Source organism: Methylomonas sp. 2F7, from assembly GCF_057126975.1.
Genome location: NZ_CP195203.1, coordinates 2,939,070 through 2,996,740, shown reverse-complemented (window position 1 = coordinate 2,996,740; position 57,671 = coordinate 2,939,070). Strand labels below are relative to the sequence as shown.

The window sequence follows — 57,671 nt, the reverse complement described above, 5'->3', positions numbered from 1 at the left end:
AGACGCCGCCGTGATCGAGGGGGGGCGAGCGCTCAAGCAGCAGTTATTCGCAAAACGCTGGGTTTGGATTGTTGCCAGCACTCATCAGGGCGAAGAAGAGACATTTCTAGCGCTTTACCCGGTTCTTAAAGTAACGATACCCGAGTTGCTGTTATTGATTGTGCCGCGTCATCCGGAGCGCTTTCAAACGGTTAAAAAGCTCTGCGAGCAGCAGGGTTTGGCGGTGGTGATGCGTAGCGAGCAAAGGCAGTGTCACGAGCAAACCGATGTTTATATCGCCGACAGCATGGGCGAGTTAAAAATGTTGTATGCCGCTGCCGATCTGGCTTTTGTCGGCGGTAGTCTGGTGCCGGTAGGCGGTCACAACGTACTGGAACCGGCGGCCATTGGCGTACCGGTGTTATTTGGCCCGGAGATGTTTAATTTTCAGGAAATTGCCGAGCGGATTTTAGCCTTGGAAGGGGCGATACAGTGCCGAGATCGCCAAGCCATAATCGATGCCGTGTTAGGCGTCTATCGGGACATAGTGTTTAGAAACAGGTTGATCGATAACGGCAGATTGTTTGTAGAAAATAACCAGGGCGCTACAAAACGGGTGGCAGGATTGTTGGCGGACTACCTGTAAGTTTTACGCTTGGGCTAGGGTGGATAGCGGGCAATTCATTGAGGTTTTCCGTTATAATTCGCCAGTTTTTTAATTTGTAAAAGGTGTGAAGCGCATTATGTCGGATATTAAAAAAGTGGTGTTGGCCTATTCCGGTGGTTTGGATACCTCGGTTATTTTGAAGTGGCTACAAGATGTGTACGACTGTGAAGTGGTGACATTTACCGCCGACATCGGTCAGGGCGAAGAGTTGGATCCGGCTCGCGCCAAAGCCACAGCGGCCGGCATCAAGGAAATTTATATCGACGATTTGCGCGAAGAATTTGCTCGCGATTTCGTATTTCCGATGTTTCGTGCCAATACGATTTACGAAGGCGAGTATCTGCTCGGTACCTCGATTGCCAGGCCTTTGATCGCTAAGCGCCTGATCGAAATTGCCAACGAAACCGGCGCCGATGCGATTTCCCATGGTGCGACCGGCAAAGGCAACGACCAGGTGCGTTTCGAACTGGGTGCCTACGCTTTGCGTCCGGACATCAAAGTGATCGCGCCGTGGCGCGAATGGGATTTGAATTCACGGCAAAAACTGCTGGACTACGCCGAGCAACACGGCATTTCAGTGGAAATGAAAAAAGGCAAAACCTCGCCGTATTCCATGGATGCCAACTCGCTGCACATTTCTTACGAAGGCCGTATCTTGGAAAATCCGTGGACGGAGCCGGAAGAAGATATGTGGCGCTGGACTGTGTCACCGGAAAATGCCCCGGATCAAGCCACCTACGTCGAGCTTACCTATCAGAATGGTGATATCGTCGCCATCGACGATGTGCCGCACACACCGCATCAAGTGATGGAAAAATTGAACAAAATCGCCGGCGCTAACGGTGTCGGTCGTCTGGACATCGTCGAAAATCGCTATGTCGGTATGAAGTCCAGAGGCTGCTACGAAACACCAGCCGGTACCGTGATGTTGAAAGCGCATCGGGCCATCGAATCGCTGACCCTGGACCGCGAAGTAGCGCATTTAAAAGACGAATTGATGCCGCGTTATGCGTCCTTGATTTACAACGGTTACTGGTGGAGTCCGGAGCGGGCGCTGTTGCAAACCATGATCGATGCTTCGCAGGTCAATGTTAACGGCAAGGTGCGGGTGAAATTGTATAAAGGCAATGTGGTCGTGGTCGGTCGGGCCTCGGAAACCAATAGCCTGTTCGATGAAAATATTGCTACTTTTGAAGAAGATGGCGGCGCTTATAACCAAAAAGATGCCGAAGGCTTTATCAAACTGAATGCCTTGAGAATGCGGATTGCCGCTAAGAAAGGCCGTTGATTGCGGTTTGTATAAAACAGGACATTTTTGATTTAGCTTGTATAATGCGCCGATGTATTTCCGTTGGGCATGGGGTGCCGTTTAGGCGCCGCGTGCTCTAGGTGATATATATAGAGCTTCCCGATTAGCAACACTAAAAGAATAATGAGCGATATGCCTGAGATTAATCTGGATGATGTCAATACCGATAAGCATGAGATAGTCTATCTGCGCGCCCATCAGCATCAGGCGCTGATGAAGGCTAATCGCTTTTTGTTAATGCTGGTTCTGGCGTTGATGGCGGCGGTTTTTTTGTTGGGTTTTGTATTACTACCTAAACAAAATCTGTTGACCGAGATCCAAAAGCACCAGGCTATCTCGACAGCCTACGCTACCCAAAATCCGGTGCTATCCGCCGAGATTAGCGCCTTGAAAGGCCAGTTGTTCGGCTTGTTAAGCGGTTCCATCGACAGCAAATTAAGAGCCCTGGAAGAGAATATCAAAAAGGGTAGCGTCGCCGATTCCCTGGAGACCATTCAGGATTTGAAAGGCGATGTGAAGATACTGACGACTTATTCTGTTGATTCGCCGGCCAAGGTCGAAGGCGCGGCTGTCAATCAAGTTCTGATCAAAGAACTGAATGACATTAAGGATTTGGTCTATCTGACCTTTGTGTCTTGTGGATTGATGATTGCGGCGATTGCCGGAGTTTGGCTGCGCAACCGTTACCGGTTGACCCATCAACGTAGTCAACAGGCGTATCTCAGTAAACAAGATTAATTGGCATATTCTTTATGACATAAAAAAGCCGCTATCCGAAAGGGTAGCGGCTTTTTCTTTGCCCCGAAAGGCTACGATTATTTTTTCAGATATTCGTAAACTGCATCGATAGCTTGGTCTTCGGTGTAACCTGCTTTTTTCACAGGACCGACTTCCATGATAGCTGCAACAGCTTTAGGCATGCCGTTTTTGCCTTCTTTCAGAACTTTAGCGAACTGGTCTTTAGGCAGTTTGCCGGCGCTGATCAAGGCCGATAATTGTGGGTTGGAAGCGATGTCATGGCAAGCGCCGCAGCCACGACCGAAAGCACGCTCATAAATTTTTGCGCCGATTTCTTCCGCTTCGTTAGCTGCAACTTGTCCGCTGATAGCGATCAAAGCTGCGCCTACTAATAAACCGAATGATTTTTTCATATGATTCTCTCGTTGTGTTTAAAAAAAGAACTGCATATTGTTATTTGCATAGGCAGTTCATTGGGAAATTAAGCGGGTAAAGGATAGGGAACTTTAGCGAAAAATTCAATCGATTTTCTCTGTCGTTCGCGCCTTTACCGGGTTTGCGGGCTGATTTTTCCAAGTAAAACTTAACATCGTCTGAAATAGGGAAAAATTCACGCGCGCTTAGTTTTGGCTTGGTTGAAACCATTCCAACTGTTTGCGCAGGCGCACGACGGTGCCGACTATGATCAAGGTCGGCGGTTTGATGTCTGCGTTTTCGACGCGTTTAGGCATGTCGCCCAAGGTGCCGGTAATGACCCGCTGATGGCGGGTAGTGCCTTGCTGGATCAGCGCAATCGGTTGATCGGCGGGGCAGCCGTGTTCGATCAACGATTGACAGATAGTCTCCAGACCGACCAAGCCCATGTAAATCACGATGGTCTGATTGGGCGAGGCTAGCTGGCTCCAGTTCAGGTTGATATTGCCGTCTTTTAAATGCCCGGTCACGAAGGTGCAGGACTGCGCATGGTCTCGATGCGTCAGCGGTATGCCTGCATAGCTGGCGCAACCGGCTGCGGCGGTAATGCCGGGTACGACTTGAAATTGAATGCCTTGTTGCATCAGGGTCTCGATTTCCTCGCCACCCCGGCCGAAAATAAACGGATCTCCGCCTTTCAAGCGGGCGACGCGTTTGCCTGAAAGAGCCAGATTGGCCAGCAGCTCGTTGATCGATTCTTGCGGCAGGCTGTGATTGCTGCGTTGTTTGCCCACGTAGATTTTTTCCGCGTCGCGTCGCACCATCTCCAATATTTCCGCGGATACAAGCCTGTCATAGACAATCACATCCGCTTGCTGCATTAAACGCAGGGCTCGGAAAGTCAGTAAATCCGGATCGCCGGGGCCGGCGCCGATCAAATACACCTCGCCGCGATTTTGCGTCTGCTCCGCTGCATCGAGTTTGGCTTGCAATTCTGTGGCAGCTTGCTCGCGGCGGCCGGAAAACACCAATTCGGCGATATGGCCCTGCAATGCGTCTTCCCAGAATACTCGGCGGCGGTTAGGTTCTTTTAGTCGTTCCTTAACCAATGCCCGAAAATCCTCGGCAAACTGCGCCAGCAGCCCGAACGCGCCGGGAATGGTGCTTTCCACCTTGGAGCGTAGCAAACGTGCCAGCACCGGGGAGACGCCGCCAGAAGACACGGCTACGATTAATGGCGAGCGATCAACAATCGCCGGAAAGATGAAACTGCACAAATCAGGATTATCGACCACGTTCACTGGAATATTCTGCGCTGTAGCCGCTTGAGCGACCGCTTCGTTGATCGTGCGCTGGTTGGTGGCGGATATAACCACGCGCATGCCTTTCACATCATCCGCTGCAAAGGCTTTTTCTTGGATAAGTACGCGATTATCTTGGCCCATCTCTGCGACGCTGGCGCCAATTTCCAGAGCTACCACGGTAATTCGCGCCCCGGTTTTTGCCAATAGCTCGATTTTACGCGAGGCGATTTCGCCGGCGCCTACAACCAGGCATGGCTGGTCTTTTAGTTTTAAGAAAAGCGGGAAGTAATCCATGGTGCTTGATTTTCGTGGTCTGGGGTTGGTGTTATTATAAGCGTTGTCTAAAGAACAGTTGAGTGAACACCACTATGATCGAATTTGATTTGGAAGTCGATGCCAGCGGGTTGCAATGTCCGTTACCGTTGCTGCGTTTGAAAAAGGCGATTATGGAAGTGGAAAGCGGCAGGGTAGTCAAAGTGATTGCTACCGATCCGGCGGCCCATTTGGACTTTGGTGTCTATATCGATCAGGCCGGACATATCCCGCTGAAGATATTCAAGGAAGCCGACAAACAAGTGTTCTTTATACAGAAAAAATAGAAGCGATTCAATATTATAAAGGTTCAAAATGGCGCTTCTTTTGAACCTTGTCCGCAGCTTCTATTTCCTCAAGCTAATAATCGGCCAGTTTGCTTGCCGAGCAACTTTCCGTAGTTTTTCGTCGGGATCGACGGCAACCGGTTGATCGACCAAGTTCAATAGCGGCAAATCGTTATGCGAATCGCTGTAGAACCAACTGCCTGCCAGCGTTTCCGTGGAATTGGCCAACCAGTCGTTTAGCTGCACGACTTTTCCTTGCTGAAAGCAAGGCGTACCGTTGAATTTCCCGGTGTAGCGACCATCGACAAATTCCGGTGTGGTAGCCAGTAGGTTGTCGATACCGTAAAGTTTCACAATAGGTTCGGTGACGAAGCGATTGGTGGCGGTGATCACCAGTAAGGTATCGCCGGCCGCGCGATGCTTTTCTACCAAAGTCCGTGCGGCGTCGAGTGTGATCGGCTCGATCAGCGTTTCGACGAATTCCGCGCGCCAGCGGTACAGTTGCTCGGCGTCGTGCTGCGCCAGCGGCGCTAGTGAGAAATGCAAAAACTCGACAATATCCAACGTGCCCTGTTTGTAATCCTCGTAGAATTTTTTATTGGCCTGTTCATACTGCTCTTTGTCGACAATGCCGCGGTCGACCAAGAATTGGCCCCATAAAAAATCGCTGTCATCGGCGATCAGCGTGTTATCCAGATCAAAAATCGCTAAGCTCACGGCAAATCCGTCGTCATAAAGAAAAAAGTAGCGGCCTGTGGCGTCCGCCGGTTATTTGTGGAACAATTGCGCCATTCATTTTAATGGCCGTGCCGTTGTTAATTTTAACATCCAGGCATTAGCAACAGGGCGGCAAATAATACAGGTTTTTACATGATAGACTCGAAAGGATACCGGCCTAATGTCGGCATTATCCTTTGCAATGACGAGGGTCGTGTGTTTTGGGCAAAGCGCAAAGGCGCTAACTCGTGGCAGTTTCCGCAAGGCGGAATTGATGGCGACGAGGATCCGGAAACCGCGATGTATCGGGAGTTGTGGGAGGAAACCGGCTTGTGTGCAGAGCATGTGCAGTTGCTGGGGCGCACCCGTTATTGGTTGCGCTATAAATTGCCGGATCGGTATATCCGCAAAAATTCTACGCCCTTGTGCATCGGTCAGAAGCAGATTTGGTTTATTTTGCGCTTGATGACAGATGAATCGAATGTCAGGTTCGATTGCGGGCACAAGCAGGAGTTCGATAACTGGAAGTGGGTGGAGTACTGGTATCCGCTGAAAGACGTGGTTTACTTCAAACGCCGGGTGTACCGCAAAGCGATGGACGAATTAGGGGCTTTGCTGATTGCCAACGATGTTGGCGTCAACGCCGAGAGTTATTTGTCCGGAAGATTGGCGTTTGGTTAGTAACTGTGCAAGTTGGTTTGTAAGTCGTTCATGCTGATGGGCAGGCGATAGCACCTGGATCGCAAGTCGCCGTCATCGCCCAATTCAAAGACCCTGTAGCCAGGTGCTAGCGAGTCCAGTTCAAACTCGGTGGCAAAAGGTTTGAACTGAAAACAGCTGGCCGGTGTGGCGAATATTGCTATTTGTTCATGATTAGTTTGCATTTCCTGATGTAAATGACCGCAGGTGATGGCTTTAACCTGCACAAAGCGTTCCGCTATTGCCAGCAATGCCTCACCGTTCTCAATTTGCATCGTATCCATCCAACTGCTCCCACTGGCAACGCAATGATGGTGTACCGCCAGCAGGGCAGGCATGTCATTTGTGCTTAGCGTTTGCTGTAAAAATACCAGTTCTTCCTGAGATACAAACCCAGCGGGACTGCCGGGTTTTTGGCTGTTTAAAGCAATAATCTGCCAATTTTTTAGCAGCAGGTGTTTGCGGCAACTGACGAAGCCTACGTTCAGCTCGGTTTCCATCAGTTCCCAGTCGTCATGATTGCCCGGCAAACACAGGCAAGGTGTTTGATAAGTTTGCAGATGCTTGCAAATTCGCCGGTAGCTATCAGCGCTAGGGTCTTGGCCCAAATCACCGGTTAATAAAATCAGATCGAATGGGCCGTGAGTGGCATGCGCGTGGGCTAGGGCCTCTTGGAAATACTGTTCGGTGTCTATGCCGAGCATTTTATCGCCGGCATGCGGCAATATATGCAGGTCTGTCAGCTGCAAGACTTTTAAGATTGGCATTGTTCAGCGCAGATAGGGGTAGTAGGCTTGGCTGTTAGGATGAACTTCCCTCAAGTCTTCATGTTTGCCAAACCAGCGGTAGTTAGCGTGTTGTTGTGCCGGTAACTGATTAATATCGATATCCAGTCGCAATTGATAGCCTAAAACCACGTAATGGGTACTAATGCCCGGTTGTTTGGCAAAATTCGTTTCGTAGAGATGAGTAAAAGCACCCAGTAACTCGGCGCTTTCGATGCCGTAGGCAGTGCCTAATTCGGTTTCGGTGATTCTTTGAAACGCATTTTCCAGGGTTTCGGATTTATAAATTCTGCCGCCGGGTACGAACCAATAGCCTGCCGCCGGTTCATTCACGCGCATGCCCATCAATATTGCGTCCTTGCTGGAACGTACAATTAAATCGATAGCAACTAAGGGCGTGTTTTTTACGACTGTCAGAAAATCCTGTTTATGGAGCATCCTAGATTCCGCGAGTTGAGAGTGGGTGGAGGGTGATGTTAAACGTCTTTATACAATACCTTGGAATTGCGCTGATAGCTGTAAGCGCTTTTCATAGGCTCGGGCAAATCGTCGATGTCGCAGGGTTTAAAACCGCGTTCGACAAACCAATGCACGGTTTGTGTGGAACGCACGAACAAGCGGTGGATATGCTCGGTTTTGGCTTTATTGCCGAGATACTCCAATAAGCTGTTACCGCGCGCGCCTTTTTGATAGTCGGTATGCACCGCCAGGCAGGCAATTTCCGCACTGTTGCCGTCGTTCATTACGTGAAACGCCGTGCAGCCGATGATCAAGCCGTCGCGCTCGATGACGATGTAGTCGCCGATTTCCATTTCCAGTTTTTCGCGAGAGCGCTTGACCAAGATGCCTTGTGCTTCAAGCGGCTTGATCAATTCCATGATGCCGCCGATGTCGTCCAATGTTGCCGGCCGTATGGTTTCGAATGCGGTGGAGCTAATCAGCGTGCCGATACCGTCGCGGGTAAACAGTTCCAGGAGTAGGGCGCCATCCACATGCCGATTGATCAGGTGCGCGCGCTGTACGCCTTTTTCGCAGCTTTGCATCGCAGCCCGCAGCGAGCGGGCGACTTCGTCCGGCAGCGTCGGTGTATCTTGCAAGAGTGTTGATACCTGAGCCGTTGTGAGCTGTTGGATCGGCTGGTTATCGGCAGGCGATAAGCAGTTTTGTTCGGTCAACAAAATCAACTTTTCGGCTTGCAAGGCGATGGCTACTTCGGTTGCCACTTCCTCGGCCGACAGGTTGAATACCTCGCCGCTGGGCGAATAGCCGACGGGCGAAATCAACACCACATTCTGCTGATCAAGTTGCTGATGGATGGCTTGGGCGTCGATGCGCCGCACCTTGCCGGTATGACAATAGTCGATGCCGTCCAATATCCCCAAAGGTTTGGCGGTAACAAAATTGCCGGATGCCACGCGTATCTTCGCACCAGCCATCGGCGATCCGGAAACACCCATCGATAACAGCGCTTCAATTTCCACCCGCACCAGTCCGGCTGCTTGCTTCACATATTGCAGTGTGGTCGCGTCGGTGATGCGTAAATGGTGGTGAAACTGCGGCGTGTTGCCATGTCCGGTGACTTGTTCGTCGATCTGTGGGCGAATGCCGTGCACCAGCACCAACCTGACACCCAGGCTTCTCAGCAACGCGAAGTCGTGAATCAGATTGTCGAAATCCGGCTCCGTCACCGCGTTGCCGCCGAAAAAAATCACAAAGGTGCGGTTGCGGTGCGCGTGGATGTAGGGCGATGAATTTCTGAACCAATTAACGAAAGTTGATTGATGTTCCATGGAATGTTTACAAATCGTTTGCTATGTTGCCGGTTGCTTAGTTTAACTTTGCTGGCGTTAAAACCCAATCAGGGCAGATTATTTGGTTTTTTTCCAACGACTGGTCACATAATCCAGCGCTTCTTGAATGTTGAGATCCCGAGTGCCGCCGCCGGTTCGCACGAAGAATTTGGGGGTGTTGCTCTGCGTCAGAAACACGGGCCGGTGCGAGGGGGAAACAATAACCCTGCACACATCACGGTCGGCCAATTTATGAAAAAGCACGTGGATCAGCGGGCACAAATCGGCCCCCAGATTGGCCGAGACCGCAGTCATCAGAGTTTGCTCGAAGCCGTCATGATCGGGTTTTTTCAGAGTTTGGAAGTCGGATTCCAGACCGAGGATTTCGCCGTTGTCGGCCACGCCGATTAGCAAGGTGCCGCCAACCGGACTGTTAAAGAAACCGGCCAGGGTTTTCATAACCACGCCTTCCAGGGTCTTATTGACGCGTTGCTCCTGAATATCCCAGCGCAGCGAGGATTTAAACTCCAGCAACGGTCCTTCACCTTGACGGATGATGGTCGGCAAATCCTTTTCCAGCTCGGTCTTCAGTGCGTCCAGGTCCACCAGTCGCTTGTGTAAAATCTGATAAAAACCCAGCGACAGCAAGCCCAGTATCGCGCCAATTTCGGCATAAAACAGGATCAAATTATTTTGATTAATTTGGCCGGTCATTACTTCGGTGAATTGGCCAAACACGAATTCGATCGATGACAGCGGGTCGGCGTTGCGCTCGCGCGAGCTAATGTAATCGTAACTGGGGGCTAACAAAAATATCCCCATCCCCGCACCTACCCAGCCGGCTATGAAGTAGATTTTTAGCTTTTGTTTCCAGATGTAGAACAGTTGGAGGAGGAAGCGTTTCACGATAATTTTATGTGTAGGGCGGTTCCGAGAAAGCAAAACGCCGAAAAATTCTCAAGGTTTGGTGGATTACTTGGCGACGAATCTAAATTACACGGATTAACCTAATGGCCGCGAAACTTGCGTGTGGGAACAATCAATTATTTTCTCAATAGCTCTACGAATTCCAGGCCATCGAAGTGTTCGGCCAGCGATGATTTTAGCGAGGTTCGTAAAGCCGCGGCTTTCTCGTAGCTGCTCTCTCTAAACAATGTTGGCAACGGCCCGCCTGGAGAATACTCAATTACGAACAAGACAGCATTTTCAGGCGTGAGGGTATAAGTCATAGAAAGTGACTCCCCGAAATATCTTGCGGAATCTGCCCTTGGCGTACCCTTACATATGTAGCAAGTAAGCTCGTGTTTTGCGGCAACCTCTGCTATTACGCTGACCAATTGCTAGCGCGAAATATTCGTAGAACTGGATACAGGCCGTACAGTGTACTCTTCGCGTATCGGAAGAGCTGATGTCCCCATAACGCCAAATAGCGTAACCACCGCGACAGGAACTGTCAGCATCTTTCTAAAATATTTCGACGCAATACGAAACCTGGACTGTTTTTCGGAAACGTGCAGGCAAACAGGCACGACCAACAGAGCCCACAGATCACTGTAGTCAACCACTCGTCCAATTCGCAAAATACTCAGACTATTCGCCAAGTGAATCATTGAATCCGACAGCGGACTTTTCCACCACAGAAAAGTAACCGAAATCAACAAACACAAGAGCCATTTTCGATGCGGCAATGCACTGAATGTCATTAAAGACACAACGGCTACTCCGGCGAAATCAGAAAGTTTTCCGGTAAATACTCCTGGATAAGTAGCCTTAAGCCACCAATCATTGGCAATCAGGGATACAAGGCAAATGAGGAACGGCCAAGTGGTCAGCATTCTAATAGCGTTATTACCCACTTCTGATTACCTCAAGTTCGGTAGGATGAGGTAACAGCCGAAGTTAATTCTCAAACTTTGATAAATCCCGCACCGCGCCCTTGTCGGCGGATGTAGCAAACATGGCATAGGCTTTCAGCGCGACTGACACCTTGCGAGGACGTGGCTTGGCCGGTTTCCAGCCGAGTTTTTCCTGTTCGGTCCGGCGCTGGGCCAGTTCCTCGTCGCTGACCAGTACATTGATGGTACGGTTGGGAATATCGATGCGGATACGGTCGCCGTTGCGCACTAGGCCAATAGCTCCACCTGCCGCCGCCTCCGGCGAGCAGTGGCCGATGGATAAACCGGATGTGCCGCCGGAAAAACGACCGTCGGTCAGCAGTGCGCAGGCTTTCCCCAAGCCCTTGGACTTGATGTAGCTGGTCGGATACAACATTTCCTGCATGCCCGGACCGCCTTTGGGGCCTTCGTAACGCACCACCACCACATCGCCGGATTTGACTTTGTTATTGAGGATATTTTCCACGGCTTCGTCTTGCGATTCGACCACATGGGCGTTGCCTTCAAATACCAGCAGGCTGTCATCGACACCGGCTGTTTTGATCACGCAGCCGTCCAGAGCGATATTGCCATGTAATACCGCTAATCCGCCTTCCTGGCTGAAGGCATGGTCGATGGAGCGAATACAGCCTTCGGCACGATCAGTGTCCAGGCTTGGCCAACGGGTATTCTGACTAAACGCCACCTGAGTCGGAATACCGGCGGGGCCGGCCATATAAAAAGTTTTTACCGCATCGCTGGGGTTGGCGGTAATGTCCCATTGCGCCAAGGCTTCGCCCAAAGTTTTGGTGTGTACGGTCGGTACATCGGTGTGCAAGCGGCCCGCCCGGTTAAGTTCGGCCAGAATCGCCATGATGCCGCCGGCGCGATGCACGTCTTCGATATGGTATTTATTGGTGTTGGGTGCCACTTTGCACAATTGCGGTACCACTTTGGACATGCGATCAATATCTGCCAGCGTGAAATCGATACCGGCTTCTTGGGCGATAGCCAGCAAATGCAAAATGGTATTGGTCGAGCCGCCCATGGCAATATCCAGCGCGATAGCATTTTCAAACGCTTTAAAGCCGACCGAACGCGGCAGTACCGATTCGTCGTTTTGTTCGTAGTATTGTTTGGCCAGTTCAACAATTCGCCGTCCGGCTTGTTTGAATAACTGTTCGCGGTCGGCGTGGGTGGCGAGCACCGTGCCGTTACCGGGCAAGGATAAGCCCAAAGCTTCTGTCAGGCAGTTCATGGAATTGGCGGTGAACATGCCCGAGCAGGAACCGCAGGTGGGGCAGGCGGAGCGCTCCACAGCTGCTAAATCGACATCGGAAACTTTGCTGTCGGCCGCCATTACCATCGCATCGACCAAATCAAGTTTTTTGATGTCGGGACTTTCAGCCAAACGTACTTTACCGGCTTCCATCGGGCCGCCGGAGACAAAGATCACCGGAATATTGATGCGCATCGCCGCCATCAACATGCCCGGGGTGATTTTGTCACAATTGGAAATACAGACAATGGCATCAGCGCAATGCGCATTGACCATGTACTCGACGCTGTCGGCAATCAAATCACGGCTGGGCAGGCTATACAACATGCCGTCGTGACCCATGGCAATCCCGTCGTCAACGGCGATGGTGTTGAATTCTTTGGCGACGCCGCCGGCCAATTCAATCTCACGCGCCACCAATTGGCCCAGGTCTTTTAAATGCACATGGCCCGGCACGAACTGGGTGAAGGAGTTGGCGATGGCGATAATCGGTTTATCGAAGTCGCCGTCTTTCATGCCGGTGGCGCGCCACAACGCGCGCGCGCCCGCCATGTTGCGGCCTTGAGTGGTGGTATGAGAACGATATACAGGCATGGTGATTCCGGATGAAAGCAAAAGCGGCGCTTAAACTGCCGCGGGAACGGGCGTCATTTGAAGCAGGGCAGCCCTGCGGCTGATTCGTTTAAAACTAAAAACTATCCCAGCCGCTGGAACGGCGGCGCCAGCTGAGTTTTGGCAGAATAAAGCCCAGCAATACGCCGAATAAAGCCAAGCCGCCGCCGTATAAAAACCAGTCCTGGTTGCTGCTGTCGGTTAACGCCTGATTTTCGCGTTTCAGTTGCTGTAGTTCGCGATTCACGGCGACAACCTGTTCCTGTAATTGGTCGCGTTGTTGCTTGAGCTGGATGGCGTTCGCGGCGGTTTGTTGTAGTTCGCTGAGTTCGGCGCTAAGACGGTCACGCTCTTTTCCGGCTTCTTGCCCGGTGGTTTGAGCGGTCTTCAACAGTTTGTTTTCTTCTTGCAGCGCTTCCAATTTTTTGGTGGCTGCTTCCAGTTGGGTGCGGGCGCTGGGTTCGCCGGTCAGGTAGCGGCTGAGAATGAAGCCCTCCGCGCCGTTTCCGGTTTGAATATAGGTGTAACCGTTTTCGGTACTTTCTTGCAACACGCTGACAGGGATACCGTTTTCCAACATTTTCACGATCTTGGTGCGCTCACTTTCGCCGCTGCGTAATGGCACCTCGACTTTGTCGGTGACGTAGGCGGTTCTTGCCATGGCAAGCGGGCTAATCAGCAGACAGGCAAAAATGTAGGCAAAAGATTTTTTCACAGTATCACTCTTCGTTCGGCGTAAAGAAAGCGGCGATTCTAGCGAAATTATCGGCAGATGAGAAATTCCAGTAACGCTTTCTGAGCGTGCAGGCGATTCTCTGCTTCCGGAAATATCACGCTTTGCGGGCCGTCGATCACCTCGGCGGTCACTTCTTCGCCGCGATGTGCAGGTAAACAATGCATGAATAGCGCATCTGCTTTGGCGGCAGCCATGGTTTTGCTGTTGACCTGAAAATCCTTAAATACGAATTCGCGTTTTTTCTGTTCCTCTTCCTGGCCCATGCTGGCCCAGACATCTGTCACCACCAAATCGGCTTGCTGTGCGGCTTGCTCCGGCGTGTTGAAAAACGCCACTCTATGTCCGGCGGCATCGACGATGCTTTGCTGTGGCCGGTAATCGACCGGGCAGGCTATGTTCAATTTAAAATCGAATTGGCGAGCCGCATTGATATAGGAATGACACATATTATTACCGTCGCCTATCCAGGTCACGGTTTTGCCGGCGATGTCGCCGCGCAACTCGAAATAGGTTTGCATATCGGCCAACAGTTGGCACGGGTGCAGCAGATCGGTCAGGCCATTGATAACCGGTACCCGCGAGTATTTGGCAAACGTGGTCACCGTGTCGTGGTTGTTGGTGCGCAGCATAATGCAGTCCACCATACTGGAGATAACCTTGGCGCTGTCTTCCAACGGTTCGCCGCGGCCGAGTTGCGTGTCGCGCGGCGACAGAAACAGTGCGGTGCCGCCGAACTGGGCCATGCCGGCTTCGAAGGAGATCCGGGTGCGGGTCGAGGATTTTTCGAAAATCATCGCCAGTACTTTGCCTTTGAAAGGCTGATAGTTCGGGTCGCGATGCGTTTTGAGTTGAATCGCCCGTTGAATCAGGTTGTGTAATTCGGCGCTGGACAAATCCAGCAGACTGATGAAGTGTCTGGGTTGCATGGTTATTGTCTGCTAAATTCCTGAATGAGCGCCGCCAAGGTTTCGGTCAGCGTTATTATTTGCGCGTCGTCGATAATCAGTGGCGGCAATAAGCGGATGGTGCTGTCCGCGGTAACGTTTATCAACAAGCCCTGTGCCAAGGCTTTACCGACCAATTCGCCGCAAGGCCGGTCTAATTCGATGCCTATCATCAAGCCTTTATAGCGAATATCGACGATATGCGGGTTGTCTGCCAGCGCGTCTTTGAAAAGTTGGCAAATTTGCGCGCCCTTGGTTTGCGCATCGGCGATCAGTGTGCCGGTCGTCAATGTTTCCAGCACCGCCAACGCCGCGCTACAGGCTAGCGGGTTGCCGCCAAAGGTCGAGCCGTGATTGCCGGCTTGTAACACGTCCGCCGCTTTGCCCCGCGCCAAGCAAGCGCCTATCGGCACGCCGTTACCCAAGGCTTTGGCCATGGTACATACATCCGGCAGGATGCCGTTATGTTGGTAAGCCAGAAAGCGCCCGGTACGGCCGGCACCGGTTTGGATTTCATCCAGGATCATCAGCAAATTGTGCCGGTCGCACAGCGCGCGAATTTGATTCAAATAATCCGCAGCCGGAATATTCACGCCACCTTCGCCTTGCACCGGTTCCACCAGAATCGCGACAATGTTTTTATCGGTGCCGATGGCGGCTTCGATAGCTGCAATGTCGTTGTACGGCACATGAGTAAATCCAGCCAGCAACGGCGTAAAGCCTTGCTTGATCTTGGTGTTGCCGGTAGCGCTAAGGGTGCCCATGGTGCGGCCGTGGAAGCTCTTTTCCATGGTCAACACCACGGGATTGTCGATGCCTTGTTGGTGACCGTATTTACGGGCGATTTTTATCGCCGCTTCGTTGGCTTCCGCACCTGAGTTGCTGAAAAACACATTATCCATGCCGCTCAGCTCGATCAATTTATCCGCGAGTTGCGCCTGAAGTGCCACGCCGTACAGATTGGAGGTATGCAGCAAGGTTTTGCTTTGCCGGCAGAGCGCTTCATGCACGGCCGGATGCGCGTGGCCGAGGTTGCACACGGCAATGCCGGCGACCGAGTCGAGATAGCGACGCCCATCGGTATCCCACAACCACGCGCCTTCGCCGCGTGCAAAAGTGACCGACTGGCGGGCATAAGTAGGCATGATGTGACTGGTCATTGTGCTAAGACTCTGAAAGTGTTTTGAAAAACGCTATTCGCTCGAAAAAAGCGCGCGATTATATTTTTTTCATCTCGTATAAGCAATAAATAGTTTTTCCTGAAAATCCGCTGATTTGCTCGACTAGTAAACCCTATCCGAGCGGCTTACAGGAAATTTTCGCGTGTCGGGGTGTTTGTTATAAATCTGTAACATTGATGCTTTAAATTCTCGCAAATTAAGCTGTTTCGACCGGTGTGAGTTTGCCGGCGATTACTCACAAAGGACTTGCGTTGAACGACAACGAACATCTTTTAGACGATAAAAAGCACATTGTTTCCATTCGGTTGAACAATTCCGACCGAATTGCCGTGCGTGCCATGGCGGCTCGGCTGTTTGTGCGCGAGTCCGAATTGTACCGGTTTGCGGTCTACCATTTGCTAAATCGTTTACACAAACTGCATGAAGACACGTGCGTCGGCAGCGATTTGTTACCGTTGTTTATAGAGTTTAAAGATGAGCTCAACACGCATTTGGGCTTAAAAAAACATCAGCTATTCAAGATTTTTAACGGCAAGAACCCTGATCCGGAAAAATTCGTGTCGATGGCCGATATTGAGTTGTTGTTACTGCCGCAACACGCGGTGCGTCAGCGCTTACAACAAATGAACGAGGCTGCCGGGCAGCGCAGAGCCGACACCAACGCCTGGCTTTTGGAATACTTGAAGGAGAAATACCGCTTCAGCGTGTATGACCCGGATGCAGAGTTGCCATTGCTGGATTCCCTGGTTCTGGAAAATAGTTAAATCGTAATTCATTTCAATTATGCCCAGCCGGTATTGGGCTAACGAATTCTGGCGTATTGCCATTTTTTTTAGTCCCGTATGCAGCGACAAATGCTGACAGCTGGACAGTAGTAGTGCGTTTTAGCTATGCTCCTCTGTCAAATTGTTTTGTTGTGCGGAGGCTGCATGTCATTGACCCCATCATTGTTTCCGGAATTGATTCAAGCACTGATTGATACTATCGATGCGCATGCCCAGGAAGTAACCGAACTGGATCAAGCGATAGGCGACGGCGACCATGTGTTTAATTTACAGCGTGGTTTGCAGGCCTTACGCGAGCATGCCGGTGAGATAGCGACACTCGACTGGGTTGCTGCGTGGCAGAAAATTGGTATGACGGTGATGGCTGCTGTCGGTGGCGCGTCCGGATCTTTGTACGCGACTTTATTCATCGCGTTGGCAAAGAATGCTAAGGACAAGCTTATCGATCTGGCTGGGTTTTCTGATGCATTTTTGCAGGCAGTCGAGGCTGTGAAGCAACGCGGCAAGTCTGATGTTGGTGAGAAGACCATGCTGGATGTGCTAGTGCCGGTCGCCAAGAAGTTGCGGGAGCAGGCGGCTGCGGGTAAGCCGCTGGCCGAGATTCTGGATAGCCTAAGCCTGGTGGCGGCAGATGGCGTGGAAGCGACTCGGGACATGCTGGCTACCAAGGGCCGCTCGTCCTTTCTGGGCGAGCGCAGCAAAGGCCATATCGACGCCGGTGCCAAGACTGCGCAGCTGATGATCGAGGCGATAGCCGAGGTGTTGAAAAACGCCCAGGCGCAAGCCGCTTAGGTCGTTACCCGTTTCAACAACCCCAGCGCAACGCAGCGGTATTCACCGGAGCATCCCACAAACCCAGCATTTCTTCGTCCAGCATCGTCAGCGTTAGCGAACAGCCGGCCATATCCAGCGAGGTGGTGAAGTTACCGACTAAAGAGCGCTGGATGATTAATCCGCGTTTGCTGAAATATTGCCAGGCCAATTCGTAAATCAAATGTAGTTCGATCAGCGGTGTGGCGCCGAAGCCGTTCACATGCAGCAACACGGCTTGGCCTGAAGCTGGTTTCAATTCGTCGAAAATATGTCCGGCTAATTGTTCGACAATTTCGCTGGCGCTCGCCAGTTTCACCGTTTCGCGACCGCGTTCGCCGTGGATGCCGACACCCATTTCGATTTCGTCGTCCGCAATAGCAAAAGTTGGGTGGCCTAAGGCCGGCACCGTACAGCTGGTTAAGGCGATACCCATGGAGGCGGTTGCTTGATTGACGCGTTCGCCCAGTGCCTTGCAGGCGGCTAAGTCAGCGCCGGATTCGGCGGCGGCGCCGACGATTTTCTCGACGATGGCGGTGCCGGCCACGCCTCTACGGCCAATGCTGTGGGTTTTTGGTAGGGAAATGTCGTCGTCAATCAGGACGCTGGCGTTGGGTAAATCAAGCATCTCGGCGGCCATTTCAAAATTCATTACATCGCCGGCGTAATTTTTAACGATAAACAGCACGCCCGCGCCACCGTCCACGGCTTGTGCCGCAGCCAGCATTTGGTCCGGCGTTGGTGAAGTAAATACCTGTCCGGGACAGGCGGCATCCAGCATGCCGACGCCTACGAAGCCGCTGTGCAGCGGTTCATGGCCTGAACCGCCGCCGGAAATCAGCGCGACCTTGCCGGTTTTACGCACGTTGCGATATACAAATCGCGGCTCAGGATTGAATTGCACGATGTCGGCATGGGCTTTGGCAAAGCCCTGTAGGCTGGTTTGCAATAAGGTGTCCGGGCTGTCGATAAATTTTTTCATGATTCGTCTCTGCTGTATTGGTCTGAGAAGAGCTTAAAGTTTGCTGTTACCCAACAGCTCGGTGATGTCGCGGATGTCCGGCACAATCCAGGTTGGACCGAAATCGGCTGCAGCGATGTCTTGTTCGCTGGATACGCCACTTAGGACCATCAGGCTGCGGATACCGGTGCGCACTGCGCCGAGAATGTCGGTGTCCAGCCGGTCGCCTATAGCGACAGTATAGGCCGGGTCGACATTCAACAGGCTCAATGCCTGTCGATAAATAATAGGCTCCGGTTTACCGATAATCATCGGCTTAATGCCGGTGGAAGCGGTCAAGCCTGCCAGAATGGCACCGTTGCCATGTGTTTCGCCGCGTTCGGTAGGTAGCGATAGGTCACCGTTGGTGCCGATGAAGTGCGCGCCGGCTCGCAGATTCAGGGTGGCGGTGGCCAGTTTGTCCCAGCTCAGTTCTCGGTCCATGCCGCAAACAACCAGGTGCGCGCGCTGATCCGGCTCCGTCTCGTAAAGTCCGGTAAGTTTAAAGCCCAAATCCTGCAGCGGTTGCCGGGCACCGATGCCGCCAATCACAAATACGCGAGTCGTTTGTGGGTCATAGCGTTCGGATAAATACAGCGCGGTGGCCATGCCCGAGGTCAGGATTTCCTTCAACGCTACCGTTACGCCCATTTTCGCCAGTTTGTCGACGTATTGTTCAGCTGTCAGGCTGGCGTTATTGGTGGCCAGGATAAATGGCAGCTTTAAATCGCGTAGTATCTGAAAAAACTCAACGAGTCCTGCTTGAGCTCGGTCGCCGTGCCAAAGGACGCCATCCATGTCTATTATCAGGGCGCGGATGTCGGTGAAAGCTTGCATAAGCGGTCTCGTGTGCTTGGGTTGTTTCAATGGGTGTTGTGTCTTCAAAGCCCGATATTTCATGATAAAAATACCAGGAATTTGCGGTGCGCAAGAATTGCATAAATCGCCGCCTGCTGTCCAGCTAGCCGGCAATAACGGTATTTTCCTTGACTAATTGTTTATAACCTAGTTTAATGCGCGGCTCTTGACGCCCAGGTAGCTCAGTCGGTAGAGCAGAGGACTGAAAATCCTCGTGTCGACAGTTCGATTCTGTCCCTGGGCACCATTCTGGTTTTAGGTTAAGTCGCTGCCCAGGTAGCTCAGTCGGTAGAGCAGAGGACTGAAAATCCTCGTGTCGACAGTTCGATTCTGTCCCTGGGCACCACCACCTGAAAACAAGCATTCTCCTCGTAATACCGGCCGACCGGCTAAAGTCACCTAACATACTGATTCTCCTTGTTGTCGTTAAGAAGTAACTGACGGATTGCCCCCATCAACTCAATGTCATTGTCGTTTGAGGTTTGGCTGGCGAGCGAGGTTGACGATAATTTGAAGCCTTTGTCTCCAATGTCATTTTTCTAAGTGCGGCGCTACGAGATTTTGTCGAGAGCACGGCTTCCAGGGAAACGGGCATGTTTAGCCAATCTTGTCCGGTGGAGTGTAATGCCGATTTACTTCCTTGAAAGATATGGTTATAATTCGGTTTTTAATTTTTCGCCGCAGTTTTTGAGGTGGGAAATTGTTTCCTGATAAGCGTAGTTTTTTGAGATAAGTGTCTCGATAAACGAGGGTGTTCTCCTCAATGCTGTTTCAGGCGTGGTTTTGCTAAGAAAGCCCCTTCAAGGGGTTTTTTCTTTTGTGGGCTTTCGAAAAACGCGAAGCCCATGGGTTTTGGTTGTTTATGGAAGAGCCTGAGGCTCTTTTTTTTTGGGTTTGAAAAGGTGAGGCGTTAATGAAACAGGCTCCTGAACATTTGGTGGATTTGATCGAGCCAATTGTGGAAGGTCTTGGCTATGAGTGTGTGGGAATAGAGTACAACCCGCATCCTACACACGGCATGTTGCGCATTTATATCGACAGCGAAAACGGTATTTTGCTGGAAGATTGCACCAAGGTCAGTCATCAGCTCAGCGGAGCGCTGGATGTCGAAGATCCGATTCCAGGCGAATATCAATTGGAAGTTTCTTCGCCTGGTGCGGATCGGCCATTTTTCAAGCTCAGCCAATTTCAACGCTTTTTGGGGAGCACTGTACTGGTGAGTTTATTTAAACCCATCGATAAACGCCGCAAAATTACCGGGCAGATTAAGGCCGTCGAAGGCGAGACTGTTCTGTTGCAGGATGGCGAACAATTATTAAGCATCCCGTTTCAGGCAATGAGCAAGGCACGCTTGGTGCCGGATTACTTACTCACTAAAGGAGGTCGCAGTGGCAAATAAAGAGATTTTATTAGTAGCAGACGTTTTTGCTAACGAAAAGGAAATAGACAAGGAAATTATCTTTCAGGCCATTGAGTCCGCGTTGGAAGCGGCGACTGTCAAGCGTTATGAAAACCCGATTAAAGCCCGAGTAGCCATTGATCGTCATACCGGCGATTATTCGACCTATCGTCGTTGGCTGGTGGTCGATGCCAACCCGGAAATCAACGGCGACGTCGAGCATCCAGGGTGGCAGGTGCTGCTGGAAGTGGCGCAATTCGATAATCCTAATATCCAAGTCGGCGACTATGTGGAAGAAGAGATCGAATCGGTCGATTTTTGCCGGATTGCTGCGCAAACCGCCAAACAAGTCATCATTCAGAAAGTTCGCGAAGCCGAGCGCAAGAAAATTGTCGAAGCCTATCAAGATCGGGTTGGCGAGCTGGTCACCGGCGTCGTGAAGCGCTTGGAAAAAGGCAGTGTTTACTTGGATTTGGGTGGCCATGTCGAAGCCTATATTGCCCGGGAAGATATGATCCCGAAAGAGCCAGTGAGAATGGGTGACAGGGTGCGTGGTTATTTGAAAGCTGTGCGCTCAGAGCCGCGCGGTCCACAGCTGTTTGTCAGCCGCACCGCGCCTGAATTATTGATCGCGCTGTTTCGTTTGGAAGTGCCGGAAGTCGGCGAAGGCTTGATCGAGATTTTGGCGGCGGCTCGCGATCCCGGTTCCCGCGCGAAAATCGCCGTCAGAGCCAACGACCCGCGTCTGGATCCCATCGGTGCTTGTGTCGGTATGCGCGGCTCCAGAGTGCAAGCTATCTCCAATGAGTTGGCTGGCGAACGGGTTGATATTATTTTATGGAACAGCAACGACGCGCAATTCGTGATTAATGCCATGTCGCCGGCTGAAATTCAATCGATTGTGGTTGATGAAGATAAGCACAGCATGGATGTGGCGGTCGCTACCGACAGTTTGTCGCAAGCTATCGGACGTGGCGGTCAAAACGTGCGTCTGGCTACCGAGCTGACCGGTTGGGAGTTGAATATTCAAGATGCCGCGCAAGTAGATAAAAACCACGACGAAGCAGCTGCCAAGTCCAAGCAGCAATTCATGGAGTTGCTGGATGTGGACGAGGAAATCGCCGGTATTCTGGTTGACGTGGGTCTGAATAATATCGAGGAAATTGCGTATATCCCCGTCGACGAAATGCTGGAGATCGAAGGCTTCGACGAAGAGTTGGTGGAAGCTTTACGCACTCGCGCCAAGGACGCTTTGTTGATCAGTGCTATCGCATCCGAAGAAAAAATTGAAACCGCCGTGCCTAGCGAGGAATTGTTGAGCATGGATGGGATGGACGAAGAGTTGGCGCACCAAATGGCTGCCAAGGGCATTGTTACCTTGGATGACTTGGCGGAGCAGGCGATAGACGACATTATCGAATTTACCGGCATGACCGAGGAGCGTGCTGGTAAACTAATCATGAAAGCCCGCGAATCTTGGTTCGCAGAGGATAAGGGCTGAGGCAGGAGGATACTATGAGCGATAAAACAGTACAGGAATTGGCAGAGGTTGTTGGCATCCCTTTGGAACGTTTTTTAGAACAATTGAAGGAAGCCGGCTTGACAGCCAGCGCGCCCGACGATGTGATAAACGATGAAGAGAAAGTCAAATTACTCGCGCACTTGCGCAAGCGCCACGGCAAGTCGGACGCCGATCAAGAAGCCGCCGCCCCCAAACGCATTACCTTGAAACGCAGCACCAAAACCGAATTAAGACAATCCTCACCGCCGGGTACAGCTGTGAAAACCGTCAGTGTCGAGGTGCGCAAGCAAAAGACTTATATCAAGCGCAGCGATGCGTCCTCTGTTAACGACGAGCTAAGACAGGCCGAATTAGCCAAACAAGCTTTGGACGAACAGAGACGGCAACAAGCTATCGAAGAAGAAAAGCGTAAGCACTTGCATGAGCAGAAGGCTGCTCAATCTGTACAGGAAGAGCAAGTAGTCAGTGCGGAAATTGCTCAGCCGGTTGAGGTGTCCGTGCCGGTTGTGACGGCAACCGCAGAACCGATTGCGGCAGAGCAGCAGGTGACTGAGGAGTTGCCGGTTGTTGCTGAAGCTCAGCCTGAAGTGCTTGCTAAGGTCGAAGCGCCCGCCCCGAGTGCCGCGCCGGAGATGACTGAAGAGCAGCGTCTGGAAAAAGAAAAGAAAGAAAGGTTGGAAGCTGCGGTGCAAAGAACCGCGGAAAAAGTCAAACAAAAAGCCGAAGCCAAGCAGCAACAAACCACGCTGCATAAGAAAAAAGCCGAATTCAAGCCCACTCGCGGCCCGGCTACCGATGGGGATATCGGTGGCGGCGATGCCGCGCGTCGCGGTGGCAAAGGCAAAAAAGGCAAGGCGCCTTCGCGTCGGGAAAAGCCAGAATTCGAGATCGATGTCAATCAGGCCCGACACAAGTTCGAAAAGCCGGTTGCGCCGACTGTCTATGACGTAACCATTCCGGAAACCATCGTGGTTTCGGATTTGGCTGCAAAAATGAACATCAAGGCTGCCGAAGTCATCAAGCATTTGATGAAGCTAGGCATCATGTCCACTATCAATCAAACCATCGATCAAGAAACGGCGGTGATTTTGGTTGAGGAAATGGGCCACAAAGCCATCATGCAGAGCGAAGATGACTTTGAGCAGGAAATGCTGGCCGAGGTGCAAGGTGACAGCGACGAACGTAAAGTTCAACTGCGCGCGCCCATCGTCACCATCATGGGTCACGTTGACCACGGTAAAACTTCTTTGCTGGATTACATCCGCAAAACCCGGGTCGCTGCCGGCGAAGCGGGCGGGATTACCCAGCACATCGGTGCTTATCAGGTAAAAACCGACCACGGCGCGGTAACTTTCTTAGATACTCCGGGCCATGCCGCGTTCACCGCGATGCGGGCGCGGGGTGCGGAAGTGACCGACATCGTGATCGTGGTGGTTGCCGCCGACGATGGCGTGATGCCGCAAACCAAGGAAGCCATCGACCACGCGCGCGCCGCGAATGTACCGATCATCGTGGCCTTGAACAAAATCGACAAACCGGAAGCCAATCCGGATCGGGTGATGCAAGAGCTGGCTACCTTGAATGTGGTGCCGGAAGAGTGGGGCGGTGACGTGCAATTCCTGAAGGTATCGGCCAAAGTCGGTACCGGTATCGACGAATTGATCGAAGCGCTAATTGTCCAGGCTGAAGTGCTTGAACTAAAAGCACCCGTCGACGGCATTGCCTCCGGCATCTGTATTGAATCGCGTTTGGATAGAGGCCGTGGAGCGGTTGCGACCATACTGATTCAGAAAGGTACTCTGAGCAAAGGCGAATTCGTTCTTTGCGGTCATGAATACGGTCGGATACGGGCAATGTTTGACGAAAATGCCCACGCTATTAAGTCCGCCGGACCTAGTATGCCGGTAGAAATTCTTGGCTTGTCCGGTACTCCGGACGCCGGCGACGAATTTCTGGTGGTGCAAAACGAACGTGTCGCTCGCGAACTGGCTGCTCATCGGGAAGATCGTAAACGCTCCAACCGTCACGCCGCTCAGCATGCGTCGAAATTGGACGATGTGTTCTCCAGGATGTCCGCCGGTGAAACCTCCACGCTTAACGTCGTTATCAAAACCGATGTTCAAGGCAGCTTGGAAGCCTTACGAGAATCTTTGGTTGGTTTGTCCACCGAAGAAGTGCAAGTTAAATGCATTTTCGGCGGTGTCGGCGGTATCAACGAGGGTGACGCCAACTTAGCTCTAGCGTCCAGTGCGATTCTGATCGGCTTCAACGTACGTGCCGATGCGGTAGCCCGGAAATTGATCGAAGAAAAAGACATTGATCTGCATTATTACAGCATCATTTACGAAGCCATAGACGAAGTGAAACGGGCGATCAGCGGGATGTTGGCGCCGGAAATTCAGGAAAAAATCGTCGGTCTGGCTGAAGTGCGCGATGTATTCCGCTCGCCGAAATTCGGTGCGGTTGCGGGTTGTATGGTTATCGACGGTTTCGTCAAACGCAATCTGCCGATCCGCGTGTTGCGCAACAATGTGGTGATTTACGAAGGTCAATTGGAATCCTTGCGCCGCTTCAAAGACGATGTCAATGAAGTGAAAATGGGCATGGAATGCGGTATCGGCGTGAAAAACTACAACGACGTGCAAAACGGCGATCAGATCGAAGTGTTTGAACGTATCGAAGTCAGACGGGAAATCTAGGTTATGGCGAGAGAGTTCGGCCGCAGTCAGCGGGTGGCGTCGGAAATGCAGAAAGAGTTGGCGTCGATATTACAGCGCGACGTCGACGACAGCCGCTTGGGCTTCGTGACGATAAACGATGTCGAGTTGTCCAAGGATCTGGCAGTTGCCAAGATCTTTGTGACGGTGTTGGATGCTCAGGATGATGCCGCTAAGCGTGCGAACGTGAAGGTGTTGAACGAAATCTCGCCGTTCATCCGTCATGAGTTAGCCAGGCGCATGCGTTTGCGACATATCTCCGAGCTGCACTTTTACTACGACCATTCCTTCGATACCGGTATGCGCGTTGCCGAGTTACTTGGCGATTTGCATCACGAAGAAGTTAAGGACGCTGGTGCTGCACCGCAAGCAGGGACCGATAAACCACAGCAGGACGATTAATGGCAAAACGTAAGTCCGGGCGTGATGTGCATGGCATCGTGCTGCTCGACAAACGTTTGGGTGCGTCGTCCAATCAGGCCTTGCAGGAAGTCAGGCGATTATTTAATGCCAACAAGGCCGGGCATACTGGCGCGCTGGATCCTCTAGCGACCGGCTTGTTGCCCTTATGTTTTGGCGAGGCGACTAAGGTGTCGGCCTTGATGCTGGATGACGATAAACGTTATCAGGTAACCGTGCAGTTGGGCGTGATGACCGATACCGGCGATAGCGAAGGCAAAATCGTCGCCGAAATGCCGGTGCCGGCACTGGATGGCGCGCGCATACAAGCTTGTTTGCAACACTTCACTGGCCCGATTGAGCAGGTGCCGCCGATGTATTCGGCGCTCAAGCATCAAGGCAAGAAATTGTACGAATTGGCCAGGGAAGGTAAAACCGTAGAACGGCAGCCCAGGGCGATCACTATTTATGAATTGCAGTTGTTAAATTTTGATGCCGAAGTAGGACAATTGACGCTGGATGTATTTTGCTCGAAGGGTACTTATATCCGTTCGCTGGCCGAGGATATTGGTCACTGGCTGGGGAACTGCGGTACGGTAACCGCGTTACGCAGAACCAAGGCGGGCATGTTCGATCTTGATCAGGCTCATACCTTGCAGCAGTTGCAGGCCATGGATTTTGCACAATTGCAGAATACCTTGATCGCGCTGGATGTACCCCTGGAAGCCATCCCGAATGTATCTTTATCCGCTGAACAGGCCGAAAAAATCAAGCTGGGTCAACGCATAGCCTTTAGCGGCGGTATGGCCGGTCAGGTCAGAATATACTCGCCGCAGGCCTTTTTGGGGTTGGGGGAAATCCTATTGGATGGTAAACTAGCGCCGAAAAAACTGTTTCATTTGGAAGATCAAGCAACTTGATTATCCAGGAAAAAACCGCAAAGTTTCTACACCCTATTGTGGAAACAGCGGCTACACGGCCATCACACGGTGGCCTTTATTTAATCAAAATTAATCGATAGGGATTAAGAATGTCATTAACCGCAGAACAAAAGAAAGCCATCGTTGAAGAATATCGTTTGTCAGACACCGATACCGGTTCAACCGAAGTCCAAGTTGCCTTGTTGACCGCCAACATTAATCAACTGACTCCGCATTTTGCTACGCATAAAAAAGACAACCACTCGCGCCGCGGCTTGCTGCGCATGGTAAACCAACGCCGCAAATTGTTGGATTACCTGAAAAACACAGAAGTTGCGCGTTATCGCTCGTTGATCGAGCGTTTGGGCATCCGTAAGTAGCACCAAAACTGGAAACGGCGCATCGGGCGCCGTTTCTGCTTTAAGGCACATTTCAGCATAACCTTTAAACAAAGGAACCTTATAGTGAATCCTATCAGGAAAGAATTTCAGTACGGCGATCGTCTCGTCACCTTATCCACCGGTGAAATTGCCCGCCAAGCCAATGGCGCGGTGATGATCGATGTCGAAGGCACCTCGCTGCTGGTGACAGTGGTGGGTAAAAAAGAAGCTAGCGGCGGCGATTTTTTTCCGCTGACCGTTAACTACCAGGAAAAAGCATTTGCGGCCGGTAAAATCCCCGGCGGGTTTTTCAAACGTGAAGGCCGTCCTAGCGAAACAGAAACCCTGATTTCCCGCCTGATCGACAGACCGATTCGTCCACTGTTTCCAGAGGGTTTCACTAACGAAGTGCAAATTATTGCCACTGTTGTGTCGCTGAATCCTGAAGTGGATACCGAAATTCCTGCGCTGTTGGGAGCTTCCGCCGCTTTGGCCGTATCCGGTTTACCTTTCAACGGCCCCTTGGGTGCGGCTTGCGTTGGATACAAAGACGGTGCCTATTTATTGAATCCTGACAAACCAGCACTGAAAGAATCACAGCTGCAATTGGTAGTTGCCGGTACCCAGCATGCGGTTTTGATGGTTGAATCCGAAGCCGATTTATTGTCCGAAGAAGTGATGTTGGGTGCGGTATTGTTCGGTCACGAGCACATGCAAGTGGCGATCAATGCGATTAACGAATTCGCCGCTGCGGTTGGCACGCCGGCTGTGACCTGGACACCAGCGGAAACCAACACTGCATTAAAAGCCGCAGTGGCCGCCGAAGCTGAACAAAGCATCAAAGCCGCTTACCAAGTGGCGGAAAAACTGGTTAGGCAAGACACACTTAGCGCAATCAGAAGCGCGGTAGTTGAAAAACTGACTGCCGATGGCCTGTATAACGAAAAAGACATCCGTAACGTCATCGAGCACCTGGAATACGATATCGTGCGAGGTGCGATTCTGAATGATCGCAAACGTATCGACGGCCGCGATTTGACCACCGTCAGACCGATTACCGTCAGAACCGGTGTGCTGCCTAGAACCCATGGTTCTGCATTGTTTACCCGCGGCGAAACCCAAGCCTTGGTTGTGGCGACATTGGGTACCGAGCGCGACGCGCAAATCATCGATGCATTGTCCGGCGAATACAAAGATCCGTTCATGTTGCATTACAATTTCCCTCCCTATAGCGTTGGCGAAACCGGTTTTGTCGGTTCGCCGAAGCGTCGCGAAATCGGCCATGGCCGCTTGGCGAAACGCGGTGTAGCGGCAGTGTTGCCTAACATGGCGGAGTTTCCTTACGTGATCCGCGTGGTTTCGGAAATCACCGAATCCAACGGCTCCAGTTCCATGGCATCGGTCTGCGGAAGCAGCTTGGCCTTGATGGATGCCGGAGTGCCTATCAAAGCACCGGTTGCCGGTATTGCGATGGGATTGATTAAGGAAGGCGATCAATTTGCGGTATTGTCCGACATTCTGGGCGACGAAGATCACTTGGGCGACATGGACTTTAAAGTGGCCGGTTCCGAAAACGGCGTCACCGCGCTACAAATGGACATCAAGATCGACGGTATTACCGCCGAAATCATGAAAGTTGCATTGGAACAAGCCAAACAAGGCCGTCTGCACATTTTGGGCGAGATGAACAAAGCCTTGTCCAGCACCCGTTCCGAAATGTCCGACTTCGCGCCGCGTATCATTACCTTCAAAATCGATCCGGCTAAAATCCGCGAAGTGATCGGTAAAGGCGGCGTTACTATCCGCGCTATCACCGAACAAACAGGTGCCAGCATCGATTTGACCGACGACGGCGTGGTTAACGTAGCCTCTGTTGACAGAGCGGCTGGCGAAGAAGCCAGACGGATGATCGAAGAAATCACCGCCGAAGTCGAAGTGGGTAAAACCTACGAAGGCAAAGTCGTGCGTCTGATGGACTTCGGTGCATTCGTGACCATTTTGCCGGGCAAAGACGGTTTGGTGCATATTTCGCAAATCTCCGACGAGCGCGTTGAAAAAGTCAGCGACAAGTTGTCGGAAGGCGATGTCGTCAAAGTAAAAGTGCTGGAAATTGACCGTCAAGGTCGCGTGCGCTTGAGCATGAAAGAAGTCGATAGCGAGTAACTTCGTTCGACTCCGCAACAGAAAGGGCCGCAAGGCCCTTTTTTTGTGGCTGAAATTTTTGTTGAGCTATGAATGTCTGTTGACTTTTTAGATGGGGCTTAGCAGTATTGACCCCTAATCGTCTTGTTAAAAGCGGTTGAGCGGCATTGATCATATACGCGTCGGTGCTCACGGTTTGATTCTATTCGGAGGTTACAAAGCGCATGAGCACTGCCAAATTCGACACGATTGGACAATACCTCCTCAAACGCCTATATCAGGCCGGTGTAAAAGACATCTTTGGTGTGCCTGGCGACTATGTGCTGGGATTTTACGATCTGATGATAAAAAGTCAGGTTCGGCATATAGGTACCACCAGGGAAGATTCCGCCGCCTTCGCTGCTGACGGTTATGCGCGTTGCGCGGGCATGGGCGCGTTGGCGGTGACATACGGTGTCGGTGCTTTAAATACCGTCAACGCTATAGCCGGCGCTTACGCGGAATCCTCGCCGGTGGTGCTTATCAGCGGCGCACCCGGCGTTAGCGAGCAAAAAGACGATCCGCTAATTCATCATCGTTTTGGGCCGTTTACGTTCCAGCGAGAAATTTTCGAGCGCATTAGTTGTGCGTCGGTGGTACTCAACGATCCGGTGATCGCCTTTCGGCAAATAGACCACGCCATCGAAGCGGCGCGTCGCTTTTGTAAACCGGTTTACATCGAGCTTCCCCGCGATTTGGTGATGGCGGAGGGCTACCCAATGCCTACCGAGACGGTAGAAAAATTTGCCAGTGACGATGCGGCTTTATCCGAAGCGATTGCGGAAACCATGGCACTTTTATCCAAAGCTAAGTCGCCGATGATCGTCGCGGGCGTTGAATTGCACCGCCGCGGGCTGCAAAATGCTTTGGCCGATTTCGTTGAACGTACCGGCTTGCCCGTGGTTGCCACGCTAACGGGTAAATCGGTGATGTCCGAGAGGCATCCGGCGTATCTAGGGATTTATGAAGGCGCGATGAGCTCGGAGGCTGTGCGCGACAGAGTCGAAAAGTCCGATTTGCTGTTGATGTTGGGCGTGACCTTGAATGAAATTGATACCGGCATCTACACGGCGAAACTCAATTCCCACTCGACCATTCGCGCGGCCTTGAACGAGGTGGTGATCAGTGCCCACCGTTATCCAGGTATCGCCTTGGAGGATTTTCTCGGTGCATTGGCTAGTTCAGTCAGCACATCCCCTAGAGGGTCAGTATCCAGTCCAAAGCCGCCGGCAAGCATTGCCTTTCCGGAACTAAACCGGCCAATTACTACGGCTCGATTGGTCGAGCGTCTTAATCGCGCACTGAGCAACGATATGATCGTGGTATGCGATGTCGGCGATTGCCTGTTTGCGGCTATTGATTTGCGCGTGCACGAGCAGAGCGAATTTCTAGCCTCCGCTTTTTACACCACGATGGGTTTTGCCGTGCCAGCGGCGCTAGGGGCGCAAATCGCGCGGCCGGATCGGCGGGCATTGATTTTGGTTGGCGATGGCGCTTTTCAAATGACCGGTACCGAGTTGTCCACTCATGCGCGCCTGGGTTTGAATCCCATCGTGGTAGTGTTTAACAACGATGGGTACAGTACCGAGCGCTGCATTCTCGAAGGCCCATTCAACGATATTAATCCGTGGCGCTTCGATCGTTTGGGAGAGCTCTTTGGGCCGCTAGCCGGCTACGAAGCGCGAACGGAAGCTGAATTTGAAGAGGCTCTGGTCAATGCCCTGAATAACGATGGCATGCCCAGTATCATCAATGTCCATCTGGCGGCCGACGACTCGTCCGAAGCGATGAAACGTCTAGCCGAGCATTTGCAGTCGAAGATCAAAAGGGACTTGTAAGCTGATGGGCGTTACCCCGGCAACCGGCTTGCGGAGTCGAATTTTTGGCAGAGTGTATCTAAACTAGTCCCCTCACTTACTACTCATTCGTCGCGCTATGCAAATTGCCAATTGTTATCTCGAGCCAGCCAGCTACGCCGTTGATTTTGAAGATATACGGTATGTGCGAAATTTGGTGTTCGTCATCGAACAGCAAATACCGTTAGAGGTGGAGTTCGACGAGCTCGATCCAGACTGTCATCATTTTCTGGTGCGGGATGCGGATTACCGGCCAATCGCTACCTGTCGGCTCTCGCCGGAGGGTAACGTCGGGCGGATGGCGGTTCTCCGCGAATGGCGGGGTCAAGGCGTTGGGGAGTCTTTGTTACGTGCGACAATCGACAAAGCCCGCAACCTGGGGCTGACCAGCATCACCGCAAGTGCGCAACTCACCGCGTTGGGGTTCTACCAAAAATTCGGTTTTGCCGCTGAAGGCGAAGTGTTTACCGAAGCTGGTATCCCGCATCAGGCTATCCGGCTTATGTTGCAGCCGCGTGAGCAAACGGTGCGTTCAATACCGCAGACCAGAGAGGTTTCTGTCGAGGCTGCGCGGCTGGAGACAGTCGAATCGACCTTGGCCGCTACCCGACAATTGGTGATGGCGGCGCGTCGGCAGATTTATATCTACAGCCGAGACTTGGATTATGTCGTATACGGGCAAAAAGACCTTGTCGAGGCGTTAAAGCAATTTGCCCTCAGCAATCGTAACGCTAGTGTGCAGATCATAGTTCAGGATCCGACCAGCCTGCGTAATCAGGTTCATCCTGTCGTGGAATTGGCGCAGCGCTTGCCGTCATATTTTCTGATTCGTGTGCCCGATGAAGCCGAAGATTTACAATATGCCTCTGCTTTTGTCATCAACGATAGCGACGGCTATTTATTTCGCTTGCTGGGTAATCGCTACGAAGGGCATTGGAGTCCTAATTTGCCGGCACGTCATCGGCCATTGCGCGAAGAGTTTGAGCGGGTCTGGCAGCGTTCAAGTGCTTGCGCGGAATTTAGAGTACTGGGTCTGTGATTGATTTTGTCTGTGAAATTTAACCTTCGTGGCGCGCAGGCCATAAAAAACCCGCCTTTCGGCGGGTTTTGTGATTCTGAATCAATCAGATTGATCAGGTCTTCTTATTTTTTCAAAGGTTGTTGCGCTTTGCCGTCAACTTCCAATTGCACGCGACGGTTATTGGCGCGGCCTTCTTCAGTTTCGTTGGTGTCTATCGGTCTATCCCAGCTATAACCGTGTGAGGTAATATTGGGAGAGTGGCTGCCTTTGGTCAGGTATTTCTTAACCGCCAATGCCCGGCGCTCCGACAAGTCCAGATTGTGTTTGTAAGAACCGGTATTGCTGGTATGGCCTTGCACTTCAAACGCCATGTCAGGGTACTGTTTGATGCGGTCAACGACCTTATCCAGTTTTGGGAAATACTGTGGTTTGATCACGTCTTTGTCATTATCGAACTTCACGTCAACAATCCAGCAGCCGTAAATACTGACTTCAACGCCCGGTAATGTAGTCGGACATTTATCAACACAGTTATTCACACCGTCTTTGTCGTCATCCATTTTTGAGCAATCGAGTTTAGCCGGCATCGGTGCTGGAGGAGGAGTCGGTTCAGCTTTGGCAACCACGGCTTTGGGTTTTTCGCCGAATGGAATCACGAAACCCAGATTGACCGTCATGTCATGAAACTCTTCGGTGCCAGGTTGCAGTTTGGCGTTGAAGTTGTTGTTGTAACGGTAGCGCACGTCGCTGCGAATCAGGAAGTTATCGTGTAGTTCATAAGTAAAACCCGCGCCCGCTTCGCCGATGAAGCCCGCGCCGCTGTCGCCATTGTGCGTAGAGTTTATGCCGCCCACGCCGATTACTGCATAAGGCGAGAATTTATCTCTAAACAAATAATACTGCGCATCTACCGTGCCACCGGTCAAATCCCAGTTGCCGTTGTTTTTGGCGCCTTCCAGGTTTTGGTATAAGCCTCTGACTTCGATGTTCAGATGTTCGTTGATGATCTTACCCAAGCCCAGACCGCCGCCCCAACCGCTGTGCGCATTACGATCACCGCCCGGTTGTACGAAGGTGCCGAAGGGGGCTGCGTACCATCTATCGTCAAGGAACTCGCCGGCTTGTGCCGTCGACACGGAACCGAGCGCCGTTATCGTGGCGATTGCCAGTAAACTTTTCTTCAACATAAAAACTCCTTTGTCATTTATAAAAATAGATAATTCGTTGCTCTTGAGAGGGAGTGATAAAGCCATGGTTAGAAAAAATTAGGCTTTAAAAATCAAAGGAAATTGTAGATTCTGCCAAGCATGTTGTGAAAATACCACAATTTTATCAATTAGCAAACATTTAGGTTTATCCGGTGCTGGTATTTGCGGTATTCCAATCCAGCTGTTTCCGGGCTTGGGTTATTAGGATTTGGAAAGTCCGGACAAGAGTGCTTGCTGTTAAGCCGGCGCTTATTCTGTCTGGAGATGGTCATTCCGGCGAAGACGGCAGTAATGATGTTTTAGAGGCCAAGTTAATAACCAAAGCGAGCGACGCAAGAAACCTTGGGCTCAGGTAAAATTCCGCCAATTTGAGTGTTTATCGTTTTATGACTTATTCATCCTATTTTAATCAAGACTGTCAGGCATGCCCGCGTTTAAGCGAATTTCTCGGCGATGTGAAGTCTAAGTATCCCGCTTATCATGCCTTACCAGTGGCGCCGTTCGGCGATCCGGAAGCGCGCTTGCTGGTTGTTGGCTTGGCGCCTGGCATGCACGGCGCGAACGCCACAGGCAGACCGTTTACCGGCGACTATGCCGGCTTGTTGCTGTATCAGGCTTTGTACGATTTCGGTTACAGCAATCAATTGGAATCGACAAATTTGGCCGATGGTTTGCAACTTAGCAATTGCCGGATTACCAATGCAGTGAAATGTTTGCCGCCGCAAAACAAACCCACCGGCGAGGAGATTAAACAATGCAATCCTTTTCTGGCCGCGGAAATTAAGACCCTGCCGAAACATTCGGTGATATTGGCCTTGGGCAATATCGCCCATCAGGCAGTATTGCGTGCTTATGGTTTAAAGAGTAGTGCGGCTAAATTCGCTCATCATGTCAGCTTTGAATTGCCGGACGGTAACACGCTGGTCAGTTCTTACCATTGCAGTCGCTATAACGTGCAGACCAAGCGCCTGAGCATGGAGATGCTAGCGGCGGTGTTTGTAACCATTCAAAATTTGCTGGCTGCCCGTGACTGAAACTCATCCGGGCGAATTCGACGCCAAAGCCTTTTTGAAGACGCTAACCCAGCGTCCCGGCATTTATAAGATGTTGGATGAGAAAGGCGAGATCATTTATATAGGCAAAGCCAAGAACCTAAAAAATCGGGTTTCCAGTTATTTCAGAAGTCAAAATGCTTCGCCCAAACAGCAGGCCATGGTGGCCAAGGTTGCCGGGATAGAAGTAACCGTTACCCATACGGAGGGCGAAGCCTTGCTGCTGGAAAGTCAGCAGATCAAACGCCACAAGCCACGCTACAACATCAGTTTGCGGGACGATAAATCCTATCCCTATGTGTTCATTTCCAGCTTTCACGATTTCCCGCAACTGACTTTTCATCGTGGGGCTAAGAAGCGCCGTGGCAAATATTTCGGGCCGTATCCCAGTGCCAGCGCGGTGAAGGAAACCCTGAAGTTATTGCAAAAAATTTTCCCGGTGCGGCAATGCGAGGATTCTTATTACAGCGCCCGCTCTCGGCCTTGTCTGCAACACCAGATTGAGCGCTGCACGGCGCCTTGCGTGGGACTGGTTAGCAAAGAGCAATATGCTAACGATGTGGAAAATACGATTCTGTTTCTGGAGGGGCAGGGCGGCTTACTGATTGATCGCTTGGTGGGCAAAATGGAAACTGCCGCCGCCCAGTTGGAGTTCGAGCAGGCTGCCGCTTATCGCGATCAAATCGCCCGTTTGCGCGCGGTGTTGGAAAAACATTGTGTGGAGGGTGAAAAAGGCGATGTGGACATTGTCGCGTGTGCGGCCAAAAACGGCGTGGCATGTGTGCAGGTGTTTTTTATCCGCAACGGTCAGCATTTGGGTAACCGACAGTTTTTTCCGAAAGTCGGCGATGAAAACCAGCCTGAGGAAATTTTGCAGGCTTTCATCGCCCAGTATTACTTGGATAAAACAGTACCCCATGAATTGATCGTCAGTCATGCCTTGCCGGAATCGGCTTTGGTGGCCGAGGTGTTGGCCGAACAGGCTAAACATGCGGTAGCGATTGCCAATAACGTGCGCGGCGAACGGATGAAGTGGTTGCAAATGGCGATGACCAACGCCGACAGCGCGCTAAACGCCAGGCTGGCTGATCGGCAAGGTTTGCAAGGCCGCTTTATCAGTTTGCAGCAAGAACTGGGCTGCGACATCACACCAAGTCGCCTGGAGTGTTTTGATATTAGTCATACCCAAGGCGAACAGACTGTGGCGTCTTGTGTGGTGTTCGATAGAGAAGGGCCGGTGAAATCCGACTATCGGCGCTTTAATATCGATGGCATTACTGCCGGCGATGACTATGCGGCGATTCATCAGGCGGTTTTTAGACGCTTCAGTCGATTGAAGAATGGCGAGCATCCAGCCCCGGACATCCTTTTAATAGACGGCGGCAAAGGCCAAGTCGCCGAGGCGGAAAAGGCTTTGGCTGAATTGGAGATAAACGATGTTATGATAGTCGGCGTTGCCAAGGGCCCTGATCGCAAAGCCGGAATGGAGAAAATTATTCTGGTCGGTAATCGGCAACCTTTGGACGTGACACCGGGTGCTTCCGCCTTGTTATTGATTCAACAGATTCGCGATGAAGCGCATCGTTTTGCGATAACGGGACACAGGCAGCGACGCGGTAAGGTTAACAAACAATCGGTACTGGAAGATATTGCCGGACTGGGGCCGAAAAGAAGACAGGTTTTGCTGAAACAGTTTGGCGGGTTACAGGGTGTGTCCAGCGCTGGTGTGGATGCTTTAGCCAGTATAGATGGCATTAGCCGACAATTAGCGCAGCGAATTTACGATACATTTCACCATCAAGATGGCCATTAGATTCACCATTCCGACCTATTTAACCCTGTTACGGATCGCCCTGATTCCGTTATTGGCCGTTGTGTTTTACTTGCCGTGGCAGTATTCCAATCTGGCCTGCACTGCAATTTTTTTAGTTGCCGGTTTCACCGATTGGCTTGATGGTTATCTTGCCAGAAAAATGAATATGCAGACTGCGTTCGGTGCCTTCTTGGATCCGGTGGCTGACAAATTGATGGTGGCCTTTGTGCTGGTATTGGTGGTGCAGGCTCAAGGTAATCCTTATCTTGCAGTGCCGGCGGCTATCATTATCGGTAGGGAAATTGCGATTGCATCGCTGAGAGAATGGATGGCCGAAATCGGCCAGCGAGCCAAGGTCAGGGTTTCGCAATTGGGAAAATGGAAAACCACGGCGCAAATGACGGCAGTCAGTTTGTTGCTTTATCGGGATGATTTATTAGGCCTGCCTATCAATACCATGGGTTACTGGTTGTTATACTTGTCGGCGATTTTAACCTTATGGTCTATGGTTAATTATCTGGTCGCGGCGTTCTCCACCATCAACGAATAATAAAAGCAGTATCGATACTGCCACAACAGAGAGTAAACAGCAGGTAAAGCTGTATATAAGAGCATGGAACAAGAATTAGAACTAGAAAATAAACCGAGTAAAACCATCAGTCAGGATGAAGTGTTGCAGGCCGCTTTAAAGCTGTTTGCCAAGAAAGGATATTTCAATACCTCATTAACCGATATCAAAGATGCAGCAGGTATAACAACCAGTACCGGCATTAGTCAGTATTTCAAAACTAAGCAAGCCATCGCGCAAGCCTTGTACGAAAATATTCTGGATAGTCTGAGCATATCGATTGATGATATTCGCCGCAGGAATCGTAAAGCTGCAGAACAATTGCGGGAGATAGTCGATTTACTCTTCAAATTAACTGATGACGCTCCGGAAATCGTCGAGTTTTTGTTATTTGTAAAGAGCGAAGAGTTTTTGGCGGAACCTAAGCCCCTGCTGGAAACGCCCGCATTTACTAAAATAAAACGGATTTTTCAGAATGGTGTCAAAGACGGCGAGATGAAGGCGCTGGATCCGTTATTGGCCTACACTTATTTCTTCGGCATTATCAATCATACTTTGGCGATGGTGTTGAGCGGCAACTTGCCGAAAGCGGCGGAAAGTTATCAGGCACAAGCCTGGCTGACGGCATGGGGCTGTATAGTTAAAAAGTAATTCAAGTCATTAAAACTCAGAGCGGGACGGAGGAGGATTTACTAGATGTTAGATAACATTAAAATCGGTATGATTGGGCTTGGTTACGTGGGGTTGCCGCTAGCCGTCGAGTTTGGGCGAAAATATCAAACTGTAGGTTTCGATATCAATCAGCATCGAATCCAGGAATTACGCGCAGGTCGCGACCATACTCTGGAAGTTAGTGAAGAAGAACTCGCCGACGCCAAGTTGCTGACTTACAGTGCTGATTTACCAGATATAGCCGATTGTTCGGTTTATATAGTCACAGTCCCCACGCCAATCAACGACCATAAACAACCTGATTTGACGCCGCTGCAAAAAGCCAGCGATTTGTTGGGAAAGGTTATAAAGTCCGGCGACATCGTCATTTACGAATCCACTGTTTATCCTGGTGCAACCGAAGAGGTTTGCATACCGATTCTGGAGAAAGTGTCGGGCTTGACTTTTAACCGGGATTTTTATGTCGGTTATAGCCCCGAGCGTATTAATCCCGGCGACAAGCAACACCGTGTCACCAATATTCTGAAGGTCACCTCGGGCTCTACACCTGAAATAGCCGAAAAAGTAGATGCTTTGTATAAAAGTATCATCACTGCTGGCACACACAAAGCCAGCAGCATCAAAGTCGCCGAGGCTGCTAAGGTCATTGAAAACACTCAGCGCGACGTCAACATTGCCCTAATCAACGAACTGGCTTTAATCTTCAATAAACTCGGAATAGATACCGAGGAAGTTTTGTTGGCTGCGGGTACTAAATGGAATTTCCTGCCGTTTCGCCCAGGTTTAGTCGGTGGGCACTGTATCGGCGTGGATCCCTACTATTTAACCCATAAAGCCCAAGCCATCGGCTACAACCCGGAAGTGATACTCTCTGGCCGTCGAATCAACGATGGCATGGGGGTATACGTTGTGTCGCAATTAGTAAAGTTGATGCTGAAGAAGCGTGTGCATGTCCAGGAAGCTAATGTGTTGATCATGGGCTTGACCTTCAAAGAAAACTGTCCGGACATTCGCAACACGCGGGTGGTCGACATCATTGCTGAATTGAAGACTTATGGCGTCAATGTCGAGGTTTACGATCCCTGGGTTAATGCCGAGGAAGCGAAACACGAATACGGTATAACGCCGGTAGTGAAACCGTCAGCGGGAAAATACGACGCGATTATTCTCGCTGTGGCCCATGATGAGTTCAGAAAAATGGCGATTTCAGACGTCAGAGCTTTAGGTACGCCGCAGGCCATTGTGTATGACCTCAAATACTTGTTTCCTACTGATCAAACAGACGCAAGGCTTTAAGAATGAAGATTATGGTGACCGGCACCGCCGGTTTTATAGGCAATCATTTGGCGCTGAGATTATTGGAGCGCGGTGACGAGGTCATTGGTGTCGATAATCTTAATGACTATTACGATGTTAACCTGAAATTGAGTCGCTTAGATCGAATCAAAGATTTTGCCGCTTATACCGATGTCAGATTAGATATTGCCGATAGAGACGGCATTGAGGCTTTATTTAAAAAGCACCAGCCGCAAAAAGTGGTTAATCTGGCGGCTCAGGCCGGTGTGCGCTATTCCATTGAGAATCCGCATGCCTATATCGATAGTAACATTGTCGGTTTCATCAATATATTGGAAGGTTGCAGGCATAATCAGGTGGAGCACTTGGTATACGCCTCCAGCAGTTCCGTGTACGGTGCGAACGAATCCATGCCGTTTTCCGTGCATGACAATGTCGATCATCCGTTGAGCTTGTATGCGGCGTCAAAAAAAGCCAATGAGCTGATGGCGCATACCTACAGCAACTTGTATCAATTGCCTACCACGGGTTTACGCTTTTTTACCGTGTATGGACCGTGGGGCCGCCCCGACATGGCATTGTTTTTGTTCACAAAGGCTATTTTGAATGGCGAGAAAATCAATGTATTCAACTACGGTAAGCACCGCCGCGATTTTACTTATATAGACGATATTGTTGAGGGCGTGATTCGGACCATGGATCATAACGCTTCGCCTAATCCGGACTGGAGTGGAGAAAATCCCGATCCAGGCACTAGTAGAGCGCCTTGGCGGGTCTATAACATTGGTAACCAGAATCCAGTGGAACTGCTGTCTTATATCGAAACCTTGGAACGCTTTCTCGGTAAGACTGCCGAGAAAAATCTATTGCCGTTGCAGCCTGGTGATGTTCCCGATACGTTCGCCAATGTGGAGGCCTTGGTGGCGGATGTTGGTTATAAGCCAAACACGACTATTGAGCAGGGTATTGAACGGTTTGTTGCTTGGTATCTTCAGTACTATCAGTGAATAATTTTTAATACACCAATTGCACAGTTTTAAGCTGTGCAACAGTTTTTTATTTTAATTACCAGATTCAAACAAAGGGTCACTTTTGATGTGGCTATCCAATAGTTTTTTAAGCTCCGCAAATATATCGGGATGAGACTCTATTACATCCCGATATGGGTCGTTTTCTAAGTCGTATAGCTGATACACAGGCTTTGTGTAAGTCGCTATATAAATTAGTTTCCACTTTTCATTCTGTATGGAACGGCTTTTCGCGCGGATAACCGTGGGATAATGTTTTTCGTTGACTACCAGCGTGCCGGATTTTTTGTCAGGAATATCCAGTAATTCAACAATATTGGGATATAAAATTTGTTCGGGATGTAAACCGGGTATTTTTCCTAGCCAAATCCCTGTTTCTTGAAAAGCAAAAAGCTCAGGTGATGTTTGTGCTTTCACATAAGGAATCAAATTAACACCGTCGAGCTTTGTTGGAATGGGTATATTCAACAAATCTAGCAAAGTTGGCATCACGTCAATAGAGCGGGTAGTCGGCTTAAAGTTTACGCCACTAGGCACTCCAGGGCCTTTCATCACCAATGGAATTCTGCCGCTGGGGTCGTCTCCTATCAAGGTATTGCCCTGGCCCCAGCATCCGGTTTCAAAAAAATCCGCACCATGATCACTATATATGATTACGATGGTATTATCGGATAAATTGGACTTTTCAATATAATCAATTATTTTCCCCACTTCGTCATCGAATTGTTTGACGCAGCTGTCATATAAATTAATAATTTGCGGGATGTCGAAAAACTCCGATGTTTTTTCCTGTTTTTTGATAATTTCTTCCGCCGAGGCGAGTCTGGTCATAATAAACCGTGATTCACCTTTATAGTCTTTTGGGGTAAATAAGTTGTAATAGGGATACTCCGAATTGAACGGGACGTGAGTCGCCGAAGTGAACAAATTAATAAAAAAGGGCTGCGAGTTTTTCGCCGAACGGGCAATTAATTGGCGGCATTCGCGGCTCAAGCTTCGGATCAAAGGTACGCCGGCCAAGTAATAGAACTCGGGTAAGAAGCGTTTTCCTAATGCGTTATTGGTGAATAGCGACAATACGTTTCTGATTAAAGACGGGCCTTGCCTTAGTAGCAGTTTGATATTCCATTGATCTTCGGCGACGGAGATTTCCTTGAAGTTAAAACTTAATTTTGCGAAATCGGCTCCGCACCAATCGGAGATGCATGCAGTCAAGTAACCGTGCTCGTTTAATATGTCGATCAAAGACGGCTGCGGTAATATACAGTCTGCCAGGGATGGATAGTTGTCGCGAATTTTATGGTTATGCGGCCATAATCCGGTAAATAGGGATGTAATACTTGGTGCCGTTCTGGCAACAGGGGTTATGCATTTATAAAGTCGTAAGCCGTTCGCGCTTAATTTATCAATGTTGGGGGTAAGATTTCTGTGATAGTTACTGTCGCCTAGTCTGTCATGGCGCAATGTATCGGAACCTATCATAATCACGTTGGGTTTTGTTTGGGACGTGGCTTTAGCGATAACTGGTTCGTTAACTATCGTTGCGTAATAGATGTAAGCATATAAAACGGCCAAGGCTACTATATAGATCACTAGTGGCGTATTATTTTCTTCGATAGCGAAAAATAGAGCGATTGCCGATGTTATAGACAGCGATAAAAGTAATGAAAACTTTATGCCGCTTATTATTTCGGGAGATAATATTTTCCAAATAACAAACAATCTGGAAAATCTATACTGGAAAGATAATTGAATGGTGCCCGGTGTATACAGGAGTTGGTGTAAAAAAAAGTAGGTAGTAATTAGTGCGGTTGATATTAAGCAGTAGGTTAAACCTGTGATGAAATTAAATTCCATCAATGCAGTGAGCTTTGATATTGAATAAGCTGCAATAGAACCGGGTAAGGATGTCAGAAAAAATATGATAAATAACCAAACGGCTAATCTGGTTAGGGCGAAAACTACATAATACCCAAACTTTTTTTCTATTTCTTTTTGGATACCGGGTCCGGTACGAGAATAGTTGTGTAAGGTAAGAATGATTAATGTAATAGTAAAAAGCAGTGCGGCAGCGGATGAGCAGTAGAGGGACACCAGTATTTTTTCCATCTCTATTTTATTCGATTGGATGAGTATGAATGGTGGCTAAATTATTATATTTCGATTTTTTTTGTACTGCTGTTCATTTATGTGTGCTTTTTCCGAAAATTCTTGTAATGCGAATTTTTTAATTAACATCGATATAAAAACTAAATGATAAATCAAATCCCAATAGGATAAGCCGAGGAAAGCGGTGCCAACCATATAACAAATGATCGACGTTCTGATCATTAGGCTATAGTGGCGCACCCATTCCATGCCTTCTACTCGTTTAGCTTGACTTGATAAACGGGTCAATCCAAAAACACTACCCAGTATCAGCGAAATCCATAACCCGAATGCTATAAAGCCATGTTCAGCAAGCATTTCTATGTAAGAACTGTGCCAATCCCGCATCGTGACATGTATCCAGCCATCGAATCCCGCTCCGGTAAACGGGTGGCTCAGCGCGTGATTCCAGCCATCTGTCCATGCCTCTATTCGTGACATGGCGGAAAGGTCTTCCTCGTAAGTTTCCATAGTGTGCATACGTCCGAACCATTCTTCAGGCAAGTAGGGGATGACAAAAAATGTACCGCCAATTACTAGAGGGATCATCAAGTATTTACGTTTGCTGTTTGAAATCAGCGTAAACGTTAGAGCGATCATGGTCAGTAATGCGCCTCGAGACCATGAAGATAACGAAGCGGCATAGATGATCGGAATGGATAGCAATATTCCTTTTTTAAGCCAGCTCTTCTGTACTTCTTTTTCCCATACTAATAGTAGTGGCACCGCAATCAACATTGCAACGGCAAATAAATTATTGTCCTCGAATTGCGTATTGGGAGGTCCATATACGCGGTGACCAAAGCCGGTTAAGATAGCAAATATACCACCTTTAACTGCAACAATGCCGATAGAGGCCCCTATGGTGGAAATAAGATAATAGAGTTTTTCCCTGGTATTGATGAGTACCCATGTGAAATAGAAGGGCACAAATACTTTAGAGACGAACAAAAATTTTTCCCAGGCAATATCCTGTAAAGGAGATTGGGTTGTGGTAAATATGAAATAGAACCAAAGTGTTATAAAAACTGAAATTCGCCAATCTTTAGGGATGGGCTGTTTATCTTTAGTGTTGAACGTGCTGACAACAACTACCAAAAATAACACATAGTATACCGGTAGCGAACGTACTGCTCCCCAGGCATAGGCGTGTGGATTCAAGTAGCTGAATATTGCTAACGATAGTACCCCCCACCATGGTTTTTTTATTGCGGCAACTATGCAGCATATCAGAAAAATAAGAACAACTATGTCGCGCACGGAGTTTAATTTAGTAGGTTTTAATGCACTTAACTAAGCTTTTAATGGTCGGCTTAATTTAATTATTTATTAATATTTTGTTTTTCCAGCGTGAAAAACAGCCACATATTTGCCCGAGAGAATAGCTGACATTCATTGCTTGGCGCAGGCTATGTTTTGCAGTGAATGCCAATGCAAGCCATTGCCAAGTTTGGCGGACAATTTGCGAGATCAAGAATGGCGGTATACCCAAGTAGGTGCGATGATAGACCGGAAAGTCATTAATTGCTCCTCGATAGCCGGCCAGAAAGTGAACATCTAAAAAGTAGCGTCGCCGGAGTCGCCATGGTTCGACGGCGTGAAGTATCGCCATGTCCGGGCGGTAACGTATTCGGCGCTTTTGCTGGAGTAGCACATTAAACATCATCACGTCTTCGCCTCCTCCTATGGTTTTACCTTTGCGGTCATATCTGCGATCAAAGCGCAATGCCGGATCGTTTCGGAATATCGCCATATCATATGCAATGTTGCCGGCCCAAACCGGTGTAGTGCTGTCTTCTATCCAGAAAGCTTGTTTACCGTGATCCAGCGCGCCTAGAAATCCCAATAATTCGTCCTCAAGCCATTCTGGACGCTTATGGTCTGTAAAGTCTATATCGATTCGTCCGCCAACGCATTCGGCGCCTTCGCTAAGGTATGCGTGTACAACTGTCTCCAAGAGTCCGCATAAAGGTAGTTCATCGTCGTCAATAAACACCAGAATGTCTGAATTGATTGCCTCTTGTATGGCTCTGTTGCGCGCTGCGACTATGCCTTGGTTGGGTTCATGCACCCAGCGGAGTGTCGGGCCTGGTAGTTGCTGAAGTTGTTTCAATACATCGCTTGTCGTGTCGCTACTATTATTATCGACAGCAAGAATTTCAAATGGAATCGGACAAGATTGCGCTCGCATCGCAAACACCAGATTCTCTAACCTTTCCGCACGGTTGTAGGTGCAAAAAGCGAATGTGAGCTTTTTAGAGGCTTTTTCCAGGCTCATTGTCGATATCTAAATGCAGAGAGTGGTAAAGAGTTGCCGGGCAAAGTCATGTTCAAGGTTCTGGGTTTTTGAGCTCGGCGTAAAAATTTTGAATTCTGGTGGTGACGAATTTCTGCGCCCTTAATCACTGTTGATTCATAGCTTCGCTAAAATCTGCAGTGATTGGCAATCAAATCGTATGAACCAGTTTATCCCAAACACGGTTCGCATAGTAGCGCGTCATTTTTTTCCACGATACATCGTTATCCGCAAAGTTTAATTTGCGGGCTAGTGTGCTGACACTGTCGCCGGAGAATATGGCAATACGTCTAACTAGGTAAGGGTTTGGTTCGCTATCGAACCAGCCGGGACGGGTGGTACAAGCCATGCTATAGCCTGTCCGTTCGGCCAAAGTGATCGAATCCGAGTTGAATCTGCCAAAGGGATAGGCCAGGCTGCTGACTTGGGTCGACAATAAATCTTCGAGGACAGCTTTGGCTTTTGAAAGTTCGAACTGTTGTTGGTCTGCGCTGAGTATCGATAGGTCTGGATGCGAGCAGGTGTGCGAAGCAACTTCCATTCCGGCTGCATGCATTTCAAGCAGTCGTTCCGTCGTTAGCATCCGTGTCTGAGTTGATGGTTTGCCTAGCCAATGGGCATGACCGCCGATGCAATCGGTAGCGATAAACCATGTGGCCTTCATCCCAAGTACCATCAGAGGCAAAAAAGCCCCCGGATAGTTGTCTTCGTAGCCATCATCAAAAGTAATGACCACACTTTTTTCAGGTAGCGATTTGGTACTTTGCAAGTCTTTGAACAAAACCGTTGTCCAACCTTCTTGCTTTAGATACCGCAAATGCTTCGCAAACAAGTCCGCGCTTATCGAGTAATGCGACTCGGGTTGAGCGTCGGGCGTACCGTGGTACATCAAAACAATAGGGCTGCGAGTTTGGGTCATGGCTTTTATCAAATGGAGTGCGTTTCGTTCTCTTAAGAAGTGTATTGCAAAAAACCAAGATTTTCAGGGAAAAGTTGTTGCAAGCTGTTTTTCCCCGATGCTGAACCAGATAACGCCGTGTACGAGAACTCACAAGATAACGGTGTTCATGGGAAAATAAGATCTTTAATAACCAAGCTGTTTACTAAGGATTTAAATAAGACTAAAATAGTCCTAAATGTAAAGGGAGCGCGATGTTAAGGTTGAGCAAGCTAACAGACTATGCCACGGTGATCTTGAGCTACATGGCAAGGGACAGGAGTTGTGTGCATGGGGCTTTAGAAATTGCTGAGGCCACCGGCATCTCGCAGCCAACGGTAAGTAAGATCTTAAAGATATTGCTCAAGGCAGGTGTGTTGGTGTCTATGCGCGGCGCAAAAGGCGGCTACGCCTTGGCTAAAGAGCCTAGCCGGATCAGCGTGGCCACCGTGATTTTTGCTCTGGAAGGGCCGATTGCCCTGACTGAATGTACCGTATCGCACAAGAGTTGCGATCAAGCCAGTGGTTGCCGGATTCAGGGCAATTGGCATTTGATCAACCAAAAGATCGCCAATGCCCTGGAATCGGTAACCTTGGCTGATTTGATTTTGCCGTTTAAGCCGCCGGAAGAAGTCTCCATTCCGGTTAACCAGTTGTTTCGCTAATTATTGAAAACGATTATGTCTACTAGCGCCCAAGAAATTGAACATCTCATCAGTCAGGAATACAAACAAGGCTTTGTGACCGAACTGGAAGTCGATACGTTTCCGCCAGGCCTGGACGAAGACGTGATTCGTCGGCTGTCCAAAGTCAAAAACGAGCCGGAATTCATGCTGGAATACCGGCTGAAAGCCTTCCGGCATTGGCAGACCATGCCCTCGCCAGACTGGGCGCAACTGAAAATCGATCCTATCGATTATCAGTCCATTAGTTACTACTCGGCGCCAAAGTCAAAGAAAGCCGGCCCGAAAAGCCTTGATGAAGTCGATCCGGAATTGCTGGATACTTATAAAAAGCTCGGCATCCCGCTCGACGAACAAGAGCGCTTGGCTGGTATCGCAGTCGACGCAGTGTTCGACAGTGTGTCGGTAGCCACCACTTTTAAAGGCAAATTGAAAGATGCCGGGGTGATTTTCTGCCCGATTTCCGAAGCCTTGCATGAACATCCGGACTTAGTGAAGCAATACCTCGGTAGCGTAGTGCCGACGGGCGATAACTTTTTCGCGGCATTGAATGCCGCTGTGTTTACCGACGGTTCTTTTGTATACATCCCCAAAGGTGTGCGCTGCCCGATGGAGTTGTCGACCTATTTTCGGATCAACGCCGCCAACACTGGCCAATTTGAAAGAACCCTGATCATCGCCGACGAAGGTTCGCATGTCTCCTACTTAGAAGGGTGCACCGCGCCAATGCGCGACGAAAACCAACTGCATGCGGCGGTGGTAGAACTGGTGGCGCTGGATAATGCCCAGATCAAATATTCCACCGTCCAAAACTGGTATCCGGGCGACAAGGACGGCAAGGGCGGCATCTATAACTTCGTGACTAAGCGCGCCGAGTGCCGCGGTCACAATTCCAAAGTGTCCTGGACCCAAGTCGAAACCGGCTCGGCGATCACCTGGAAATACCCAAGTTGCGTATTGCTAGGCGATGATTCGGTCGGCGAGTTTTATTCAGTGGCGTTGACCAACAACTTGCAACAAGCCGACACCGGCACCAAGATGATCCACATCGGCAAAAACACCCGCAGCACCATCGTGTCCAAGGGTATTTCCGCCGGTCGGGCGCAAAACACTTATCGTGGTTTGGTGAAAGTCGCTAAGTCTGCTGAAAACGCTCGTAACCATACCCAATGTGATTCGCTGTTGGTTGGTGATAAATGCGGCGCACACACGTTCCCTTATGTGGAAGTGAAACAGCCGACCGCGCAGATTGAGCACGAAGCCACCACCTCCAAGATCAGTGAAGATCAATTGTTCTTTTGCCAACAACGTGGTTTGTCTGCTGAAGATGCGGTGTCGATGATTGTGAATGGATTTTGTAAGGAAGTGTTTAAGGAGTTGCCGATGGAATTTGCGGTTGAGGCGCAGGCATTGTTGGGGATTAGTCTTGAGGGGGCGGTTGGGTAAATTGGATTTTGTGAGCTGTTGGTGGTGGCGAGTTGATTCCGTTCGTGGTGAGCTTGTCGAACCATGAATGGAATCAACTGGGGTAAGGTGTCGCTATCGCGACCGGTTTATTTAAAAGTCGGGTATCGGCCCGACAGCCGAGATACTTTCTTTTGCTTGGCCAAAAGAAAGTATCCAAAGAAAAGGCCACCCGGAATTCCGCCTTTATCCTGCGCGTCTCGCTTTTGGCGAGGGTTTTCGGAAGGGGCTTCCCAGCCCCTCCGAAAACGAGCGGCATCCCTGCCGCTCCCCTGCGGGCCAATCTCGCCAAAAGCTGCGATGCTCGGGGCGGAATAACGGGAGTAACCCCGACGCGGGATTGATAGTGGTTAGATTATCTTGTTTGTATTGGATGTGGGATGCTGCCGACGATAGGAGGCGCATCGTTCGCGACAGATGCGCTTCACTACGTTCAGCACATCCTACGCATTTTGATTTTTTAGCATGGATAGCTTTCGGCGGCGGATGGTTTTGGCCCCGTATGCCGCGCCGAGCACCGGAGCTTTTGAACGGAATAGCCCGTAGGGGTGCGGCAGGGATGCCGCACGTTGTCGAAGGGGCAGGAAGCCCCTTTCGGCAACCCCGTTCAGAAGCTTCGGAGCGCAGGAAACAAGCGGCGTCCGGGTGTCTTTTCTTTTGGATACTTTTCTTTGGACAAGCAAAGAAAAGTATCTCGGCTGTCGGGCCGAGACCCGACGTCAAAACAATCCGTCGCGATAGCGACACATAACAAAGATTTAAATGCTGGGTTATTCAACCTAGCTAGGCTAATGATGACGCTGGAGCGTCAAAAGCTGCGTTCCCACGCCGGAGCGTGGGAAAGATTAGGTTCGGAATTATTTAAAAAAACTTAGGTGACCATACGTATGCTCAGCATAAAAAATCTCCACGTAACCATCAACGACAAACCCATACTAAAAGGCCTAACCCTGGACATAAACCCAGGTGAAGTTCACGCCATCATGGGCCCTAACGGCGCCGGCAAGAGCACCTTGTCGCATGTGTTGTCTGGTAAAGCCGGTTACACGGTCACTGAAGGTAGTGTGACCTATAACGGTAAAGACCTCTTGGAATTGGCTCCGGAAATCCGCGCCCGTGAAGGGGTGTTTCTGGCCTTTCAATACCCGGTGGAAATTCCCGGTGTCAGCAATATCTATTTGTTGAAAGCGGCGCTGAATGCCATGCGCAAACATCAGGGTTTGCCGGAAGTGGATGCGATGGATTTTCTGACCATTGTGAAAAGTAAGGTCAAGCTGCTGCAGATGGACGAAAAATTCTTATACCGAGCGGTTAACGAAGGCTTTTCCGGCGGGGAGAAGAAACGTAACGAGATTTTGCAGGCGGCCATATTGGAGCCCAAGCTTTGCATCCTCGACGAAACCGATTCCGGTTTGGATATCGACGCGCTGCGTATCGTCTCCGAAGGCGTGAACTCCTTGCGTAACCCCGAGCGTTCATTCTTGATGATCACCCATTACCAACGTCTGCTGGACTACATCAAGCCCGACGTGGTGCATGTGTTGGCCGACGGCAAGATTGTTAAATCCGGTGGGCCGGAACTGGCGCTGGAGTTGGAAGAACGCGGTTATAGCTGGCTGGAAGGGCAAGCGGCATGAGCAGCGCAGCGTATTTAACAGAATACTCCGGCTTGGCGGCGAGTTTGCCGGGGCTGGATTTGCCTTGGCTGCAAGGCTTTAGAAAACAGGCCTTGCAGGCTTTTGGCGTCAGCGGCTTTCCGGGCAATCGCGAGGAAGAGTGGCGTTACACCAATTTGTCGGCGCTAAATAAAACCCTGTTTGCACCCAACTCCAGCCAAATTGTCGATGAGGACTGGTTGAATCAATACCGCTTGGACGATGCCGCCAGTGTGGTTTTGGTCAATGGACTGTTTTCGCCGTCCTTGTCGCGCCTGCAAGACTTGTCAGACAAAGTGTCTGTTTCCAGTGTGAAACAGGCTTTGCAAGATAAGCCAGCGTGGCTGGAAAGTCGTTTGGGACAAGCTGTGACCAGTGCTGAACATAATCTGGTGGCGTTCAATAATGCCTGGTTCGCCGACGGTGTGGTGATCGAAGTGGGGCCTAAGCAGCAATTGGAAAAGCCTCTGCAGATTCTGCACGTGGTTACCCAAGCCGATGCGCTGGCAGCAACCCGGAATTTGTTTGTCCTGAATGAGCAAGCCGAAGCGGAAATTATCGAAACCTATGTCGGCAGCGTCGATAGCTATTTCACCGCCTCGGTTAATGAATGTCTGTTGGGCAATAATGCCGGTTTGACGCTTTACAAAGTCCAGCTTGAAAGCGAAAAAGCCCAGCATTTTGGAGGCACTTACGTTAAGCAGGCTCGAGATAGCCGCTTTAATCATCATAATTTTGCTTTGGGCAGCGGTCTGGCGCGCAGCGACATTCACAGCGATCTGGATACGGCGGCGGAATGTTCTTTGAACGGTTTGTTCGTGGCCAATAAACGCCAACATATCGATAATCACACCCGCATCGACCATCTAAAGCCGCACGGTATTAGTCGCGAGTTTTACAAAGGCGTATTGGATAACAAGGCGCGTGGGGTGTTTCAAGGTCGGGTGGTGGTGGCGGAGGATGCCCAGCAGACCGATTCGGAAATGAATAATCGCAACCTACTGTTATCGGCGGACGCGGAAGTAGACACCAAGCCGCAGTTGGAGATTTATGCCGACGACGTAAAGTGTTCGCACGGCGTGACGGTAGGGCAGTTGGAAGAAAAATCGGTGTTTTATCTGCAATCGCGCGGGCTGGATGAAGAGGCGGCCAGAAACATTCTGACCTTTGCGTTTGCCAATGAGATGGTGGATAAGGTTGAGAACGCCGAATTAAAAGCCTTGCTGTTGAAAGAGTTGTTGGAGCGGTTTCCGGCGATCAGCTTATAAGATCGAAGCGATAGAGACTTGAAGCTCCGGTAAAGCCACGAGATTGATGCTATCGGCTTTTGTCACTACGGATTTATCCAGATAGTCGCCCTCCTGCGGTTGTCGATAAACCTCTAGGCAGTTGTCGATCAGGTTAACGATCCAGTATTCCGGGATGTTGTGACCGGCGTAGAGGCGCAGTTTTTGGGTGCGGTCGAAGCGCAGGGTGCTGTCGGAGACTTCGACCAACAGCAGCACGTCCGAGGCTGCGGGATGGCGAGTCGTGTAGTCGTCGGTATCAGGCTTTACCAAGACTAAATCAGGTTCGGGTTCGGATAGATCGCCAAGTTGGATGGGGTTTTGAGACCGAATCGAAACGGTGTCATCCAACAAACGGAAGAAGTAACGAGTTAACCGGGTGACATGTCCTGCATGATTAAATCCTATCGGCGCCATGTGTAAGATTTCTCCTTCGATGAGTTCCATACGGGTTTCCGGCGGGAAAATCCCGGCTTCCCCCATGCGGTGCCACTCGGCGATGTCGGTAAGGTGTTTTTGCGGAAAGACAGCGACCATAGTTTTATCCATTTATCGAATCGACTATCTCGATTCTAGTGTTTACTAAAGACGAAATCAATTAAACCAAACAGTTAGCGATGAGCATATTTCCAGTAGAACAAATCCGCGCCGATTTCCCTATCCTCGGCGAAACCATCCGTAACAAGCCTTTGGTTTATTTGGATAACGCCGCCAGTTGCCAGAAGCCGCAAGCGGTGATCGACAGTATCGTGTACACCTATAGCCACGAATACGCCAACATCCATCGTGGTGTGCACACTTTAAGCGTGCGGGCTACGGACAAGTTTGAAGGCGCGCGGGAAAAGGTTAGAGCGTTTATCAATGCTGCCAGCACCAAAGAGATTATCTTCGTGCGCGGTGCGACCGAGGCGATAAACCTGGTCGCGCAGAGTTACGGCAAATCGCAACTGCAAGCCGGCGATGAAATCGTGATTAGCGCGATGGAGCATCACGCCAATATCGTGCCTTGGCAAATGCTTTGCCAGCAGATGGGGGCGGTATTGAAGGTAGCGCCTATGAATCAGCAAGGCGAGTTGCTGTTCGACGAGTTTGAGCAATTGTTGAACGCCAAAACCAAATTGGTCGCTATCACTCAGATGTCCAACGCCTTGGGTACGATCAATCCGGTGGAAAAAATTATAGCTGCCGCCCACGCTAAAGGCATTCCGGTGTTGCTGGACGGCGCGCAAGCGATTCCGCATATGGCGGTGGATGTACAAGCCTTGGATTGCGACTTTTATGTGTTTTCCGGGCACAAACTTTATGGACCGTCCGGCACCGGTGTGCTGTATGGAAAGCAAGCTTTGCTGGAAGCTATGCCGCCTTATCAGGGTGGAGGTGACATGATTCGGCAGGTGACTTTTGAAAAAACCGAGTACGCCGGCCTGCCGCATAAATTCGAAGCGGGCACCCCGGCCATTGCCGAAATCATTGGCTTGGGCGCGGCGATTGATTACATCACTGTCATTGGTATGGATAAGATCGCCGCTTACGAAGCAGAGTTGTTGGATTACGCTACTCAGCAAGCCGAGCAGATTAAAGGCCTGAACATCATAGGTCAGGCTGCGCACAAGGGCGGCATCTTGTCGTTTACCCTAGATCGCATTCATCCCCACGACATCGGCACGATGCTGGACAGTTTGGGCATCGCAATTCGCGCCGGTCACCACTGCGCCATGCCGGTGATGGACTTTTACGGCGTACCCGCCACGGCGCGGGCTTCGTTTGCCATGTACAATACCCGCCAAGAAATCGATGTGTTGATGCAAGGCATCAAATCCTTAATAGAGGTGTTTGGCTAATGTTTGAAGATTTACGCGATCTATACCAAGAGGTCATATTTGACCACAACCGCAACCCGCGCAATTTTCGGGTGATGGACAATGCCAATCGCCAAGTGGAAGGTTTCAATCCCTTATGCGGCGATAGGCTGACTTTATTTTTGAAAATTGACGATCATGTGATTAGCGACGCCAGTTTCCAAGGCTCCGGCTGTGCGATTTCCACTGCTTCGGTGTCTTTGATGACCGAAATCGTCAAAGGTAAAACCGAAATCGAGGCCGATGCTTTGTTCAAGCAATTTCATGAAATGACGACGGGTAAAACCGAAGATATTAATCTGGAAGCCATCGGCAAACTGGCTGTGTTGGCTGGGGTGCGCGAATATCCTGCCAGGGTGAAATGTGCCACGCTGGCTTGGCATACTTTAGATGCTGCTTTGAAAAACGAAGCCCAGTCGATTTCCACCGAATAAGTTTTCGCGGGTGCTCGGTTTGTCCGCACAGGGGGCCGTGGTCTATGCCGATGATTCGGTGTTGTCCGCTAGTCAGGCGTTAGCCGAGCGCTTGGCTTGGCCCTTGCTGGCTTTGTCAGAGCTACCTGCCGAATTCCTGCAAGGGTGTTTTCTTTGTTATCGCGACGGCTACCTGAAACTGCTGGACAAGCAAACCTTGAAAAAAGGCGGCTTGATAGTCGAAATCGATCCACGCCCCGGCGAGCAACACTCCTATCCGGCCCCCAAAAAAGACTTGTTGGCGCAGGCGATCGGCAAGAAAACCAAAACCATTATCGATGCCACGACAGGCTGGGCGCAAGATAGCTTGGCGCTGTTCCGAATGGGGTATGAGGTGCAGTGTATAGAACGCTCGCCGGTGATGGCGGAATTGATACAAGATGGTTTTAGCCGTCTGGCGCAAAAGGAGTGGGTGTTAAACCGGCAGTTACAACCGCCCCGATTACTAGTAGGTAACGCCATCGAATTGCTGGCCGGTTTGTCGGAAGCGCCGGAATGTATTTATCTCGACCCGATGTTTCCCCCCAAGCGCAAACAAACCGCAGCCACTCGAAAGTCGATGGCAATCCTGCGCGATATTTTGGGTGACGACCTGGACAGAGCAGATTTGTTTGCCGCCGGCTGGCAGGCGGCCGGCAAACGCGTGGTAGTCAAAAGCCCTGATTACGCGGAACCCTTAGGCGGCAAGCCCAGCGAAAGCTATCAGGGTAAATTGCTCCGATACGACGTTTATCTGAAATGAATTGGCAGACTAAACTTAAACCCAAACGAGGCAAGCATGAGCGATTGGATTGATGTGGTGGCAGAATCGGCACTGGCAAATGGCGAACATGTGCTGGTTGATGTCGACGGTACCGATGTGGCAATTTTTAAAATCGATGATCAACTTTATGCGATAGAAGACGTGTGCACCCATGACGGTGCTGAAATCGCCAGCGGCGAGCTGGATGGCGATGAAATTGTCTGTCCGCGTCACGGGGCGCGGTTTTGCGTTAAAACCGGCGCTGTCAAATGCGCGCCGGCTTATGAAGATGTTGCCACCTTTCCGGTACGGATCGTCGACGGCAGAATTCAAGTAGCCGACCCAAATTAACCTGCGTGACCAGCGAAAGATAAACGGCGAAAAATCCCAGTCGGCGTTAGAATCGCCGGTCATTTGCTTAAACCGTACTCACTTCCCCGCATAATCATGGAACACTTCATCTGGAATATTGACCCCATTCTTGTCGATTTCGGCTTTCTGAAAATTCGCTGGTACGGCTTGATGTTCGCATCCGGCTTTGTCGGCAGTTTTTTGACCATGCAATGGATTTATCAGCGCGAAGGCAAAAATATCGAAGAGCTTGATACGCTGCTTTGGTATATGGTGATCGCGACCATCGTCGGTGCGCGTCTAGGGCATACCCTGCTTTACGATCCCGCCTACTATTTATCGCACCCCTTAAAGATTCTGGCAGTCTGGGAAGGTGGATTAGCAAGTCACGGCGCCACACTGGGTATCATCCTGGCCTTGTATTTGTATCGGCGCAAATACGGCGACAGTTATTTTTGGTTGTTGGATAGAGTCAGTATTCCCACCGCCTTGGCCGGCGCGCTAATCCGCATCGGTAATTTCTTTAATTCGGAGATTCTAGGTATTCCTACGGATTTGCCGTGGGGCGTGGTGTTTTCGCGGATCGATCCGTTGCCTAGGCATCCAGTGCAGCTTTATGAAGCGGCTTGTTACCTGATGATTTATCTGATTTCGCTGGCGATTTACAAAAAGCAGGCTGATAAGCCAGGGTTCGTGTTCGGTTGTTTCATCAGCATGCTGTTCACTGTGCGCTTTTTCCTGGAATACTTCAAAACCGAGCAAGCCATGTACGATACGGGTGTGATGTTTACTACCGGCCAATTGCTTAGCGTGCCGTTTGTGTTGGCGGGCATTGGCTGCATCGTTTGGTCGTTAAAAAACCGTCAGCCCAACCCAGTGGCGTAATCGTTTATAATCCACAGTTTTTTGAATGCGCCGGGCATAGGTCGGCGTCTCGTGCCCCGTGTGGGTATTGGCTTGGGTTTTGAGGTTCATGCAAGAAATTAATCCGATTAAATACAAGATAGCCGACCTCCGTGAACGGAGCGCCGGCCTGAAAGTCTATCTTGATTTTGAGAACAAAAGCGAGCGTCTGGTGGAAGTGCTGCGCGAGTTGGAAGATCCGGCTATCTGGAATAAACCGGAGCAAGCGCAAGCCATGGGTAAGGAGCGGGCCATGCTGGAAGGTATCGTCAACACCATCCTGGAATTGGAACAAGGTCTATCCGACGCCGAGGAATTGCTTTTAATGGCGGTGGAAGAAGAAGACGAGGAGACCGTCGATACCGTGGCCGCCGATCTTGAAGAGTACGAAAAGAAAGTAGCGGCTTTGGAGTTTCAACGGATGTTCTCCGGCGAGATGGACGCCAACAATGCCTTCCTGGACGTTCAATCCGGCTCAGGCGGTACTGAAGCACAGGATTGGGCATCGATGATCGAACGCATGTATTTGCGTTGGGGCGAGGCGAAAGGTTTTAAAACCGAATTAATCGAAGAATCGCCGGGCGATGTGGCAGGCATCAAAAGCGCTACGATCAAATTTGAAGGCCCGTATGCCTTTGGTTGGTTGCGAACCGAAACCGGCGTGCATCGTTTGGTCAGAAAATCGCCGTTTGATTCCGGCAACCGCCGGCATACCTCATTTGCCTCGGTCTTCGTGTCGCCGGAAATCGACGACGATGTCGAAATTGACATTAATCCCGCGGACTTGCGTATTGACGTATACCGGGCCAGCGGCGCCGGAGGTCAGCACGTCAATAGAACAGAGTCGGCGGTGCGGATTACGCATGGTCCCAGCGGCATCGTTACCCAATGTCAAAGCGATCGATCACAGCATAAAAACAAAGACACGGCGATGAAACAGCTCAAAGCCAAGCTGTATGAAATGGAAATGCTGAAACGCAGCGAAGGTTTGCAAGCGATTGAAGACTCTAAATCCGACATCGGTTGGGGCAGCCAGATTCGTTCCTACGTGTTAGATCAATCCCGCATCAAAGATCTGCGTACTAACGTCGAAACCGGCAATACTCAGGCCGTTTTGGACGGGGCGCTGGATCAGTTTATCGAGGCTAGTTTGAAGAGCGGCTTGTAAATTACCCGCGTATGAGAAAGAGACTGCGAGGTCGACATGAAAAATTTTGATCGTATCACCTTCAACCCGGCTGTCATGGGTGGAAAACCTTGCTTGCGGGGGCTTCGAGTTACTGCCGGTACTATTGTCGGTCTGATAGCCAGCGGTTATACCTTTAAAGACGTCCTCGATCTATACCCGTATTTAGAAGCGGAAGATATAACCGAAGCTTTACGTTATGCTGCTTGGCGATCAGAAGAAGTTGAGTTGCCGCTTGTGGCGGCATGAAGGTTTTATTAGATATGAATCTTTCGCCAGCTTGGGTGCCACTGCTGGTGGAGGCTGGTTTCGACGCCATGCACTGGATTGAAGTGGGGGCAGTTGATGCTTTAGACACGGAATTATTTGACTGGGCGCGTTCTCAGAATGCTATCGTTTTTACACACGATCTCGATTTTGGCACTTTACTGGCCTTGACCAATGCTGAATCCCCCAGCGTTTTTCAAATACGTACGCATGATGTTTCACCTAATGTTCTCGGATTGCGAGCAATTGGCCTATTGCGTCGCTTTGAAAGAGAGCTAAGCGACGGGGCGCTGATCGTTGCCGATGAACTGCGCGAGAGGGTACGTTTGTTGCCATTAGCGAGATAGTTGGTATCGTTAATTGATTTTCGGCAAGGCCCATCATCAACTTGAATTCCATAAACCCGATCCATATTTGATTTTATCGATTACCAAAATGTCAGAACTCGAACACGACGAACAAGAACAGATCAAACAACGCCGCGAAAAACTTAACGCCTTGCGCGAAGAAGGCATCGCGTTTCCGACCGATTTTCGCCGCAACGTGGTGGCCGGTGAATTGTTAGCCGAATACGGCGACAAAACCGAAGAAGAACTGTTGGCTGAGCCGATTCGGGTGAAGATTGCCGGACGGATGATGACACGTCGCATCATGGGTAAAGCCAGTTTCTGTCATTTGCAGGATATGTCCGGGCAAATCCAGGTTTACGTCGCGCGCGACAATCTGCCGGAAGGCGTTTACAACGATCAATTTAAAAAGTGGGATATTGGCGATATCCTGGGTGCCGAAGGCACTTTGTTTAAAACCAAGGTCGGCGAGTTGAGCGTCAGGCTTGACGATATTCGTTTGTTGACCAAAGCGTTGCGCCCTTTGCCGGAAAAATTCCACGGCATCGCCGATCAGGAGATTAAATATCGCCAGCGCTATCTGGATTTGATCATGAGCGACGAGACGCGCAAAACTTTCCTGATGCGTTCGAAGATCGTCAATTACATTCGCGAATTTTTGATCGCCCGCGACTTCCTGGAAGTGGAAACGCCGATGATGCAGGTCATCCCCGGCGGGGCCACCGCTAGGCCGTTTACCACCTTCCACAACGCGCTGGACATGGAATTGTATCTGCGTATCGCGCCGGAGCTGTATCTAAAACGACTAGTGGTCGGCGGCTTCGAACGGGTGTTCGAGATAAACCGTAACTTCCGCAACGAAGGTTTGTCGACCCGGCATAATCCCGAATTTACGATGATGGAGTTCTACCAAGCCTATGCCGAATATGGCGACTTGATGGATTTGACCGAAGCCATGCTAAAAGGCATAGCCGAAGATGTGGTGGGTAGCTCGGTTATCGAATATCAAGGCGATCAATACGATTTCGGTAAGCCATTTGTGCGGATGACAGTCTTGGAATCTATCCTGCATTTCAATCCGGAATTAACGCTGGCGGATTTGACAACGCGTGAAGCCGCCATAAAAGTTGCCGAGAATCTGAAAATTCCGGTCAAGGATAGCTATGGTCTGGGCAAGGTACAGATCGAGATTTTCGAGAAAACCGTCGAGCATCGCTTGATGAATCCGACCTTTATCACCGCTTACCCCGTAGAAGTCTCGCCGCTGGCGCGTCGCAATGACAACGATCCGCACGTCACCGACCGTTTCGAGTTTTTTGTTGGTGGCCGCGAAATTGCCAACGGCTTTACCGAGTTGAACGATGCTGAAGACCAGGCCGAACGCTTCCAGAAACAAGTGGAAGAAAAAGAAGCTGGCGACAATGAAGCCATGCATTTCGACGCCGATTACATCACGGCGCTGGAGCACGGTATGCCGCCAACAGCGGGCGAGGGCATCGGTATCGACCGTTTGGTGATGTTGTTCACCAATTCGCCGAGTATTCGCGACGTACTGTTGTTTCCGCATATGCGTCCCAAAAACTGATCGCGCATTCAGACGTCTATTCCGTATTATCGCTATTGGATCTAAGAGAAAATTATGAGCGTTGAAGCCAAAGAATTTAAAAATGCCCTTAAATTATGGGCGAGCGGTGTGACGGTGGTTACGACTCAGGGGCGTGACAATCAGCCTAGAGGCATGACCGCGACCGCGTTTAGCAGCGTGTCGCTGGATCCACCGCAAATTCTGGTCTGTCTGAATCAAGCGACTGATACCGGCGCTGCCTTGCTGGAAAGCCGCCGCTTTGCAGTGAACATTCTGAATAGTGCACAAGAAGACGTTTCCAATCAATTTGCCGGCAGTACCAACCAAGAACAGCGCTTTGCCAGTATCGCCTGGCAAGCGGGTGACAACGGTGCGCC

56 protein-coding genes and 2 tRNA genes (2 of these 58 cut by a window edge) are annotated in these 57,671 nt (G+C 50.4%); 38 read left to right on the top strand and 20 right to left on the bottom strand.

Going from position 1 to position 57,671, the window contains the following annotated elements; all coding sequences use genetic code 11:
• The 3 genes from waaA to ACR64Q_RS13310 all read left to right on the top strand — a co-directional run.
• On the top strand, positions 1–625 hold the 3' end of the coding sequence (gene waaA / locus ACR64Q_RS13320) for a lipid IV(A) 3-deoxy-D-manno-octulosonic acid transferase (protein WP_313732215.1). The gene continues 635 nt to the left of window position 1, outside the view; only the last 625 of its 1,260 coding nucleotides appear in the window; its start codon lies beyond the left edge, outside the window; it ends in the stop codon at positions 623–625.
• Between the two features lie 97 nt (positions 626–722).
• On the top strand, positions 723–1,934 hold the full coding sequence (locus tag ACR64Q_RS13315) for an argininosuccinate synthase (RefSeq protein WP_064010465.1): 1,212 nt from the start codon (positions 723–725) through the stop codon (positions 1,932–1,934).
• 144 nt (positions 1,935–2,078) lie between these two features.
• The gene (locus ACR64Q_RS13310; protein ID WP_020482447.1) at positions 2,079–2,693 is read left to right on the top strand and encodes a hypothetical protein; all 615 of its coding nucleotides are present in this window, start codon (positions 2,079–2,081) and stop codon (positions 2,691–2,693) included.
• A 77-nt stretch (positions 2,694–2,770) separates the two neighbouring features.
• On the opposite strand, the gene ACR64Q_RS13305 is transcribed toward ACR64Q_RS13310, so the two are convergent.
• Complete coding sequence (locus ACR64Q_RS13305; protein ID WP_020482446.1) at positions 2,771–3,106, bottom strand: c-type cytochrome; 336 nt, start codon at positions 3,104–3,106, stop codon at positions 2,771–2,773.
• Positions 3,107–3,313: 207 nt separating this feature from the next.
• Positions 3,314–4,705: a siroheme synthase CysG gene (cysG, locus tag ACR64Q_RS13300; protein WP_026601303.1), complete on the bottom strand. Its 1,392-nt coding sequence runs from the start codon at positions 4,703–4,705 to the stop codon at positions 3,314–3,316.
• 74 nt (positions 4,706–4,779) lie between these two features.
• Between cysG and ACR64Q_RS13295 the strand changes: the two genes are divergently transcribed.
• Positions 4,780–5,010 carry a sulfurtransferase TusA family protein gene (locus ACR64Q_RS13295; RefSeq protein WP_020482444.1) on the top strand — a complete coding sequence of 77 codons (231 nt, stop codon included), beginning with the start codon at positions 4,780–4,782 and terminating at the stop codon, positions 5,008–5,010.
• Positions 5,011–5,070: 60 nt separating this feature from the next.
• Here ACR64Q_RS13295 and ACR64Q_RS13290 read toward each other — a convergent pair whose 3' ends face one another.
• The gene (locus tag ACR64Q_RS13290) at positions 5,071–5,727 is read right to left on the bottom strand and encodes a histidinol-phosphatase (RefSeq protein ID WP_026601302.1); all 657 of its coding nucleotides are present in this window, start codon (positions 5,725–5,727) and stop codon (positions 5,071–5,073) included.
• Between the two features lie 153 nt (positions 5,728–5,880).
• Here ACR64Q_RS13290 and ACR64Q_RS13285 point away from each other — a divergent pair, with 153 nt between their 5' ends.
• Positions 5,881–6,408, top strand: a complete 528-nt coding sequence (locus ACR64Q_RS13285) for an RNA pyrophosphohydrolase (RefSeq protein ID WP_020482442.1) — start codon at positions 5,881–5,883, stop codon at positions 6,406–6,408.
• Here ACR64Q_RS13285 and cpdA read toward each other — a convergent pair.
• The 9 genes from cpdA to ACR64Q_RS13240 form a co-directional block, all read right to left on the bottom strand.
• Entirely contained in the window at positions 6,405–7,193 is a 789-nt protein-coding gene (cpdA, locus tag ACR64Q_RS13280) for a 3',5'-cyclic-AMP phosphodiesterase (protein WP_313732216.1), read from the bottom strand. The genes ACR64Q_RS13285 and cpdA overlap by 4 nt on opposite strands.
• A 3-nt stretch (positions 7,194–7,196) precedes the next feature.
• The gene (locus tag ACR64Q_RS13275; protein ID WP_026601300.1) at positions 7,197–7,649 is read right to left on the bottom strand and encodes a GDP-mannose mannosyl hydrolase; all 453 of its coding nucleotides are present in this window, start codon (positions 7,647–7,649) and stop codon (positions 7,197–7,199) included.
• A gap of 38 nt (positions 7,650–7,687) precedes the next feature.
• The gene (argA, locus tag ACR64Q_RS13270) at positions 7,688–9,001 is read right to left on the bottom strand and encodes an amino-acid N-acetyltransferase (protein ID WP_026601299.1); all 1,314 of its coding nucleotides are present in this window, start codon (positions 8,999–9,001) and stop codon (positions 7,688–7,690) included.
• A 78-nt stretch (positions 9,002–9,079) separates the two neighbouring features.
• Positions 9,080–9,907: an AlbA family DNA-binding domain-containing protein gene (locus tag ACR64Q_RS13265; protein ID WP_036275659.1), complete on the bottom strand. Its 828-nt coding sequence runs from the start codon at positions 9,905–9,907 to the stop codon at positions 9,080–9,082.
• Between the two features lie 137 nt (positions 9,908–10,044).
• Complete coding sequence (locus tag ACR64Q_RS13260; protein WP_313732217.1) at positions 10,045–10,230, bottom strand: hypothetical protein; 186 nt, start codon at positions 10,228–10,230, stop codon at positions 10,045–10,047.
• Positions 10,231–10,900: 670 nt separating this feature from the next.
• Positions 10,901–12,748 carry a dihydroxy-acid dehydratase gene (ilvD, locus tag ACR64Q_RS13255; protein ID WP_036275656.1) on the bottom strand — a complete coding sequence of 616 codons (1,848 nt, stop codon included), beginning with the start codon at positions 12,746–12,748 and terminating at the stop codon, positions 10,901–10,903.
• Positions 12,749–12,842: 94 nt separating this feature from the next.
• Complete coding sequence (locus tag ACR64Q_RS13250; RefSeq protein ID WP_026601295.1) at positions 12,843–13,481, bottom strand: TIGR04211 family SH3 domain-containing protein; 639 nt, start codon at positions 13,479–13,481, stop codon at positions 12,843–12,845.
• Between the two features lie 47 nt (positions 13,482–13,528).
• A complete protein-coding gene (argF, locus tag ACR64Q_RS13245; RefSeq protein ID WP_026601294.1) occupies positions 13,529–14,428 on the bottom strand; it encodes an ornithine carbamoyltransferase in 900 nt (299 codons plus the stop codon).
• A gap of 2 nt (positions 14,429–14,430) precedes the next feature.
• Positions 14,431–15,606: an acetylornithine transaminase gene (locus ACR64Q_RS13240; RefSeq protein WP_026601293.1), complete on the bottom strand. Its 1,176-nt coding sequence runs from the start codon at positions 15,604–15,606 to the stop codon at positions 14,431–14,433.
• 272 nt (positions 15,607–15,878) lie between these two features.
• Here ACR64Q_RS13240 and ACR64Q_RS13235 point away from each other — a divergent pair, with 272 nt between their 5' ends.
• Positions 15,879–16,391 (top strand): hypothetical protein, encoded by a 513-nt coding sequence (locus ACR64Q_RS13235; RefSeq protein ID WP_152428819.1) that lies wholly within the window; start codon positions 15,879–15,881, stop codon positions 16,389–16,391.
• Positions 16,392–16,556: 165 nt separating this feature from the next.
• Positions 16,557–17,204 (top strand): dihydroxyacetone kinase subunit DhaL, encoded by a 648-nt coding sequence (gene dhaL / locus ACR64Q_RS13230; protein WP_026601292.1) that lies wholly within the window; start codon positions 16,557–16,559, stop codon positions 17,202–17,204.
• A gap of 13 nt (positions 17,205–17,217) precedes the next feature.
• On the opposite strand, the gene dhaK is transcribed toward dhaL, so the two are convergent.
• Positions 17,218–18,204, bottom strand: coding sequence for a dihydroxyacetone kinase subunit DhaK (gene dhaK / locus ACR64Q_RS13225; protein ID WP_026601291.1), 987 nt, complete (start codon positions 18,202–18,204; stop codon positions 17,218–17,220).
• Positions 18,205–18,237: 33 nt separating this feature from the next.
• Entirely contained in the window at positions 18,238–19,059 is an 822-nt protein-coding gene (locus ACR64Q_RS13220) for an HAD-IIA family hydrolase (RefSeq protein WP_026601290.1), read from the bottom strand.
• 192 nt (positions 19,060–19,251) lie between these two features.
• Here ACR64Q_RS13220 and ACR64Q_RS13215 point away from each other — a divergent pair.
• From ACR64Q_RS13215 to ACR64Q_RS13165, 11 genes are all read left to right on the top strand, one after another.
• A tRNA-Phe gene (locus ACR64Q_RS13215) sits at positions 19,252–19,327 on the top strand.
• A 23-nt stretch (positions 19,328–19,350) separates the two neighbouring features.
• A tRNA-Phe gene (locus tag ACR64Q_RS13210) sits at positions 19,351–19,426 on the top strand.
• A 567-nt stretch (positions 19,427–19,993) separates the two neighbouring features.
• Entirely contained in the window at positions 19,994–20,479 is a 486-nt protein-coding gene (gene rimP, locus ACR64Q_RS13205; protein ID WP_026601289.1) for a ribosome maturation factor RimP, read from the top strand.
• Positions 20,469–21,980 carry a transcription termination factor NusA gene (gene nusA, locus ACR64Q_RS13200; RefSeq protein ID WP_026601288.1) on the top strand — a complete coding sequence of 504 codons (1,512 nt, stop codon included), beginning with the start codon at positions 20,469–20,471 and terminating at the stop codon, positions 21,978–21,980. Before rimP ends, nusA begins: the two co-directional genes overlap by 11 nt.
• 14 nt (positions 21,981–21,994) lie before the next feature.
• Positions 21,995–24,700, top strand: a complete 2,706-nt coding sequence (gene infB, locus ACR64Q_RS13195; RefSeq protein ID WP_313732218.1) for a translation initiation factor IF-2 — start codon at positions 21,995–21,997, stop codon at positions 24,698–24,700.
• 3 nt (positions 24,701–24,703) lie between these two features.
• Positions 24,704–25,120, top strand: coding sequence for a 30S ribosome-binding factor RbfA (gene rbfA / locus ACR64Q_RS13190; RefSeq protein ID WP_026601286.1), 417 nt, complete (start codon positions 24,704–24,706; stop codon positions 25,118–25,120).
• Complete coding sequence (gene truB / locus ACR64Q_RS13185; protein WP_026601285.1) at positions 25,120–26,037, top strand: tRNA pseudouridine(55) synthase TruB; 918 nt, start codon at positions 25,120–25,122, stop codon at positions 26,035–26,037. Before rbfA ends, truB begins: the two co-directional genes overlap by 1 nt.
• A gap of 110 nt (positions 26,038–26,147) precedes the next feature.
• Positions 26,148–26,417 (top strand): 30S ribosomal protein S15, encoded by a 270-nt coding sequence (gene rpsO, locus ACR64Q_RS13180; protein ID WP_020482423.1) that lies wholly within the window; start codon positions 26,148–26,150, stop codon positions 26,415–26,417.
• Between the two features lie 84 nt (positions 26,418–26,501).
• Complete coding sequence (gene pnp / locus ACR64Q_RS13175; RefSeq protein ID WP_026601284.1) at positions 26,502–28,580, top strand: polyribonucleotide nucleotidyltransferase; 2,079 nt, start codon at positions 26,502–26,504, stop codon at positions 28,578–28,580.
• 203 nt (positions 28,581–28,783) lie between these two features.
• On the top strand, positions 28,784–30,436 hold the full coding sequence (locus tag ACR64Q_RS13170; RefSeq protein ID WP_313732219.1) for an alpha-keto acid decarboxylase family protein: 1,653 nt from the start codon (positions 28,784–28,786) through the stop codon (positions 30,434–30,436).
• 97 nt (positions 30,437–30,533) lie between these two features.
• On the top strand, positions 30,534–31,493 hold the full coding sequence (locus ACR64Q_RS13165; protein ID WP_313732220.1) for a GNAT family N-acetyltransferase: 960 nt from the start codon (positions 30,534–30,536) through the stop codon (positions 31,491–31,493).
• A gap of 104 nt (positions 31,494–31,597) precedes the next feature.
• Here the strand turns inward: ACR64Q_RS13165 and ACR64Q_RS13160 are convergent, their stop codons facing one another.
• Complete coding sequence (locus ACR64Q_RS13160; protein WP_026601281.1) at positions 31,598–32,662, bottom strand: OmpA family protein; 1,065 nt, start codon at positions 32,660–32,662, stop codon at positions 31,598–31,600.
• Between the two features lie 407 nt (positions 32,663–33,069).
• Between ACR64Q_RS13160 and ACR64Q_RS13155 the strand changes: the two genes are divergently transcribed.
• From ACR64Q_RS13155 to ACR64Q_RS13130, 6 genes are all read left to right on the top strand, one after another.
• A complete protein-coding gene (locus ACR64Q_RS13155; protein ID WP_026601280.1) occupies positions 33,070–33,717 on the top strand; it encodes a uracil-DNA glycosylase in 648 nt (215 codons plus the stop codon).
• Positions 33,710–35,548 (top strand): excinuclease ABC subunit UvrC, encoded by a 1,839-nt coding sequence (gene uvrC, locus ACR64Q_RS13150; protein WP_313732221.1) that lies wholly within the window; start codon positions 33,710–33,712, stop codon positions 35,546–35,548. The genes ACR64Q_RS13155 and uvrC overlap by 8 nt, the downstream gene beginning before the upstream one ends.
• Positions 35,538–36,098 (top strand): CDP-diacylglycerol--glycerol-3-phosphate 3-phosphatidyltransferase, encoded by a 561-nt coding sequence (gene pgsA / locus ACR64Q_RS13145; protein ID WP_026601278.1) that lies wholly within the window; start codon positions 35,538–35,540, stop codon positions 36,096–36,098. The genes uvrC and pgsA overlap by 11 nt, the downstream gene beginning before the upstream one ends.
• Positions 36,099–36,161: 63 nt before the next feature.
• The gene (locus ACR64Q_RS13140) at positions 36,162–36,767 is read left to right on the top strand and encodes a TetR/AcrR family transcriptional regulator (protein ID WP_026601277.1); all 606 of its coding nucleotides are present in this window, start codon (positions 36,162–36,164) and stop codon (positions 36,765–36,767) included.
• A gap of 45 nt (positions 36,768–36,812) precedes the next feature.
• Positions 36,813–38,084 (top strand): Vi polysaccharide biosynthesis UDP-N-acetylglucosamine C-6 dehydrogenase TviB, encoded by a 1,272-nt coding sequence (gene tviB, locus ACR64Q_RS13135; RefSeq protein ID WP_313732222.1) that lies wholly within the window; start codon positions 36,813–36,815, stop codon positions 38,082–38,084.
• A 2-nt stretch (positions 38,085–38,086) separates the two neighbouring features.
• Complete coding sequence (locus tag ACR64Q_RS13130; RefSeq protein WP_026601275.1) at positions 38,087–39,091, top strand: NAD-dependent epimerase; 1,005 nt, start codon at positions 38,087–38,089, stop codon at positions 39,089–39,091.
• Positions 39,092–39,145: 54 nt separating this feature from the next.
• Here the strand turns inward: ACR64Q_RS13130 and ACR64Q_RS13125 are convergent, their stop codons facing one another.
• The 4 genes from ACR64Q_RS13125 to ACR64Q_RS13110 all read right to left on the bottom strand — a co-directional run bounded on the left by ACR64Q_RS13125 (position 39,146) and on the right by ACR64Q_RS13110 (position 44,337).
• A complete protein-coding gene (locus tag ACR64Q_RS13125; RefSeq protein ID WP_313732223.1) occupies positions 39,146–41,221 on the bottom strand; it encodes a sulfatase family protein in 2,076 nt (691 codons plus the stop codon).
• Between the two features lie 36 nt (positions 41,222–41,257).
• Positions 41,258–42,520 carry a putative O-glycosylation ligase, exosortase A system-associated gene (locus ACR64Q_RS13120; protein ID WP_051426993.1) on the bottom strand — a complete coding sequence of 421 codons (1,263 nt, stop codon included), beginning with the start codon at positions 42,518–42,520 and terminating at the stop codon, positions 41,258–41,260.
• Positions 42,521–42,578: 58 nt separating this feature from the next.
• Positions 42,579–43,538 (bottom strand): glycosyltransferase, encoded by a 960-nt coding sequence (locus ACR64Q_RS13115; protein WP_026601272.1) that lies wholly within the window; start codon positions 43,536–43,538, stop codon positions 42,579–42,581.
• Positions 43,539–43,707: 169 nt separating this feature from the next.
• Positions 43,708–44,337, bottom strand: a complete 630-nt coding sequence (locus tag ACR64Q_RS13110; RefSeq protein WP_231499590.1) for a polysaccharide deacetylase family protein — start codon at positions 44,335–44,337, stop codon at positions 43,708–43,710.
• A 371-nt stretch (positions 44,338–44,708) separates the two neighbouring features.
• On the opposite strand from ACR64Q_RS13110, the gene ACR64Q_RS13105 reads away from it, so the two are divergent.
• The 4 genes from ACR64Q_RS13105 (at position 44,709) to sufD (ending at position 49,563) form a co-directional block, all read left to right on the top strand.
• Positions 44,709–45,158, top strand: a complete 450-nt coding sequence (locus ACR64Q_RS13105; protein WP_036275651.1) for an SUF system Fe-S cluster assembly regulator — start codon at positions 44,709–44,711, stop codon at positions 45,156–45,158.
• Between the two features lie 15 nt (positions 45,159–45,173).
• Complete coding sequence (gene sufB / locus ACR64Q_RS13100; protein WP_026601269.1) at positions 45,174–46,622, top strand: Fe-S cluster assembly protein SufB; 1,449 nt, start codon at positions 45,174–45,176, stop codon at positions 46,620–46,622.
• Positions 46,623–47,527: 905 nt separating this feature from the next.
• The gene (gene sufC / locus ACR64Q_RS13095) at positions 47,528–48,277 is read left to right on the top strand and encodes a Fe-S cluster assembly ATPase SufC (protein WP_026601267.1); all 750 of its coding nucleotides are present in this window, start codon (positions 47,528–47,530) and stop codon (positions 48,275–48,277) included.
• The gene (gene sufD / locus ACR64Q_RS13090) at positions 48,274–49,563 is read left to right on the top strand and encodes a Fe-S cluster assembly protein SufD (RefSeq protein WP_313732225.1); all 1,290 of its coding nucleotides are present in this window, start codon (positions 48,274–48,276) and stop codon (positions 49,561–49,563) included. The genes sufC and sufD overlap by 4 nt, the downstream gene beginning before the upstream one ends.
• Here the strand turns inward: sufD and ACR64Q_RS13085 are convergent.
• Complete coding sequence (locus ACR64Q_RS13085; protein ID WP_313732226.1) at positions 49,558–50,130, bottom strand: Uma2 family endonuclease; 573 nt, start codon at positions 50,128–50,130, stop codon at positions 49,558–49,560. The genes sufD and ACR64Q_RS13085 overlap by 6 nt on opposite strands.
• Before the next feature lie 68 nt (positions 50,131–50,198).
• Here ACR64Q_RS13085 and ACR64Q_RS13080 point away from each other — a divergent pair, with 68 nt between their 5' ends.
• The 10 genes from ACR64Q_RS13080 to ACR64Q_RS13035 all read left to right on the top strand — a co-directional run.
• On the top strand, positions 50,199–51,422 hold the full coding sequence (locus ACR64Q_RS13080; protein WP_313732227.1) for a cysteine desulfurase: 1,224 nt from the start codon (positions 50,199–50,201) through the stop codon (positions 51,420–51,422).
• Positions 51,422–51,874, top strand: coding sequence for a Fe-S cluster assembly sulfur transfer protein SufU (gene sufU / locus ACR64Q_RS13075; RefSeq protein ID WP_313732228.1), 453 nt, complete (start codon positions 51,422–51,424; stop codon positions 51,872–51,874). Before ACR64Q_RS13080 ends, sufU begins: the two co-directional genes overlap by 1 nt.
• Before the next feature lie 19 nt (positions 51,875–51,893).
• The gene (locus ACR64Q_RS13070; RefSeq protein WP_313732229.1) at positions 51,894–52,655 is read left to right on the top strand and encodes a class I SAM-dependent methyltransferase; all 762 of its coding nucleotides are present in this window, start codon (positions 51,894–51,896) and stop codon (positions 52,653–52,655) included.
• 36 nt (positions 52,656–52,691) lie between these two features.
• Entirely contained in the window at positions 52,692–53,006 is a 315-nt protein-coding gene (locus ACR64Q_RS13065) for a non-heme iron oxygenase ferredoxin subunit (protein WP_064007834.1), read from the top strand.
• Between the two features lie 96 nt (positions 53,007–53,102).
• Entirely contained in the window at positions 53,103–53,891 is a 789-nt protein-coding gene (gene lgt / locus ACR64Q_RS13060; protein ID WP_313732230.1) for a prolipoprotein diacylglyceryl transferase, read from the top strand.
• An 88-nt stretch (positions 53,892–53,979) separates the two neighbouring features.
• Positions 53,980–55,077, top strand: a complete 1,098-nt coding sequence (gene prfB, locus ACR64Q_RS13055; RefSeq protein WP_313732231.1) for a peptide chain release factor 2 — start codon at positions 53,980–53,982, stop codon at positions 55,075–55,077.
• Between the two features lie 36 nt (positions 55,078–55,113).
• A complete protein-coding gene (locus tag ACR64Q_RS13050) occupies positions 55,114–55,344 on the top strand; it encodes a DUF433 domain-containing protein (RefSeq protein ID WP_020482395.1) in 231 nt (76 codons plus the stop codon).
• Complete coding sequence (locus ACR64Q_RS13045; protein WP_313732232.1) at positions 55,341–55,709, top strand: DUF5615 family PIN-like protein; 369 nt, start codon at positions 55,341–55,343, stop codon at positions 55,707–55,709. The genes ACR64Q_RS13050 and ACR64Q_RS13045 overlap by 4 nt, the downstream gene beginning before the upstream one ends.
• A gap of 88 nt (positions 55,710–55,797) precedes the next feature.
• Complete coding sequence (gene lysS / locus ACR64Q_RS13040; RefSeq protein WP_313732233.1) at positions 55,798–57,294, top strand: lysine--tRNA ligase; 1,497 nt, start codon at positions 55,798–55,800, stop codon at positions 57,292–57,294.
• Between the two features lie 54 nt (positions 57,295–57,348).
• Positions 57,349–57,671, top strand: the 5' portion of a protein-coding gene (locus ACR64Q_RS13035; protein ID WP_313732234.1) for a flavin reductase family protein. The gene runs 166 nt beyond the window's last position; the window shows 323 of its 489 coding nt (coding positions 1–323); its start codon is at positions 57,349–57,351; its stop codon lies beyond the right edge, outside the window.

Excerpts from the sequence above, each read along its gene's own strand:
- ACR64Q_RS13315 (WP_064010465.1), top strand. The coding sequence starts at position 723 with ATGTCGGATATTAAAAAAGTGGTGTTGGCCTATTCCGGTGGTTTGGAT.
- ACR64Q_RS13310 (WP_020482447.1), top strand. The coding sequence starts at position 2,079 with ATGAGCGATATGCCTGAGATTAATCTGGATGATGTCAATACCGATAAG.
- ACR64Q_RS13305 (WP_020482446.1), bottom strand. The coding sequence starts at position 3,106 with ATGAAAAAATCATTCGGTTTATTAGTAGGCGCAGCTTTGATCGCTATC.
- cysG (WP_026601303.1), bottom strand. The coding sequence starts at position 4,705 with ATGGATTACTTCCCGCTTTTCTTAAAACTAAAAGACCAGCCATGCCTG.
- ACR64Q_RS13295 (WP_020482444.1), top strand. The coding sequence starts at position 4,780 with ATGATCGAATTTGATTTGGAAGTCGATGCCAGCGGGTTGCAATGTCCG.
- ACR64Q_RS13285 (WP_020482442.1), top strand. The coding sequence starts at position 5,881 with ATGATAGACTCGAAAGGATACCGGCCTAATGTCGGCATTATCCTTTGC.
- cpdA (WP_313732216.1), bottom strand. The coding sequence starts at position 7,193 with ATGCCAATCTTAAAAGTCTTGCAGCTGACAGACCTGCATATATTGCCG.
- ACR64Q_RS13275 (WP_026601300.1), bottom strand. The coding sequence starts at position 7,649 with ATGCTCCATAAACAGGATTTTCTGACAGTCGTAAAAAACACGCCCTTA.
- argA (WP_026601299.1), bottom strand. The coding sequence starts at position 9,001 with ATGGAACATCAATCAACTTTCGTTAATTGGTTCAGAAATTCATCGCCC.
- ACR64Q_RS13260 (WP_313732217.1), bottom strand. The coding sequence starts at position 10,230 with ATGACTTATACCCTCACGCCTGAAAATGCTGTCTTGTTCGTAATTGAG.
- ilvD (WP_036275656.1), bottom strand. The coding sequence starts at position 12,748 with ATGCCTGTATATCGTTCTCATACCACCACTCAAGGCCGCAACATGGCG.
- argF (WP_026601294.1), bottom strand. The coding sequence starts at position 14,428 with ATGCAACCCAGACACTTCATCAGTCTGCTGGATTTGTCCAGCGCCGAA.
- ACR64Q_RS13240 (WP_026601293.1), bottom strand. The coding sequence starts at position 15,606 with ATGACCAGTCACATCATGCCTACTTATGCCCGCCAGTCGGTCACTTTT.
- dhaL (WP_026601292.1), top strand. The coding sequence starts at position 16,557 with ATGTCATTGACCCCATCATTGTTTCCGGAATTGATTCAAGCACTGATT.
- dhaK (WP_026601291.1), bottom strand. The coding sequence starts at position 18,204 with ATGAAAAAATTTATCGACAGCCCGGACACCTTATTGCAAACCAGCCTA.
- ACR64Q_RS13220 (WP_026601290.1), bottom strand. The coding sequence starts at position 19,059 with ATGCAAGCTTTCACCGACATCCGCGCCCTGATAATAGACATGGATGGC.
- rimP (WP_026601289.1), top strand. The coding sequence starts at position 19,994 with ATGAAACAGGCTCCTGAACATTTGGTGGATTTGATCGAGCCAATTGTG.
- infB (WP_313732218.1), top strand. The coding sequence starts at position 21,995 with ATGAGCGATAAAACAGTACAGGAATTGGCAGAGGTTGTTGGCATCCCT.
- rbfA (WP_026601286.1), top strand. The coding sequence starts at position 24,704 with ATGGCGAGAGAGTTCGGCCGCAGTCAGCGGGTGGCGTCGGAAATGCAG.
- truB (WP_026601285.1), top strand. The coding sequence starts at position 25,120 with ATGGCAAAACGTAAGTCCGGGCGTGATGTGCATGGCATCGTGCTGCTC.
- rpsO (WP_020482423.1), top strand. The coding sequence starts at position 26,148 with ATGTCATTAACCGCAGAACAAAAGAAAGCCATCGTTGAAGAATATCGT.
- ACR64Q_RS13170 (WP_313732219.1), top strand. The coding sequence starts at position 28,784 with ATGAGCACTGCCAAATTCGACACGATTGGACAATACCTCCTCAAACGC.
- ACR64Q_RS13165 (WP_313732220.1), top strand. The coding sequence starts at position 30,534 with ATGCAAATTGCCAATTGTTATCTCGAGCCAGCCAGCTACGCCGTTGAT.
- ACR64Q_RS13160 (WP_026601281.1), bottom strand. The coding sequence starts at position 32,662 with ATGTTGAAGAAAAGTTTACTGGCAATCGCCACGATAACGGCGCTCGGT.
- ACR64Q_RS13155 (WP_026601280.1), top strand. The coding sequence starts at position 33,070 with ATGACTTATTCATCCTATTTTAATCAAGACTGTCAGGCATGCCCGCGT.
- pgsA (WP_026601278.1), top strand. The coding sequence starts at position 35,538 with ATGGCCATTAGATTCACCATTCCGACCTATTTAACCCTGTTACGGATC.
- ACR64Q_RS13140 (WP_026601277.1), top strand. The coding sequence starts at position 36,162 with ATGGAACAAGAATTAGAACTAGAAAATAAACCGAGTAAAACCATCAGT.
- tviB (WP_313732222.1), top strand. The coding sequence starts at position 36,813 with ATGTTAGATAACATTAAAATCGGTATGATTGGGCTTGGTTACGTGGGG.
- ACR64Q_RS13130 (WP_026601275.1), top strand. The coding sequence starts at position 38,087 with ATGAAGATTATGGTGACCGGCACCGCCGGTTTTATAGGCAATCATTTG.
- ACR64Q_RS13125 (WP_313732223.1), bottom strand. The coding sequence starts at position 41,221 with ATGGAAAAAATACTGGTGTCCCTCTACTGCTCATCCGCTGCCGCACTG.
- ACR64Q_RS13115 (WP_026601272.1), bottom strand. The coding sequence starts at position 43,538 with ATGAGCCTGGAAAAAGCCTCTAAAAAGCTCACATTCGCTTTTTGCACC.
- ACR64Q_RS13105 (WP_036275651.1), top strand. The coding sequence starts at position 44,709 with ATGTTAAGGTTGAGCAAGCTAACAGACTATGCCACGGTGATCTTGAGC.
- sufB (WP_026601269.1), top strand. The coding sequence starts at position 45,174 with ATGTCTACTAGCGCCCAAGAAATTGAACATCTCATCAGTCAGGAATAC.
- sufC (WP_026601267.1), top strand. The coding sequence starts at position 47,528 with ATGCTCAGCATAAAAAATCTCCACGTAACCATCAACGACAAACCCATA.
- sufD (WP_313732225.1), top strand. The coding sequence starts at position 48,274 with ATGAGCAGCGCAGCGTATTTAACAGAATACTCCGGCTTGGCGGCGAGT.
- ACR64Q_RS13085 (WP_313732226.1), bottom strand. The coding sequence starts at position 50,130 with ATGGATAAAACTATGGTCGCTGTCTTTCCGCAAAAACACCTTACCGAC.
- ACR64Q_RS13080 (WP_313732227.1), top strand. The coding sequence starts at position 50,199 with ATGAGCATATTTCCAGTAGAACAAATCCGCGCCGATTTCCCTATCCTC.
- sufU (WP_313732228.1), top strand. The coding sequence starts at position 51,422 with ATGTTTGAAGATTTACGCGATCTATACCAAGAGGTCATATTTGACCAC.
- ACR64Q_RS13065 (WP_064007834.1), top strand. The coding sequence starts at position 52,692 with ATGAGCGATTGGATTGATGTGGTGGCAGAATCGGCACTGGCAAATGGC.
- lgt (WP_313732230.1), top strand. The coding sequence starts at position 53,103 with ATGGAACACTTCATCTGGAATATTGACCCCATTCTTGTCGATTTCGGC.
- prfB (WP_313732231.1), top strand. The coding sequence starts at position 53,980 with ATGCAAGAAATTAATCCGATTAAATACAAGATAGCCGACCTCCGTGAA.
- ACR64Q_RS13050 (WP_020482395.1), top strand. The coding sequence starts at position 55,114 with ATGAAAAATTTTGATCGTATCACCTTCAACCCGGCTGTCATGGGTGGA.
- ACR64Q_RS13045 (WP_313732232.1), top strand. The coding sequence starts at position 55,341 with ATGAAGGTTTTATTAGATATGAATCTTTCGCCAGCTTGGGTGCCACTG.
- lysS (WP_313732233.1), top strand. The coding sequence starts at position 55,798 with ATGTCAGAACTCGAACACGACGAACAAGAACAGATCAAACAACGCCGC.